The sequence below is a fragment of the Candidatus Thermokryptus mobilis genome (genome assembly GCF_900070205.1).
Classification (GTDB): Bacteria; Bacteroidota; Ignavibacteria; order Kryptoniales; family Kryptoniaceae; genus Kryptonium; species Kryptonium mobile.
Map to the genome: position 1 here is coordinate 1 of NZ_FAOO01000004.1, position 52895 is coordinate 52895.

Sequence of the window (52895 nt, forward strand, 5' to 3'; positions counted from 1 at the left end):
AAGTGGCTTTATCAACCTGAACGCAACATTGTTGACAAGTGATAACTCAGAGTCGATGCTTGGCTTTATATACTTTTATGGCACAAAAGGTTCTGAGTATTGGTATTATTCATCTTCTCTTTTTTTAAAAGTTCAATTTTACTTTTGAACCTTTTCCTTGCTTTCAACGATGAGGGTAACTGGTCCATCGTTTGTGATTTCAACCACCATCATAGCTCTAAAGACACCAGTTTTTACTTTTTCTTCACCGATTAATTGCTTTAAATAATCAACAAATTTGTTGTAAAGTGTCTCCGCTTGTTCTGGTTTTGATGCTTGTGTGAAATCAGGTCTATTGCCGTATCTTGTGTCACCATATAGTGTGAATTGAGAAACGACAAGGGCTTCACCGTTTATGTCCTTTACAGAAAAATTCATCCGTCTGTTCTCATCGTCAAAAATTCTCAAATTTGCACATTTGTTTGCGAGATATTTTGCGTCCTCTTCAGTGTCGTCGTTTTTTACGCCAAGGAGAATCAAAATTCCCTTTCCTATTTGGCTGTGAATTTTACCGTCAATTAAAACGCTACTGCGATTAACCCTTTGCACTACAGCTCTCATTTCAGATTGACTTTTATTTTTGCAACTCTTTCTATACCGAGATAATCTTTGAAAATTTCTATTTTCTCATATCCTCTTGATTTAAAAATATCAATGACTTTTTCGGATTGACCATAGGACATTTCAACTATGATATGTCCACCATCGTAAATTATATCTCTACCTATGTCAGCAATCCTCCTGTAAAACTTGAGACCATCATTTCCATCTGTAAGAGCTATTAACGGCTCAAAATTTTTCACCTCTTCCTGAAGTTTATCAAGTTCATCACCGGGAATGTAAGGAGGATTGGAAACCGCGATGTTGAACTTCCCCCCAAGGCGATCAAAAAGATTATCGTCAAATATATCAGCAATGAGGAAGTTTATGTTTTTGACATCGTTTGATATGGAATTTTCTCTGGCGACTTCAATTGCTTTTTCGGATAAATCAATTCCTGTTACGAAAACCTTATCCCCGAGAAATTTTGCGATGCTTATGGCTATGTTCCCGCTTCCAGTGCCAATGTCAAGAACCTTAACAACCTCGGAAGTGGTAAAATTTTTATTTATCGTCTCAATTGCTTTCTCAACGAGAATTTCAGTTTCAGGTCTTGGAATTAAAACATCTGGTGTGACTTTAAACTTAATGCCCATGAACTCAGTTTCGCCAAGTATATATTGAAGTGGTTCTTTTTTTAATCTTCTTTTAATCATCTCCTTTAAGGTTTCAATTTCACTTTTTGAGAGTGGTCTTTCAAAGTCAACATAAAGGTCAACCCTTCTGCAATTCAAGATATGGCAAAGCATAAGTTCAATCGTTAATCTTGCTTCGTCAATCCCCTTTGATTTAAAATACTGCGTCCCCCAGTTTATTATGTCAATTATGCGCCATGTTTTCATTTCTGTTTGGCTCATTTTTTCAGGTCACTTAAAATTTTTAAAATTCTTGCTGTATGTGAACCGCTCCAGTAAATTTTCCCACAGTTCGGGCATTTGTAAAACTCATCAAAGGATTTAGCGGTCTCCTCTGGGATCAAATCAATGACGCTTGACTTATCAACTTCAACTATCTCTGTGTTGCAAATTGAACATCTTGAGAATAAATTTGTCTGTGTGTCAAGGTTTAAATTTTTTATGATCTCGTTCAATTGTTCTTTAAATTTTTCTGACTTGACGATGTAAAAATTTTTGATATCATTTTCCTCAATTATTCTTTTGCTTCTCGTGAGAAAGATTCTATCTTCTGTCTTTGCGATTTTGACGAGCTCTTTCAAAGGTAATTTAGGATCGTAAATCGTATCATAGCCGAGGAGTCGTAGCCATCGTGCGAGTTTGCCGAGCATGATATCGGCGACGAATTTCATGCTGACGGTGACTTTATTTTTCAAATAAAATAAAAAACTAACCGAGTTTTTGCAATTAATGGCGAGGAAAACACACAAAACAGCTGTTGTGATAATTCCACCTGCAGAACTGTGGCAACCGATACAGAGAATAAGAGAGAAATATGACAGACAATTCAGAAGGTGGATGCCTCATATAACGATGATTTATCCTTTTAGACCGATTGATGAGTTTGAATTTCTCTATAAAAAATTTATTGAGGTTTGCAGAGAAGTTGAGCCGTTTTATGTTACGCTTTCAAAGTTTAATTACTTTCAACATCGTGGTGAAAGTTATACAATATGGCTTGAACCTCAACCGGTAGATGAGATCGTGAATCTGCAGGAAAGATTGCAAAGCGTTGTTCCGGATTGTGATGATGTTAGAAAATTCAAGGGCGGATTTACTCCACATTTGAGCGTTGGGCAAGTCAGGGGTAGGGAAGAGCTTAAAAAGTTGGTGGTTGAATTGCAACAGATGTGGGTTCCATTGAAGTTTGAAGTTGGTTCAATTTTTATGATTTGGCGCAATGACCCGCCAGATGATGTTTTTAGAGTTTGGAGAGATGTGAAATTTAGATGTTGATTTTGTTTGTTTTTGTTGATAATTTTCATCAAAAAAAGGATAAAACAATGGAAACGACAATAGTTGAGATTAAAGCACGTGAAATTCTTGATTCAAGAGGAAATCCAACGATTGAGGTTGATGTTTACCTGGAATCCGGAGCTATTGGCAGGGCAGCTGTTCCAAGCGGTGCATCAACTGGGGAAAACGAGGCGCTTGAGCTCAGAGATAATGACGAGAAGAGATATTTTGGAAAAGGGGTTTTAAAGGCGGTTGAAAATGTCAATAACATAATTGCAGATGAATTAGAGGGATGGGATGCACTTGATCAAGTTGGGATTGATAGGTTTTTAATTCAACTTGATGGGACGGCGAATAAATCACGACTTGGAGCAAATGCCATTCTTGGCGTGTCGCTTGCTGTTGCAAAAGCTGCAGCAAATCATCTCGGCTTACCACTTTACAGATATATAGGTGGGGTAAATGCAAAGGTTTTGCCAGTTCCTTTGATGAACATATTGAATGGTGGAAAGCACGCAGATAACAATGTTGATATACAGGAGTTCATGATAGTTCCTGTAAATGCGCCGTCCTTTTCTGAGGCTTTGAGAATGGGAGTTGAGGTTTTTCATTCACTTAAATCTGTATTGAAATCAAAGGGATATAACACTGCTGTTGGAGACGAAGGCGGTTTCGCACCAAATTTGAAATCAAATGTTGAAGCGATTGAGGTTATACTTGAAGCGATTGAGAAATCGGGATATAAATCGGGAGTAGATATTTTTCTTGCGCTTGACTGTGCAGCGAGCGAATTTTATAAAAACGGGAAATATATTTTCTTTAAGTCGGACAAAAGCGAGAAAACTTCTGAGCAAATGGTAAAGTTTTATGAGGAACTTGTGAGACAATATCCAATTGTATCAATTGAAGATGGTATGTCTGAACACGATTGGGAGGGATGGAAAATGTTAACCGAATCCCTTGGTGAAAAGATTCAACTTGTTGGTGATGATATCTTTGTCACGAACATTGAGATATTTTCAAAAGGAATTGAAAAGGGGATCGCTAATTCAATATTGATAAAGTTGAACCAAATTGGAACTTTAACTGAGACGCTTGACTGTATTGAACTTGCAAAGCGAAATGGTTACACTGCAGTGATAAGTCATAGGTCTGGAGAAACAGAAGATACGACAATAGCTGATCTCGTCGTTGGAACGAATGCTGGTCAAATAAAAACTGGATCAGCTTCAAGGACAGATAGAATTGCTAAGTACAATCAACTGCTTCGCATTGAGGAAGAACTTGGTGAGGATGCTGTTTTTGCTGGAGTGGCTGTTTTTAAAAATAGGTTAAGAGTTTGAAAATTTTTGAACGATTTTATCTTTTAAAAAACAAAGGAGAGGAATAAAATTGGCTCAAGATATCAAGAAATGGGCTTTAATTCTCGGTTCATCAAGCGGATTTGGTGCAGCTACAGCGATTGAGCTGTCAAGAAATGGTTATAATATCTTTGGTGTTCATCTTGACAGAGCAGCTACTATGCCAAATGTTGAGAGAGTTATTGAACAAATTAAATCAAATGGTGTTGAAGTTGAATTTTTCAATGTCAATGCAGCTGATCACGAGAAAAGGAAAGAGGTTCTTGATGTGATTGAGAGAAAATTTCAGAATGAGCCATCAATGATAAAAGTTGTTCTTCATTCACTTGCTTTTGGGACTTTAAGACCTTATATCGCTGAAAATCCCGATGATCAGGTAACGCCTAAGCAAATGGAGATGACGCTTGATGTTATGGCGCATAGTTTGGTCTATTGGGTTCAAGATTTATTTCATAGGAAATTGATAGGGAAGGGGACGAGAATTTTTGCAATGACAAGCGAGGGTTCAACAAGGGTTTGGGCTTATTATGGACCGGTTTCAGCAGCAAAAGCTGCTCTTGAATCACATATAAGACAGCTTGCGTTTGAGCTTGCAAAGTATGGAATAACCGTAAATGGCATAAGGGCTGGCGTCACAGATACTCCAGCTTTGAGGAAAATTCCAGGAAATGAGCAGATGATTGAGTATTCCTTGAAGAGGAATCCCTCTGGGAGATTAACCACACCTGAGGATGTTGCGAAGGCAATAGTTCATTTGAGCCATGATGATATGCAATGGGTGACAGGGAACATAATCGGTGTTGATGGTGGGGAGTTCATAGCGGGTTAATTTAAAAGGCGGGCGTGAAAGCCCGCCTATTTTTTTAAATCATCTTTTCTACATTTAAAACGAATGCGTGTAATCCTTCCTCTTCAAACCTTGAATTGAGAACCTCAATCGCTTCAATGAGCATTTCTACTTTTTCATCTGGAACAACAGTAAAGATTAAAGTGTTAATTTCTGGCCATACATGAGTTCCAAGATGTGGTTCTCCTTTATTTGAGCCCTGACCATAGACATCAGTGATCTTGGTGTAACCGCGAATATCTGAATCTTCAAAAATTTTCAAAACTTCGTCTTCAAGGGCTTGATTTAGAACGAGCAAAATTAACTTCATTTAACCTCCAAGCTTTTTCTTTCAAAAATTGAGTAAATCGTTGGGACGAGGACTAGAGTTATAAGAGTTGAGACGGTTAAACCGCCAAGCATAACTATCCCGAGTGGGCGCCAGAGTTCCGAGCCCTCGCCTCTGAAAAGCGCAAGTGGAAGTGTTCCAAGTATCGTTGTGAAAGTTGTCATCAAAACCGGACGCAAACGAGCTCTACCTGCATTGACGATAGCATCAAATAAACCGTATCCGCGAGCTCTCAAAAGATTTGTGTAATCAACTAATACTATTGCATTGTTAACGACTATACCAACGAGCATTATAAGACCCATAAATGCTGTCAATCCAAATGGAACGCCGAAAATCAAAAGTCCGAGTACAACTCCAGTGAAAGCAAATGGAACGGAAAACATTATGACAAATGGATGAAGTAGCGATTCAAATTGAGATGCCATTATCATATAAGTCAGAATAACTCCAAGTATTAAAACTTGGAAAAGGTCTGAGAAAGCTTTTGCTTGTTCTTCTACTTGACCTGCAAATCTTATTTCAACACCAGGAGGTATATCCATTTTTTGAATTCTTTTTTGTAGGTCATTTACGACATCGCCAAGGGCGCGACCCTCAACATTTGCCCCAACAGGGATAATTCTTTGTCTATCGCGTCTTTGAATTTCAATCGGTGAAAATGTATCGTAAATTCTTGCGACATCTTTAACCTTAACAATGTTCCCAGAGAAAGTTTTTATGGGTATGTTGCTTAGGTATGAGATGCTGTTTCTTATGTCTGAGCCGGGTTGAATTGTGATGTCGTATTCATCCCCAAGCTCTTTATATGATGTTGCTTTAAGTCCGTAGATGTTTGCTCTTATCGTTGAAGCTATGATAGCGGTGTTAAGTCCAAGAGCTGCGCTTTTTTGTTTATCAACTTCAATTCTAATTTCTGGTGCAAGTCCACTTCTTCCTATTTGAACATCTTTTGCCCCCGGGATTTTTTCAAGTTCAAACTTTATTTGTTCGGCGACTTTTGAAGTTAAATTCAAGTCGTATCCGACGACTTCAACTGTGAGTGGTTTGCCACCGCCAAACAAAAGCGCCTGAAAGTCCGAGCCACGCGAAATTTCAAACTTTTCAATCCCTGGAATGAACTTCACTCTTTCTCTTATCCTCGCTCCAAGTTCTTGAGCTGAAACACCTCTCTCTTTGAACGGAACAAGCCGAGCTCCAACCGTTACAACATTGTTTCCCTCAACTTGTCCCGTAATAGTTGCGAATCCTTGTTCGGTCGTGCCAGCACGCATAAAAACATATTTACGCCATTTCGCTGGAATTTCCTCAAGAACTATCCTCTGAATTTCTTCTCCAACTTTTATCGTTTCTTCAATTCTTGTTCCAACTGGTAGTTGAGCTACAACCTGAATCTGTCCTGTATCACTTGCGGGAAAGAATTCAAAACCAACAAATCTAAAGCCAACGAAGGAAAGGACAAAAAGCAAAATTGCAGTTAAAATTATAATTCTTCTATGTTTTAATGCCCAAGATATTAGCCCCCCATAGAAGTTTTCAATCGTTTTAAATAATTTCTCGCTCCTCTCAAAAAGGTTTGCCAAAAATCGGTTTCTTATTCTCTCTTGAGGTTTCAGCCATCTTGAAGCAAGCATAGGAGTTAATGTAAGGGAGGCGATAAGTGAGGTTAGAACCATAACTGTGACAAGGTAGCCAAGTTCTTTGAAAAGAAAACCAGCAATACCAGTGAGAAACGCAAGCGGTAAAAATACCGCTATATTCGTAAACGATGATGCTGTAATCGCAAGACCAATTTCATTTGATGCGATCACAGAGGCGGTTTTTGGATTTTCTCCTCTTTCAATATGTCTTGTTATGTTTTCAAGGACAACAATTGCGTTATCAACAACTATTCCGACGGCAATAGCAAGGGAAGAAAGTGAGATAAGGTTAATTGTACCGCCGATCAAATACAAAACTATGAAAGCGACTATCAAAGAAAATGGAATTGTGAGGATTATTATCAAACTTGCTCTAATTTTCCTTAAAAACAGCATAACTATAAGAATTACAAACACGGCACCATATATGACTGCCCGACTTAGATTTCTGATTGAGTTTTTGATAAATTCTGATGAATCAAATGCTATGTTCAAAACCACATCTTTCGGAAGGGTGCGTTGAATTCGTGGCAGTGCTTTTTTAACGGCATCAACAACTTCAATGGTGTTTGCCGTTGCCTGTTTCTGAATGAAAAGTAAAACTCCTGGGATATTATTAATTTTTACATCTATTGTTTGTTCCTTAATGGTGTCAACCACATCTGCAACATCTCTCAAATAAACAAGAGCCCCTTGAAAATTCCCGATCACAGTTGATTTGATTTCATCAATTGACCTGAATTCACCCGGCACACGAACATTATATTCTTTCATCCCAACTTTTATAATCCCGGCAGGTAGCCCAAGATTTTCACTTTGAAGAACTTGTGCTATTTGAGGGATTGTTAAATTGTATGCCTCAAGCTTTTTGGGGTCAACTTTTATCAAGATTTCCCTTTGAGGACCTCCTATGGCAAAAACAGCACCCACTCCCGGTACTTGTCTTAACGGTTGAGCAATTTTATCCTCAATAATTTTATTTATTCCTGGAAAACTTTCAGACGAATTGATACCTATCATCATAACAGGTAAAGTTGATGTGCTAAACTTAAAAATTGATGGTTCTTCAGCGTCATCTGGTAATCTTCGTTTAACTCTGTCAATTGCATCGCGAATGTCATTTGTCGCCTCTGCTATATCTGTTCCCCAATTAAATGTAACTGTTATGATTGAGATGTTATCCTTTGAGCTTGATGTTACCTTTGAGACATTGTTTATAGTGCTTACTTGTTCCTCAATTAATTTTGTGACTTTTTGCTCAACATCTTCTGCTGAGGCTCCAGGATAGATTGTCACAACGCTTATAGCTGGTGGCTCAAGTTTTGGGAGCAAATCAACCGCAAGGCGCAAAAATGCAAATGCCCCAATGACAGCCAAGGCAAGATAAAACATTAAAGTTGTCACAGGTCTGCTTACGGAAAGTTTTGATAAACTCATCTTTTAAAACCTCCTTTTTTTATTCAATAATTTTTACTTTCATTCCATCGGCTAACTTTGTCTGACCAGTTATGACGACAATATCATCTTCATTTACACCGCTTAAAACTTCAATCTCACCGTCAAACTTTCGCCCAATCGTTATATTTCTTCTCCTTGCCGTATCGCTTTTTAAAACAAAAACATAATTCACATTTGACCCTGGCAATGGAACAACAGCGGACTCTGGTATTATCACCCCCTGACCTTGACCAACTTTTATTTTAACTCTGGCGAACATCCCCGGTCTTAACAAAAATCCTGGGTTTGGGACTTCAACCTCGGCGGTAAATGTTCTGGTGATTGAACTAAGTGCAGGATTTTTCTGAACGACTTTACCGAGAAAGACCTTATCTGGATAAGCATCAACTTGTACCTCAGCTGGCTGGTTTAACTTTATCAGTGGGAAGTCCTTTTCAGCGATGCTTAATTTTATTTTGACAATGTCAATTCTCATTAAAGTAACTATCCCAGGTCCACCGCCTGCCCCAGGCATAAGGGTGAAAACCTCTCCTTCGTTCATAAGCTTTTCCGTAACTATACCGTCAAAAGGTGCGCGAATCTGTGTGTTTGAAAGCATCAATTCATAAGACGCTTTTGCGCTTTCATAATTTGCTTTTGCTCTTTCAAGTTGTTGCTCAGGGATTGAGCCGATTTCAAAAAGCGATCTCATGCGATTATAATCAGATTGTGCAAGTTCAAATTGAATTTTTGCCTGTGTCAATTGTTGTGTGTTCATTTGAACGAGAATTTGACCCTGTTTCACAAAATCACCCTCATTGACATAAATTTTCTCAATCGTCCCGGACATCTGAGCTCCTATTCTGGCTTTCTGGTATGGCTCAACCGTTCCAGCATATTCAAGGATGATATCGTAGGTTTTTTTCTGAGCTTTTGCAATCTTAACAGGTACGACTTCATCATCAATTGTATTGTTTAAATTTTCATTCTTTGATGCGCATCCGAAAGTAAAAATTAAGCCAGCAATTAAAATTATAGGTAAAATTAACTTTTTCATCTTTTCCTCCATTAATGGTTTGTTTTACCGATTAATTTTTCAAAATCACTTATTGCGATCAAATAGTCATAAATTGCTTGCAGGTAGTTCAAACGTGCTTGTGCGAGATTGACCTCGGCGTTGCTTACTTCAAGTTGTGTTCCGACACCGCTTTCAAATCTTTTTCTTGCGATTTTATACCCAAGTTCAGCAAGTTCAACAGCTTTTCTTTGTGATTCAATTCTGCGCCTAGATTGTTCAATTTTGTAGATGGTGCTTTTAAGCTCGTTTTCAAGTGCCTGCTTTGTGAAGTTTAACCTCTCAATCGCCTGTTGAAGTGATGCCCTTGCCTGATCAACTCTTGCTTGCGTCCCGAAACCATTGAAGATCGGTATCTGAATTTGTAAACCGATAAATGTTGTTCTTATCCAACGATATTGATTGAAGTTGAAATCATTTGCTTGAGCTTGATATTGAAAATTTCCTGTCAAAAATAGCGCTGGGAGATGACCAGAAACCTCAAGTGAAACAATTTCACGTGAGAGCTCAACTGATAACTCGGCTTGCTTTAAATCTGGGTTGTTCTCATAAAGCTCTTTTAAGGAGCTCTCATAATCAATGGCGATTAAACTGTCAACTTTCATCTCACCCTCAATTTCAATTTCTTCTTTGACATCAATCCCAAGCACAAGTTTCAAAGCGTTTTTCGCAAGTTCAAGGTTATTTTCAGCTTGAATTAGTAAGGGTTGAAGGTTTTGATACTGAACTTGTGCGTTGATGTAGTCATATTCAGATGCTATCCCTTGACGATACATCTTCTCAACATTCTTTAAATTATCTTCAGCAAGGTCAACCCTCATCTTTGTTATCTTGTAGTTTTCTCTTGCGAGGAGAGCTCCGTAGAACGCTTTTTTAACATCTGAAACTGTCTTCAAAGTGATAGCTTTATATGATTGTTCGGCTATGGATTTAGCTTTGGCAGCAGACCTTATCCCAGCATAGATATTCCAGGAAAAGACAGGCATTTGCAAAGAAATTGCACCGAGATATGAATTATCAAATCCGATCTCAATGACGCCACCTGTCATCCTTCCAAAAGGTGAATCGGGTGGAAGAAAAAGCACTGGCTTTTTCAAATACCTTGAATAACTTCCAGAGGCGTTTATCCTTGGAATCAACCCAGACCTTGCTTCAACGAGTTTTTCGTCCGACTTTAAAATTTCAAGCTGTGCTAATTTAACCTGATTGCTGTTCTCAAGTGCGATTTTAATGGCGTCTTCAAGCGTGAGAACCGTTCTTTGGGCTAACAAAGAAAGTGGTAAAAAAATTAACAAAATTAGTTTTCTCATTTTTCGGCTTCTTTTTTATTTTTTGAAATCCCATCAAATATGATTTCAAGAATTGAGTCAACTATTCTCTCGGGGGAAGCATCCGAGACCTCATCAATCAAACAACCGTATATAACATCCCTTAACATCCCGTTAAAAGCCATGATGACGAGGTTTGGATCGATGTTTTTGAGGTTTCCACTTTTTATGTCGGCTTTGATTATGTCCGTTAAAATTTTTGAGATATGTGATAACCTCTGAAGGACATAATTTCTTGTTGACTCTTTTTCATCCGATTCCATCTGCATAATCGCTTGTATCATGACATTAAAAGAGAATTTACTTTCGATCAAGAAGAATTTGATGAGTTCGAGGGCGTAGAATCTCAACCTATCTCTTGCATTTCCTCTTAATCTTTTCGCTTCATCAGCGAGCGATTGAACCCTATCAAAAAGATTCGTCAGGATTTCATTAAATAGTTGTTTTTTGCTTTTGAAGTAAGAATAGATAGCCCCTTTGCTAAACTGGGCTTGTTCAGCTATTTCCTCCATTGTTGTGTCTTTATAACCCTTTGTGCCGAAGAGATGCAGAGCAGCTTCAATTATTTCTTGTTTATGCCTTTCCTTGAGGATTTCTCTTCTTTTTGATTTCGCCAACTTTCAGCCGTTTTTATTTTTGTTTGACTCAATATAATACTTTTTGACCAAAAAGTCAAATTTTGACTAATTAGTTCATCTTGATTTTATTTTTTCTGTTTTTTAAATTGAAAAACGAATTTCCGCATAAAAATTAATTTACAAATCATGAAATATCTTGAGGATACAATTGTGGCTATTTCAACTGCGATTGGGGAAGCTGCGATTTCGGTAATAAGGATAAGCGGGAAGGATGCTATAAAAGTTGCCGATAGAGTTTTTGTTGGGAAGAGGAAGCTTGCTGATGTTAAAACGCACACTGCTCACTATGGTAAGATAGTTGATAAAAATGGTGATGTTGTGGATTATGTTGTTGCGACTGTTTTCAAGGCACCAAATTCTTATACTGGTGAAGATACGGTTGAAATAAGTTGTCATGGAGGGATATTGGTCACAAGAAAAGTTCTTGAGACGGTTCTTGAAGCTGGGGCACGACTTGCTCAACCGGGTGAGTTTACAAAGAGGGCGTTCTTAAATGGGAAGATTGATCTATCACAGGCGGAGGCGGTAGCTGACCTTATAAGGTCGGCAACGGAGCTTGCTTATCAAAGCTCGCTTTCTCAACTTGAAGGAGCTCTTTCAAGAAAGATAAGAAAGATGAGAGAAGATCTTATAAATCTTTGTTCTCTTGTTGAACTTGAGCTTGATTTCGCTGATGAAGACCTTGAATTTGTTGACAAAGCACAGCTTGCTGAAAAGATAAAAGACGTAATAGGTGAGATAGATGAGTTGATTGAGACATTCAGATTTGGAAAGATTTATCGCGAGGGAATAAAAGTTGTCATCGCAGGGAAGCCCAACGCTGGTAAATCAAGTTTGTTGAACGCGCTTTTAAATGAGAATAGAGCAATCGTGAGCGAAATCCCTGGGACTACAAGAGATGTAATTGAGGAGAGTTTGAACATTGAAGGTGTTCTTTTTAGAATCGTTGATACAGCTGGTTTAAGGGAGACATTTGATATAGTTGAACGCGAAGGCGTGAGAAGAACCGAAGAACAGCTTAAAAAGGCGGATATGATTTTACTTGTCATTGACTCAACAGATGAAATAAATGAAGAAGATGTGAGGATTTATCATCGTGTTTTAAATTTTGCCGTGGATGAATCAAAAAGATGTATAATTGTTTTCAATAAAGTTGATTTGCTTGATGGCAAGAGACCGAATATGAAGATAATGGTTGATTTTCCTGTTGTTTATATTTCGGCATTAACTGGATTTGGGCTTGAGAAATTGAAAAAGCTTATGGTTGAGCAATCGTTTTTGGGTATGACTCGGACAGAGTCAAGCGTTGTCGTCACCAATGTAAGACATAGAGATGCGCTTTTGAGAGCTAAACAAAGTTTGATTTATGCTTTAAGGTCACTTGAGCAGGGTATGAGTGGAGACCTTGTAGCGGTTGATTTAAGGGCTGGATTGAATCATCTCGGCGAGATAATAGGCGAAGTTACAACGGATGATATTTTGAACAACATATTTTCAAAGTTTTGCATCGGGAAGTGAAAAAGTGTTTCACGTGAAACATTTTAAAACAAAGTGAATTGAAAAAATGGTGATAAATCCAACAATAGATGAAATTTACGATGTGATAGTCGTCGGTGGAGGGCATGCTGGGATTGAAGCTGCCCTTGCTTCAGCAAGAATGGGAATGAAAACACTTTTGATGACGATGGATATAACCGCAATCGGTCGTATGTCCTGCAATCCTGCTGTTGGAGGAACAGCTAAGGGACATCTCGTTCGCGAAATTGATGCCCTTGGTGGGGAAATAGGTAAAATAGCTGATGCAACAGCAATACAGTATAGAGTTTTGAATAAATCAAAGGGACCAGCTGTTTGGTCGCTTAGGACTCAAAATGACAGGGAACAGTATTCCATTGAAGCAAGAAGAAGGGTTGAGGCGCAAGAAGGGCTTGACATAATGCAAGATATGGTGACGGAAATCTTTGTTGAGAATGGGAAAGTTGTCGGTGTGAGAACAGGGCTTGATATAAAGATCGCCTGCAAGGCGCTTATAATAGCGGCTGGGACTTTTTTAAACGGGAAAATGTACACAGGGCTTGTGAGTAGGGTTGGAGGGAGATTTGGTGAGCCAGCAGCAACAGGTTTAACTGAATGTTTGGAGAAGCTTGGTTTTGTTAGCGGAAGGTTGAAAACTGGAACTCCACCCAGGATTGATGCCAGGACAGTTGATTATTCAAAGGTTCAAATTGAACCAGGAGACCCTGATGCAGAGCCGTTTTCCTTTCAAACGAAGGAAATCATAAAGGATCAAATTCCTTGTTATTTAACCTATACAAATGAAGAGACGCACAGAATTCTTGAGAAGGGCTTTGATAGGTCACCCCTCTTTACGGGGTTAATTAAGGGTCGTGGTCCAAGATATTGTCCGTCTATAGAGGACAAAGTTTATAGATTCAGGGATAAAGAGAGACATCAAATTTTCCTTGAACCAGAGGGGAAAAACACGCATGTTATGTATGTAAATGGTTTTTCAACGAGCTTGCCTGTTGAGATCCAACTTGAAGGATTAAAAAGTATCTCAGGGCTTGAAAATGTTAAAATGCTCCGTCCTGGTTATGCTGTTGAATATGATTTTTTCCCGCCACATCAGCTCAAATTGACGCTTGAGACGAAGCTTGTTGAGGGTCTTTATTTTGCGGGGCAGATAAATGGAACATCGGGTTATGAGGAAGCAGCTGCTCAGGGGATAATGGCAGGCATAAATGCTGCTTTGAAAATCAAGGGCGAAGGTGAGTTCGTTTTGAAGAGAAGCGAAGCATATATTGGTGTTTTGATAGATGATTTGATAAATAAGGGAACAGATGAACCATACAGGATGTTTACATCAAGAGCGGAATATCGTCTTATGTTAAGACAAGACAATGCAGATAGGCGTTTGATGAAGTATGGATATAAGTTTGGTCTTATACCAAGCGATGTGTATCAAAGATTGATAGAAAAAGAAGAATTGATAAAAGAGGGGCTTTATTTCATCAAAAATAGAAGCGTCAAACCAAGCGAAGTTAATTCATATCTTGAGAGAATTGGGTCAAAACCAATTGAGCAACCGGAAAAACTTGAACAAATAGTAAAACGTCCTGAGGTAAATATCGCTGAACTTTTTGAACTTGAAGCGTTTAAGTCAGATAACACCTTGCAAAAGCTTTTAAGACGAAAAGACGCTTTGAGACAGGTTGAGATTGAAATAAAATATGAGGGTTATATTCAAAGACAACTTGAAGAGATAGAGAGGTTTGAAAAGTATGAGGCGATTGAAATCCCGGAGGATTTTGATTATACAAAAGTCAAATCTCTTTCAAGCGAAGCGAGGGAGAAGCTGATGCGGGTAAGACCCCGCTCAATTGGGCAAGCATCAAGAATTTCAGGTGTTTCCCCGGCTGATATATCGGTTTTGATGGTTTATTTGAAGGGTTAAAAGTGTTTCACGTGAAACACTTTGTAAAGCAAAATTTTTTGTTAAATGGATTTTGAGGATTTCGTAAGTGTGTGCGATATAAACGGTTTAAAGATTAAGAATGAGCAAGGCGAGCTTCTAAAAAGATATGTTGATTTATTGATTGAATGGAATTCAAGGGTTAATCTTATATCGCGCAAAGAGGAAGATGTATGGGGTAGACATATATTACATTGTGTTTCTCCGCTTTTTAAAATCTCTATAAAGCCAAACGCTTACATTCTTGACCTTGGGACGGGGGGAGGACTTCCTGGAATACCTTGGGCAATTTTAAATGAGAGTGCAAACTTTCTCTTGTTGGATGGGACGAAGAAAAAAATTGATGCTGTTTCTAACATTGTGAAAGAACTTGGGCTTGAAAATGTCAAAACACTTTGGGGAAGAGCTGAAAACATCGGAAAGATGGATGAGTATAAAAATAGGTTTGATTATGTTATCTGTAGAGCGGTTGCTGATTTAAAAACGCTCGTTAAATGGAGTTTTAATTTTTTGTCAAAATTCTCAAAAAAGTTCTTGGAGAATACATCCGAAGGATATTATCTTCATTCAGGCTGTTTAATCGCCTTTAAAGGCGGTGATGTTAAATATGAAATTGAAGATGCGCTTAAAACTAAACTTGTTTCTGGAGTTGAGGTGATAGATTTGAATTTTAAAGGATTTGAAAAGGTAGGGCTTGAAGATAAAAAAGTTGTTCTTTTGAAATTAACAACAAAAAGGGATTAATATGGCGAAATCAGGGAAGGAATTGTTTGATGAACTTTTAAATTTGACAACCGAGCAAAGAAACCCAGCGAGTATGGATATTGATTCTAAATCAACGATTGAGATTTTAAAGATAATAAACGATGAGGATAAGAAAGTTCCATATGCTGTTGAGAAGGAAATACCTTACATTGCTCAAGCCGTTGAACTTGTCGTTCAAGCATTTAAAAGGGGAGGTAGATTAATTTATGTTGGAGCTGGAACAAGCGGTCGTCTTGGTATTCTTGATGCAGCTGAATGTCCACCAACATTTGGAACAGACCCGGAGATGGTTCAGGGGATAATCGCTGGTGGTCCTGAGGCGGTTTTCAGGGCACAGGAAGGCGCAGAGGATAGCGAGGAAAATGGGGCAAGGGATATTGAGGCAAAAAATGTTAATGAAAAAGATGTCGTTTGCGGAATTGCAGCAAGCAGAAGAACACCTTATGTTGTAGGAGCGGTTAAAAGAGCAAAGGAACTCGGGGCTAAGACGATATTTATTACGACAAACCCTAGGAGTCAGTTTAATTATCCATTCGTTGATGTTGCTATATGTCCCGAAGTTGGTCCGGAGGTTATTATGGGGTCAACGAGGATGAAATCCGGAACAGCTCAAAAGTTGGTTTTAAATATGATTTCAACCACTGCGATGATTCGTCTTGGAAAGGTTTATGAGAATCTCATGGTTGATCTTCAAATGACAAGCGAGAAATTGAAGGAAAGAGCGAAAAGGGTAGTGATGATTGTTACAGGGGTTGATTATAAAACGGCAGAAAAATATCTTATTGAAGCTGGCGGTCACGCTAAAACTGCAATTGTGATGATTAAAACCGGTTGTTCAGCTGAAGAGGCGAGAGAAAGGTTAAAAAGAGCAGATGGTTTTGTGAGGGCAGCAATTGAAGGTAAAATATTGGTCAGTGAGGATAACAGTGTTGAAGGAAAGGATTCTTAACATAGATGGATTTAAAAAACTTGACGATTTCCTTTTTAGTGATGCTGAAAGGGTGAATTTGAAAAATGTCGCTGGCTCGTTGTTTAGTTTCATTGTTGCGTTTTTATTTGAGAAGTTAAGAGATAATGTCTTCGTTGTGGTTCAAGATGAAGAGTTTGGAAGGAAAATAGCTGACGATATTAATTTTATCGCTGGGGAAGATGTTGTTTTTGAGTTTATCCCGGATGAAGATATGTTAGTGGACGATATTGATGTAATGAAATTAAAGCTCTCTTTTGAAATTTTTCGCGGGCGTAAAATCTTCTTAACTACTGCAAAGCATATTCAGGAAAGAATTCTTGTTAGTAAAGAAATTAACAGTATGTCTTTTCGTTTGAGGGTTGGTGAAAAAGTAGATTATGATGAGTTCATATCGTACCTAATCAGCAATGGTTTTGAAAAAAAGAGATATGTTGAGGCTAGGGGGGATTATAGCATAAGGGGAAGTATAATTGATGTCTTTGGGTTTACGGGGGAATTACCACTAAGGATTGAAATTTTTGATAATGAGGTCGTTTCAATAAGGGAGTTTGATGTCTTTACGCAAAGGTCTATTCGTTTGCTCTCCGAGGCAATTGTCGTTCCGAAGCTAAATGGAACGGGGTTTGAAGCCGTAGAGATGTATAAGATGTTCAGTGATTCAGTTTGTGTTATTGAAGATATTGAACTGATCTCAAGGGAAATTGATGAAGGTGTGTTTGGTGAGATGAAATTTAAAAAATTTATCAATGTGGTTCGTTTTGCAACTGATGAAATTTATGAGGATGAAATTGATTTCTTCGCGAAGCGACAACCGTTTTTCAATAGCAGTATGACATTATTTTCTGATGAGATTTACAAATTGCTTAAGGATGGATACGAGGTTTTTTTGCTTTGCGAAGGAGAGGAACAAATGTCAAGAATGAGGGAATTGCTTGAGGAAATTCTCGGTTTTGAAAATGTTATGATGCTTCGTTTTTACCCAAGGTCTTTGAATTTTGGTTTTATCGGGATGAGGGATAAGGTTGCTGTTTTAACTGAACACGAGGTTTTCAACAGAGTTAAGCCGAGGAATTTTTTAAAGTCAAGGAAATTTAGGGGGATAACGCTTCACGAGCTTAATATGTTAAAGCCAGGTGATTATGTTGTTCACATTGATTTTGGGATTGGGCGATTTGCTGGGCTTCAGAGGATAAAGATAAATGGTGTTGAGCAAGAAGTTGTTCGGCTTGAATATGCGGATGACGGAGTTTTATATGTGAATTTAAACTATATAAACAGGATAAAGAAATATCGGGGGGAGGAAGGGGTTGTCCCCAAATTGAACCGCCTTGGCTCAAATGAATGGGAAAAATTGAAAGAGAAAACAAAGGACAGCATTAAAAAATTTGCGAGGGATTTAATTTGGCTATATGCGAAGAGAAGTTATGTTAAGGGCTTTAAGTTTTCACCTGATAACATCTTGCAAAAGGAAATGGAGGCGTCCTTTATTTACGAAGATACACCTGATCAGAGGAAAGCAACAATTGAAGTTAAGCAAGATATGGAAAGCGATAAACCAATGGATAGGTTGATATGTGGAGATGTCGGTTTTGGTAAAACGGAGGTTGCGATCCGGGCTTCTTTTAAAGCGGTTCTTGATAAAAAACAAGTAGCGGTGCTTGTCCCAACTACGATCCTAGCCCATCAGCATTATAAAACCTTCAGCGAAAGATTAAAAAATTATCCAGTCAGGATTGAAGTTCTATCCCGTCTTGTCCCGAAAGGAAAGCAATTGAAAATAATTGATGATTTAGCTAAGGGTGAGGTAGATATAATCATTGGGACGCACAGATTGCTTTCAAATGATGTTAAATTTAAAGACCTTGGATTGCTTATTATTGATGAGGAGCATAGGTTTGGAGTTGAGGCGAAAGAGAAATTAAGGAAGATTAAAGTAAATGTTGACACTTTGACCTTGAGTGCAACACCTATACCGAGGACCCTTTACTTTTCGCTTATGGGAGCGAGGGATATGTCGATAATTAATACTCCACCTCCAAATCGTCTCCCAATAATTACGAAAATAATAAGTATTGATTCGCCGAAGTTCAAGGATATCGTCAAAGAGGCAATTTATCACGAGATAAGTCGTGGAGGACAAGTTTATTTCGTCGTGGATAAGATCTCAGAAATAGAGTTGATAGCGAAATTCTTGAGGGAAATGATCCCAGATTTAAGATTTGATGTTGTTCACGGGAAGATGAAACCATCAGCTATTGAAAAGGTCATGCTTAAATTTCTTGATGGGAAGTTTGATCTGTTGATTTCAACTAAAATAATTGAAGCTGGGATTGATATTCCGAATGTCAACACTATTTTCATTTACAATGCGCATACATTTGGGCTTGCTGAAATATATCAACTTCGCGGGAGGGTTGGGCGCTCAAATAGACAGGCATATGCGTATCTTTTGATACCACCGGTTGAAGTTATTGGGACAAATGCTATCAGAAGATTGTTAGCGATTGAGGAATTTACAGAACTCGGTTCTGGTTTAAATCTAGCGTTGAAGGATATGGAAATTCGTGGAATAGGAAATTTATTTGGTAAGGAGCAAACTGGATTTATAAATTCAGTTGGGTTTGATGTGTATTGTAGGATTCTTGAAGAGGCGGTTGCAGAATTGAAGGAGCAAGAATTTAAAGATATGTTCAGAGATGAAAAAAAGATGAAGAAGAAATTTGACGCTGTTGTTTCGGTTGACATCAGTGCTTTCATACCCGAGTATTATGTTGATTCTGATTCGGAAAGATTTGAATTTTACCAACGACTTTATGAGACAAAAGATTTTGAGACAATTGATCAGATTAGGGATGAACTTGAAGATAGGTTTGGTAAACTACCAGAAGAGGTTGAAAATTTGCTTTGTGTTTCCAAGATAAAATTTTTGGCTGAAAAAGTTGGAATTCAAAGGGTGGAAATAAGTAGGGAAGCGGTACGCATTGTACTTATTGAAGGGATTTTAAACGAAGTTAGTTTTAAAACGCTCATTGATGTTTTATCAAAGAGTGCAAGTGTAAAATTTGAAAAGAAAGGGAATGAATTGTCTTTAAAGTTTAAAGGTTCATCTTCAGCCAAGCAGAACATGTTGAGGTTTCTTGATATCCTTGAAGAATTGTCAGGAAATTTTTCTTATTATGAGGGAAACTTTACCACCTATCCATAAATTTTTGTCATCCTCGTTAAAGCTTAAAGTTTCATAACCCCTTGCTGATGGGACAAGATATATTTTGCCATGCTCTGATTTGAAGTATCGTATAAATGCATTGTTTTCGGTAACTGCAAATACGATGTCTCCGTTTTCTATTTTTGTATCCTGTTTGATTATAGCGATGTCATTTTTAAAAATTCCGACTTTTTGCATACCGTCATCTGGAACTATAACTGCAAAAGAACTTGGGTGGTCAAACATTTTGGAGTCAATTTTTACCGTGCCGATTAAATTTGTGAACATAAGAAGTGGATTTTTTGAGTTAAATTTTGATATGAGCGGTATCTCTTTGATGTCATTTTCCTCTTTAAGCATTATGTCCTTGGGTGTGATATTTCTTGATTTTCCGTTAACTTTTTCTATGTAGCCTTTTTTCTCAAGCGATTTTAAAATTGTGTAAACCGCGTTCGTTGATTTGAATTTAAATTCTTCACATATCTCACGGACGGTTGGCGGTTTTAAATTTTTTGAGATGTAATCCCTTATGAATTCAAGTATTTGGTTTTGTCTTTCCGTTAAGGGTCTCATTCGCTATGCTTTTCATTTGTTTAGTTTACTCGTTAATATACTGAACATTTGTTCAAAAATCAAGAAGGGGTTAATTATTTTAAAAAAGGTGTGTTTTGTGAAAGGAAAATAACGCCTTTTGGGTTAGGTATATCCAATCCCTCTTGATAAATAAGTTTAAAGACATATATTTAAAGTGCAGTGGTAGATTGTGGTGAATTGTGGAAGAAAAATAAAGGACCCCCTGTGTCATCGTTTAAAGGAAGTTACAGATATGCGGTTGATGAGAAGGGCAGGGTGAGCATCCCCGCCCGGATGAGGAAATATCTATCGCCAGAAGCGAACGAGACCTTTGTTATAACGAGAGGGACGGAGACTTGTCTTTTTCTTTTTCCGCTTGATGAGTGGGAGAAGCTTGAAAATAGATTGAAAGAGTTGAATACTTTTAATCCTGAACATCGGTTTTTGATAAGGGTTCTTCTTATGTGGGCTGTAGAAGTGACTCTTGATAATCAGTCAAGGATTATGATACCGCGGAACTTGTTGGAGTTTGCAAAAATAGAGAAAGAGGTTTTGATGATCGGGACACTTGATAAAATTGAGATTTGGAATCCAGACATATATGAGCAGTACATTGCTTCTCAGCCAGAAAATTATGAGAAGGTTGTAGAAAAAGTTTTGGGTATGAAATGAACCAGGGAGTGTTTCACATACCGGTGATGGTTGATGAGGTAATTAGATATTTGATAACAAAGGAGGATGGGATTTACATTGATGGGACAATTGGTGGTGGAGGACATAGTGAAGAGATTTTGAAAAGAACAAAGTGCAAAGTGATTGGATTTGATATTGACCCGGAGGCGATTAAATTTGCTCAGGAGCGTTTGAAGCCATTTGGCGAAAGAGTTATAATTTTGCGCCGAAATTACGCTCAAGTTAAGGAAGCATTGGCTGAGTTGGGTGTAAGCAAGGTGTCGGGATTTTTGCTTGACCTTGGGGTTTCGTCTTTTCAACTTGATTACGGCGGTGGTTTTAGCTTTAGATTTGATGAAAAACTTGATATGAGGATGGACAGGGCTTCTGATTTGACGGCTGAACGAATTTTGAATGAGTTTTCGGAAGAAGACATTGCTTTGATAATTCGTTTTTTCGGAGAGGAGCGAAGGGCGAAGTTGATAGCGCGAGAAATAGTTAGGTATCGGCAGAGGAAAAAAATAGAAAGAACCAGCGAACTCGTGAAATTGATTGATAAGGTTGTGCCAAGGAAATATAGATTAAAAACTTTGGCGAGAGTTTTTCAAGCGTTGAGGATAGCAGTAAATAAAGAACTTGACAATCTTAAGGTTGCCCTTGATTCATCGGTTGATATCCTGGAGAAGGGCGGAAGAATTGTCGTGATTTCATATCACTCACTTGAGGATAGAATTGTTAAGTCATTTTTCAAATCAAATGAGAAGATAAGGAACTTGACGAAAAAGCCGGTGGCGCCAAAGGAGGAGGAGATCAGGTTGAACCCTCGTTCAAGGAGTGCTAAATTGAGAGCGGGAGAAAAGATAACGGAGTGAATTTCAATGCAAAGGTTAAGCGGTGTGAAAATACTTGCTTTTTTATTTATAGTTGGTGCCCTCGTGCTTGTGTATATATGGAATTCTTATGTTGTTGATAGGAAAGCAAGTGAGATTATAGCTCTTGAAAAGCAGATTGAAGCACTGAAAATTGAAAACATCATCCTTGAAGCTAGGTATGATAGGCTTGTCTCTGCGAATTATATAATCCCATTTGCAAGGCGAAAGCTTGGGCTTGTTTTTCCGAAAGAAAATCAAAAAGAGATCCAGGTGGATAGAGGTGAATTTTGAACCCAAAAATACCATTGGACGAGATTTTGTCGGTGTTTTCAGTTCAAGGTTAAGGTTTGCGTTCTATCTTTTATCTTTCGTGCTTTTGCTCTATGTTTTAAGATTGTTGGAGTTGCAAATTTTTAAGCATTCATATTTTTCCACCGCCTCAAGGAAACAGTATTTTACGGAAGTGATTTTACCAGCTAAGCGCGGTTTAATTTTGGACAAAGAGGGTAGAATTCTTGCGACAAATGTTAAGATGTATCAAATCGCTGTGGACCCGTATCATCTCAAAAAAATGAAGGCAAATTTAAAAGAGGTTGCTTGGAATCTCTCAAAAATTTTCGGCGGGGACTCAAGGTATTATCTTGACAAGTTAAAAGACACGAGCAAAAGGTATGTGGTGTTGGTAAAAGATGCGAGTCCTGTTTCGGTTGCGAAGTTTAGTTCTTTTCTGAATAGTTTGAGGTCCAAAACTGAAAGGTATATTTATCGCGGGATTATTAAGGTTGAAAGTTTTAGAAGGTTTTATCCTTACGAGGAAGTCGCTGGGCATATTATCGGTGCTGTTGGTTCAGAAGGTGAGGGGTTGATGGGGATAGAGTATGAGTTTGATGAAATTTTAAAAGGGCGAAACGGTTTAATTCGCTTAGCAAGGGATGGGCTTGGTGAGGTGAGGGCTTCTGGAGAGCTGGAAAAAATTGAACCGATGGATGGTTACAGTGTGAAATTAACGATTGATGTCGGATATCAAAGCATAGTTGAGGAAGAGCTCAAAAAGGCGGTAAACGAATTTGATGCTGATGGTGGAGTTGCTATTGTTGTTGACCCGTGGAGTGGGGATATACTTGCGCTTGCAAATTATCCGAGTTTTAATCCAAATCATTTTTGGTCCTTTGATCCGCAAAGCTATAAAAACAAGGCGATTTCAGATGCTTTTGAGCCAGGGTCAACTTTTAAAATTGTCCCAGCTTCAATTTTGTTGGAGGAGGACACGATGAAACTTTACAGGAAGGTTAATGTTGATGGCGGGAATAGCTTGATTCGGGGTGTGAGAGTTGTTGATCATAAACCTTATAATGTGTTAAGTTTCAGCGAGGTTTTGAAATATTCAAGCAATATCGGCATAGCGAAATTAAGCTTGGAAATAGATGGAGTGAAGTTGTACAGAAAGGCAAGGGATTTTGGTTTTGGGGCTTATACTGGGATCAGATTGCCTGGAGAGTCAAAGGGGGAATTGAAAACCCCAGATAAGTGGAGTCCTGCTTCAAAAATTTACATTTCTTTTGGATACGAGTTGAGAGCGACACCGCTTCAGATAGCTATGGCGTATGCAAGCATAGCAAACGGTGGGATTTTGATTCAGCCACGACTTATCAAAGAGGTTTTGGATTCAAAAGGTAAGGTGGTGAAGGAGTTTCCGATTATTCCGGTGAGAAGAGTTATTTCTGAGAGAACAGCGAAAATTTTAACACAAATTCTTGAAGATGTTGTAAATAGCGGGACGGGAATTCAAGCAAAGATTGATGGTTTAAGAATTGCTGGTAAAACTGGGACAGCTCAAATTTATGAGTCGGGATTTTACTCAAAATCGCGATATAGGGCTTCGTTTGTCGGTTTCTTCCCAGTGGAGAATCCGAAATTTGTTTGCTTTGTTATGCTTGAATCACCAAAGAAAAATTATGCGGGTGGAATAGTTGCTGCTCCTGTCTTTAAAAGAATAGCGGAACAGTTGATCAAACTTTCACCGGTTAATAATGAAAATTCATCAAAAACTTTCACCGATGTTTCCGATGAGAATTTTAAGAAGGTTAGTGAGGTTGATGTTGGGAATAAGATGCCAGATTTGAGGAATATGAGTGTCAGGTCAGCGATTGAAAAAATTTTGCCTTTGAATTTGGATGTCGCTATAGTTGGTTCTGGAATTGTTGTTGAGCAAATCCCAAAACCAGGTTCAGCGGTTTTTCCGGGAATGAGGTGCATCCTTTATTGTAGGGATGATTTAAAATTTAGCTTGCTTGAAAGATGAAACTCAATGAGCTTATAAAATATGTTAAGGTTAGAAAAGTCGTTGGTGATGAATTCGTTGAAGTAAAGGGTGTATCCTATGATTCGCGTGAGGTTAAAGAGGGTGATTTGTTTGTCGCTATAAAAGGTCTTAATGTTGACGGGCATAGGTTTATCCCAGAGGCGGTTCTTTCCGGAGCTGTTGCAGTTGTCCTTGAGAATGATGCTGTGATTGATGATTCTTATTTTGTTGAGAGGGGCGTGACGAAAATTGTTGTTCAGGATTCTCGCAAAGCGCTTGCTTTAATTTCCTCGGCTTTTTACGGCTTTCCATCCCAAAAGTTGAAATTGATAGGTGTGACTGGGACAAACGGGAAAACCACCACAACTCATCTAATAAAAGCGATACTTGAAAACGCCGGATTTGGCACTGGATTAATAGGGACGATAAATTATGTCGTCGGGGATGAGGTAATTCCAGCTATTCAAACGACGCCCGAGTCGCTTGAGATTAATGGGTTTCTTAAACACATGGTTGACAAGGGTCTTTCGGTTTGTGTGATGGAGGTATCTTCACATGCATTGGCGTTAGATAGGGTTTTTGGTCTTGATTTTGATGTTGGCGTTTTTACAAATATAACTCGTGACCATCTTGATTTCCACGGGACATTTGAAGCTTATTTCCAAGCGAAGAAAATTTTGTTTGATTCGTTAAAAGGGGATGCATGCGCTATTTACAATATAGATGACCCGAATGGTGAAAAAATAGTTGCTGACACGAAAGCGATGAAATTATCATACGGTAGAGATGAAAGGGCGGTGATCAAACCGAAAGATGTTATGTTAAGTTTTAATGGGATTGAACTTGTTATACAAACGCCAACAGGTGTAATTGATGTTAAGTCAAAATTAATCGGCGAGTTCAATGTTTATAACATTTTATCAGCGGTTGCGGTCGGATATGCACTTGGGGTTGATTTTGAAAATATAAAGAAGGGAATTGAAAGTGTTGAAAATGTTAAAGGGAGGTTTGAGAGGATAGTTTCTCCATTCGGGTATACTGTGATAATTGACTACGCTCACACACCCGATGCGCTTGAAAAGTGTATAAATGCGATTTTAAATCTGCGGGAGAAAACAGGTGGTGGGAAGTTGATAACTATATTTGGGTGTGGCGGGGATAGGGACAGAGGCAAGAGAGCTATAATGGGGAGGATTTCAACCGAAAAAAGCGATGTAACCGTTATAACTTCAGATAATCCAAGGTTTGAAGACCCTGAGAGAATTATCTCCGATATACTTGAGGGAGTTAAGGAGGATTCAGTTTATTATGTTTTCGTTGATAGGAAGGAGGCGATAATTAGGGCTTTGGAGATGGCTCAAGAAGGCGATATAGTTTTAATTGCTGGTAAAGGTCACGAAGAATATCAAATCATAAGGGATATGAAAATTCCATTTAGCGATGTTCAAGTCGTCAAAGAGTATTTTGAAATAAAATCCAAGGAAAAAGTTTGAGTTTAAGTTATGGACACATAGAGCGGATGGGTTTTACTGATGCGACAAATTTTGAGAAGCTCAAGAAAGTGAAGATTACAGGAGTTTCAACTGATACGAGAAAGTTAAGTAAAGGGGAGGTATTTTTTGCGATCAAGGGTGAGAGATTTGATGGGCATGATTTTGTTGATGTTGCTTTTAAAAAAGGGGCGGTTGCTTGTGTTGTTAATTCAAATTGGTTTGTTGAGAATAAAGCGAGATTTAAGGGCAAAGTTTTGGTTGCGGTTGAAGATACTGTTAAATCGCTTGGGCGTCTTGCGGGTGTTTATAGAGATGATTTTAGTTTGCCCGTAATTGCCGTCGCTGGAAGTAATGGGAAAACAACGACGAAGGAGATGATCGCCTCTGTTTTATCCCAAAAGTATAAAGTTTTAAAATCCGAAGGTAATTTGAACAATCAAATTGGTGTTCCTTTAACGCTTTTCAAATTGAAGAAGACACATCAAGTCGCAGTTATAGAGTTTGGGACGAATCATTTCGGTGAGATTTGGTATCTTTGCGAGGTCGCACGTCCCAATTATGGTTTAATTACGAACATCGGACGTGAGCATATTGAATTTTTTGAAGATGTTGAAGGTGTTGCAAGGGAAGAGCTCTCTTTATTTGATTATTTGCTTGAGGTAGATGGATTCGCCTTCGTTAACATTGACGATGAATTTATAAGGGAAGTTGGAAAAAGGTTTAATAATAAGATGACTTTTGGTTTTTCCAATGGGGCTGATGTTAAAGGTGAGATTTTAGATGTTGATGAACTTGCCAGGTTTAGTTTTAAGGTTAAGTTTGAAAATAGAGAGACGATTTTAAAACTTAAAGTCCCTGGCGAACATATCGTTTCAAGTGGGATTTGTGCTTTTGCTGTTGGTTTGAAGTTTGGCGTGCCTGTTTCATTGATGAAGAAGGCGCTTCAGTCGTATAAACCATTTTCAAAGAGAATGGAAGTTTTAAAAGTTAGAGGCATAACTATAATTAACGACACTTATAATGCGAACCCTGATTCTGTTATAATGGCGCTGAAAACACTTTCGCAAATGAAATGTTCAGGCAAGAAGATAGTTGTACTTGGTGATATGCTTGAGCTTGGTTCGTATAGTAGAACTGCTCATGAGGAAATAGGACGGAAGGTTGCGGAATTTGGAATTGATTACTTTTTCGCTTATGGTGAAGCGATGAGAGACGCTTATAAAGTCGCCTCTGATGTTTTAAAACATGCTATGCATTTTAGTGATAAGGATTTGCTTGTGTATCATATCTTTGAGGTGGCGGAAAAGGGTGATATTATTTTGGTTAAAGGTTCAAGAGGTATGATGATGGAGCAAGTTGTTGAGAAATTTATAAATAAAATCAGGAGCTAAATGCTTTATTATCTTTTTGACTGGCTAAATAAGAAGTATGCTCCGCCCGGGTTTGATGCTTTTAGGTTCATAACTTTTAGAAGTGGGCTTGCGGTTTTGACCTCGCTTATAATTTGTTTTTGGCTTGGTCCGAAGATAATTAATAAGTTGAGAGAGCTTCAAATCAAGGAGACGGTGAAAGAAAATGGACCCGAAAGGCATAAGGAAAAAGCTGGGACTCCAACGATGGGTGGGTTGATAATCCATCTTGGTATTCTCGTCCCTGTTCTGCTTTGGGGTGACTTAAAGAACATATATGTTTGGTTGGCGATACTTGTCACTGTTTGGCTTGGGATTGTTGGTTTTATTGATGATTATTTGAAAGTGGTGAAGAAACTACCTAAGGGTTTAATAGCAAGATATAAACTCATAGGACAGACAAGCATAGGTTTAATTGTTGGTGTTATACTTTACAATTCGCCTGAATTTGATGGGATTGAGACGCTTACGACCCTGCCATTCATAAAGAATTTGAACTGGGACTATCTTTATTGGTGGGTTTATATTCTCGTGATCGTTTTTATAATAACTGCGACATCAAATGCTGTTAATTTAACGGATGGTCTTGATGGTCTTGCGATTGGGACGGTTGGTATTTCGGCTTTGACATTGACAGTTATGGCATATGTATCAGGGCATATTGAATTTAGCAGGTATTTGAGCATAATTTATCTTCGTGGTTCGGGTGAGCTTGTGGTTTTTCTTTCGGCACTTGTTGGGGCATCGCTTGGTTTCCTTTGGTTTAATGCCTATCCGGCGCAGGTCTTTATGGGAGATACTGGCTCGCTTGCCCTTGGTGGAATAATTGGCGCTGTTTCTGTGATGATAAAAAAAGAGCTTTTGCTTCCTGTTTTCGGCGGTATTTTCGTCATTGAAACTTTGAGTGTTATAATACAACGGCTTTATTTCAAGTATACAAAGCGAAAGTATGGTCAAGGTCGCAGGGTTTTCAAAATGGCACCGCTTCATCATCACTTTGAACTTCTCGGCTGGGCTGAGCCAAAGATCGTCATAAGATTTTATATCGTTGCGATTATATTCGCAATTTTGAGTTTGGTCACATTTAAAATCAGGTGATTTTTATGATTGAGCGAGAGAAAAATATCAAAGAAAAAAAGGTAAGTGTAATTGGCGGAGCAAGGAGTGGTCTTGCTGTTGCAAAACTTTTGAAAAAACTCGGCGCTGATGTTTTCATAAGCGATATGAAAAAGATTGAGGAGATAAAATATGTGAGGTTTACAACCAGTGAGCTTGATTCGCTCGGTATAAAGTATGAATTCGGCGGACACAGTGATAGGGTTTTTGACTGTGATTTTATTGTTATAAGTCCGGGTGTTCCATCAAATGCTGATGTTATAGTTAAGGCGAAAAATATGGGAATTAAAGTGTTAAGCGAAATTGAAGTTGCTTCTTGGTTTTGCAAAGCTCCGATTGTAGCTGTCACCGGGACAAATGGGAAAACCACGACGACTAGTTTGATAGGGTTCATTTTTAGAAACGCTGGTTTTAGGACAATAGTTGCTGGAAATATCGGCTCGCCATTTTCGGATTTTGTCTTTGATGCGGATGAAAAGAGCGTCGTCGTGCTTGAGGTTAGCAGTTTTCAACTTGACCATATTGAGACATTCAAGCCAAGGGTTGCGGTTCTTTTGAATATAACGCCGGACCATCTTGACAGATATGCTTCTTTTGGGGACTATATACTCTCAAAGTTTAGGATTTTCAAAAATCAAAAGGGCGACGATTTCGCCGTTTACAATTACGATGATGAGATAGTTCAACCGTATGTTGAGAGTTTGAATCTTGTTAAAATGCCCTTTAGCGTCGTGGAGAGGTTACCTGTGGGGGCGTTCATTGATGAAGGTTATATTGTTTTAAAGTTTGAAAACAAAGAAAATAGAATCATCAAAATGGGAGAGCTTAAAATTAGGGGAATTCATAATGTCTACAATTCGCTTGCTGCAGCTCTTGCAGCGAGGGCGATGGAGGTTAAAGATGAGATAATAAGGGAGAGTTTAAAGGCCTTTGAGGGGGTTGCACATCGGCTTGAGTTTGTAAGGGAGATAAACGGTGTTAAGTTCATAAATGATTCAAAGGCGACGAATGTGAATTCGCTCTGGTATGCGCTTGAAAGTTTTGATGAGCCTATAATTCTGATCGCTGGCGGAAGGGACAAAGGAAACGATTATTCAAAAGTTTATGACCTGGTGAAAAGAAAAGTCAAGTTGATAGTTGCGATAGGTGAGTCAAAGGAGAAAATTTACAATGAGTTTAAAACACTCACCAGTGTCGTCAAGGCAAATTCCATGGAGGAGGCAGTTAAGATATCTTTTGAAAACGCAAGTCCAGGTGATGTTGTTCTTCTTTCGCCTGCCTGTGCGAGTTTTGATATGTTTGAGGATTATGAACATCGTGGAGAAGTTTTTAAAAAATTAGTGAATGAACTTTGATGCGATCACCTGAGCAAAATATTGATAGAATATTGCTCGGAAGCGTGATAATTTTGATAATAATTGGGATTTGGCTCGTTTTCTCAGCGACGATTTATCTTGCTGATTTAAAGTATAAGTCAGCTTTCTACTATCTTGAAAGACACATACTTCGCAGTGCGCTTGGTCTTCTTGTTATGATTTTGCTTATAGCTTTGCTTGATTATAGAAAACTGCGTGAATATGCGTTTTTAATCTTCGGTGTGGCCGTTATTTTGATGGTTTTGACTTTAATTTTTGGGGGCAAGAGGTGGCTTAAAATCGGTCCGCTTATACTTCAACCATCGGAGTTTGCGAAACTTGCTATGCTAATTTATCTTGCTCATCTTGTTGAAAAGAACCGTGAGAGGTTGGGCAGTTTTAAACTTGGGTTTTTACCTTTAATTTCTGTTGTTTTTCTCGTTTCTGCTCTGACGCTTGTACAGAAAAGTTTCACGATGTCGTTTTTGATTTTTATTTCTGGTTTGTTTTTAATTTATTTTGGCGGTGCGAGATTTAGGCATATTGCAATTGTTTTAATTGCAATGGTCCCGCTTGGGGTTTTTGCGGTTCTTCTTGAACCGTATAGAGTAAAAAGATTGCTTTCTTATTTTGGCGAGGGTATGCCGTATCAAACGATGCAATCTTTAATAGGGCTTGGCAATGGTGGTTTGTTTGGCGTTGGACCAGGGCACAGCAGACAAAGGGAGCTTTTTTTACCGCTTGCTTATAACGACTATATTTTTTCAATACTCGGTGAAGAGTATGGATTTATAGGTGCCCTTTTTGTCCTCTTTATATTTTTTGTGATTTTTTACCGTGGTTTTAAAATAGCGGAATCCGTTTATGATGACTTCGGCAAGCTTCTTGCAAGTGGGATTACATTTATGATTTTTTTGACGACACTTGTTCATATCGGCGTTGCCCTTGGTTTGCCAGCGACTGGAATCCCTTTGCCGTTTATAAGTTACGGTGGCAGTTCCATGATTGCGAATTGTATAGCTGTTGGAATTTTACTTAACATTTCAAAGCAAACTAAAACTTTAAAGCGATGAGGATAATGTTTGCTGGTGGAGGAACAGGTGGACATATTTTCCCCGGAATAGCGATTGCAGATGCAATTATGAAACTTGAACCGAAAGCGGAAATTTTATTTGTGGGAGCAAAGGGAAAAATTGAGGAAAGAGCTGTCCCGAAAGCAGGATATAAGTTCAAATCAGTTTGGATTTCTGGGTTTGTTCGCAGTTTTGATGTGAAAAATGTTTTGTTCCCTTTAAAACTTATAGTGAGTTTGGTTCAGTCGTTTATCTTGATAAGGAAATTTAAACCAAACGTTGTTGTTGGAACGGGTGGATATGTGAGTGGTCCGGTTGTTTTTGTTGCTTCGGTGCTTGGGATACCGACTTTGATTCAAGAGCAAAATAGTTACCCTGGTGTGACGACGAGGTTTTTAACTCATTTTGTGGATGAGGTTCATTTGAGTTTTGAATCAGCAAGAAAATATCTCAAAGGTAAAGCAAGAGTTTTTGTTTCGGGAAATCCAGTTCGTAGTAGTTTGAAAATTTATCCAAAGGAAGATGCGGTTAGATATTTTGGGCTTGATCCTAAAAGAAGAACATTGTTTGTTTTTGGAGGTAGTTCTGGTGCGAGGTCTATAAATGAAGCAATGCTTGAAATTTTAGATGAAATCCTTGAAAGAGGGATACAGGTTATATGGCAAACGGGAGCTTTTGATTATGAGAGAATTAAACTTGCATGTGGAGGGAAGGACGAGGTCAAGGTTTTTAAATTTATTGATGAGATTGATCGGGCTTATTCTGCGTGCGATCTTGTGCTTTGTAGGGCTGGGGCAACAACAATAGCAGAGATAACTTATTTTGGGGTGCCTGCAATTCTTGTCCCGTATCCATTTGCGACGGCGAATCATCAATTTGAAAATGCGAGGGTTCTTTTTGAATCGGGCGCAAGCGAACTTTTATTGGATACTGAATTGAAGATGAAGTTGAGGGAGAAAATTTTTAATTTGCTTAATGACGAGGAAAGATTGGAGAAAATGCGTCAAAAGGTCAGGGAGTTTGCTAACCCGGATGCTGGAGTTAGAATTGCGAAGTCAATTTTAAAATTAGCTGGGAGAGATGATGTTTAGAAGCGTGAAGAAAATACATTTCATTGGTATCGGTGGAATTGGAATGAGCGGTATCGCCGAGATTTTGCTTGATCAGGGTTTTGGTGTCACTGGTTCAGATAAACAACTTTCTGAGATAACGGAGCGACTTGAGAAGCTCGGGGCGAAAATTTATGAAGGGCACTCACCTGAACATATTGAGCCAGATGTTGATGTTGTGGTTTATTCGTCAGCAATTAAAATGGATAATCCTGAGGTTCAAGAAGCCATCAGGCGGAAGATTCCTTTGATAAGGAGGGCTGAGATGTTGGCTGAGTTGATGCGCCTTAAGTATGGGATTGGTATCGCTGGGACGCATGGGAAAACGACAACCACATCAATGGTTGGGCTTATTTTGATTGAGGGTGGTTTTGACCCGACTGTTATAGTCGGAGGTGTGTTAAGGGACCTTGGTGGAACTAACGCACGCCTTGGGCATGGCAATTTTATAGTTGTTGAAGCCGATGAATTTGATCGTTCTTTTCTTCAACTTACACCGACAATTGCTGTCATAACCACTCTTGAACCCGAACATCTGGATTGTTACGGAAGCGTTGAAGAATTGAAGAATGCTTTTATTGATTTTGCTAACAAAGTCCCATTTTATGGTTTCGTTGTTTTGTGCCTTGATGAGCCAATGATTCAAGACATAATACCGAAGATAAAGAAAAAGATCGTTACTTACGGTTTGAATGCTCAGGCAGATGTTCAAGCAATTGACCCGGAGTTCAGCGGTAGGAAAGCGTCATATACATTGATTTACAAAGGCAAAGATTACGGCAGAATAAATTTACAAGTTCCAGGGATTCATAACATCAAAAACTCACTTGCTGGGATTGCTGTTGGGATGGAACTTGGGATAGAGTTTGAAAAGATTAAAAAAGCGGTTGAGAGGTTCAGAGGTGTTTACAGGAGATTTGAAATAAGGGCGGAGGTGAATGGAATAATAGTTGTTGACGATTACGCACATCATCCGACAGAAATAAGGGCAGTTCTACAAGCAGCAAAGGATGGATGGAAGAGAAGAGTTGTTGCGGTTTTTCAGCCACATCTTTATTCACGCACGAAGGATTTTTATCTTGATTTCGGGCGTTCATTTTTCAATGCTGATGTGTGTGTATTAACGGATGTTTATCCAGCGCGGGAGGAGCCGATTGAGGGAGTGTCAGGTAAATTGATAGCGGATGCAGCGAGGGATTTCGGACATAAAGATGTCCATTATGTTCCTAACAAGATGAAGCTTGCTGATTATGTTTTGGGTCTTGTTAAATCAGGTGATATGGTGATTTTCATGGGCGCGGGTGATATAACGAAAATTTGTGGTGAATTTATAAAGAAACTTGAATCTCTCAGAAATGATTGACCTCGGGCAGATAAGAGAAATAGTCAGTGGTAAGATTTTGCTCAATGAACCGCTCGCAAAGTATACGACTTTTAAAATTGGTGGTCCAGCTGACATCTATGTTGAGCCGATGAACATCAATGAGCTTTTAAATCTTTTGAGATACCTTGACGATAGAGAGATTGATTTTGTGGTTCTCGGGAATGGAAGTAATGTTTTGATAAGTGATGATGGCTTCAGAGGCGCTGTGATAAATCTTGAAGCGGGGTTTAATTTTGTTAAGGAGGAAAGTGGATGTGTTGTAGCTGGTGCGGGCATCAAATTGGCGAGGTTCGTTGATTTCTGTGTGGAAAACGGTTTGCGCGGTGTTGAAATGCTTGCGGGAATTCCCGGAACCCTCGGCGGAGCGATAATAATGAACGCCGGCGCTTATTCAGGTGAAATATCGGATTATCTACTTGATGTTGAAGTGATAAGAAATATGAAACTTGTGCGACTTAAAAAAGAGGAGTGTGGTTTTGGCTATAGGACTTCAAATCTGACAAATGATATCGTCATCCAAGCGAGATTTAAGTTTCCCCCGGGGGATGTTGAGGAGATGAAAAAAATAAGGCGTGAGATTTTGTTGAAGAGGAATAAATCTCAGCCAGTTGATTTCCCGAACGCTGGAAGTATATTTAAGAATCCTCCCGGGGATTATGCTGGAAGATTGATTGAAAAAGCCGGGTTAAAGGGAATTTGTATCGGTGATGCTCAAATTTCCGAAAGGCATGCAAATTTCATAATCAATAAAGGTAACGCAAAAGCAATTGATGTCCTTGAGTTGATAAAACTTGCTCAAACAAAGGTTTACGAAAAGTTTGGGATAAAACTTGAACTTGAGGTTAGATTGATCGGTTTTAAAGAAAGTGAAATTGTAGAACTTTTATGAGGTTGAACGAAAGAGAAATAAAGCTTTGGCAATTTTTGGTGTTTGTGTTCTTTCTTTTGCCTTTAGTTTTAGGTGCGATAAATTGGCGAGATAAAAGAGTTGTGAACAAGATTATCGTAAAAGGAAACAAGGTGCTTTCATCGGAGAAAATCGTTAAGCTTGCTGGTGTTAAGCTTGGGGAGCGCATCGTTGAATTGAATCTTTCTGAGTTGAGAGGAAGAATTGAGAAACACAAGTTTATAAGGTTTGCAGATGTTTATACTAACTTGCCCGATGTGATTTTCATTGAAGTTGTTGAAAGAGAGCCGATAGCGATGTTTACGAGCAAAGGTAAAATTTATTTCGTTGATTTGGAAGGTGTTGTAATTCCAGCTGAAGAAGTTGGTCGGTTGTTTTCTGTGCCGTTTCTAGGTGAAATTGAAAGACCGGTTGCAAATGTTAATTTTGATTCAACAGGGTTGCGCAAATGTTTTGAACTGTTGAAAATAGCACTTGAGAAAAGAGCTTATGAATTGATTTCTGAGTTGAGGGTTAAAAATGGAGAGATTGTGCTATTAACTACTGATGGCGCTGTTCCTGTTTTTCTTGGGGACGATGAATTTGATAGAAAGTTTGTTTATTTGAGGGAATTTTGGAAGCAAGTTGTTTTGAAGAGAGGTTATCCGTCTTATATTGACCTTAGATATAGCGGTAGCATTTTTGCAAAGTTTGATTCAAAAAATTAAAATGATGTTTTATGTCACATATAATTGTTGGACTTGACATAGGGACGAGCAAAGTTTCAGCGCTTATAGCTTCGCTTGAGGGAAATGGCAATGTCAATATTCTCGGTTTGGGTAAAAGTCCATCGTCTGGACTTTTGCGCGGTAGCGTTGTTAATATTGAGACGACATCGCGGTCAATTCGCGAGGTTATTAGCCTTGTTGAGAATCAATCCGGGGAGAAGGTTCATAGCGTTATAGTTGGGATTGCTGGGAACGAGGTTCAGGGTTTTACGAGTAAGAGTATGATAACGACCCGTGCTCCAAATCATGAAATAAAAAAGGAAGATATCAAGCGTTTGATAGATGATGCCAAACAGGTTCGCTTGCCTTCAGATAGAGTTATCTTGCATGTTTTACCGCAGGAATTCATAGTTGACGGGATAGAGGGGATTAAGGACCCTGTCGGGATGACGGGGATTAAGGTTGAGGCGATAGTTCACATCGTGACGGCTCATATAACCCCAATTGATAACATACGAAGGAGCGTCAACCGAGCAGGTCTTGAAGTTGAATTAATTGCTTTTGAACCGCTTGCCTCATCTTATTCGGTTTTAAGCGAGGAAGAAAAGGAAATTGGCGTTGCTTTGATTGATATTGGAGCTGGAACTACGGATGTGGCTGTGTTTGAGGATGGAATAGTAAAATACACCGGCTCTTTGCCTATTGCTGGAAATCAGATAACAGACGATATAAGGAAAGCATTCGGTATCCAGAGGGACGAAGCAGAACGTTTAAAAATCACTGAGGGGTATGCGTATCAAAACTCAATAGTAGAAGACAAAAGGATAATCGTCCAGGGTTTGGGTGGGAGGAAACCACTTGAAATAAGCAGAAGTATATTGTGTAATGTAATTCAGCCGAGGGTGGAGGAGATATTTGAACTTCTTTACAAGGAACATTTAAAGAAATCAGGCTACATCAAGTCACTTTCCGCTGGGATTGTTCTTACTGGAGGGAGCGCTTTGTTGAAGGGTATAGTTGAGCTTGCGATGGATAAATTTGAGATGTCAGTTCGTATTGGAATACCGACGGGATTTTCTGGAGGTTTGGTTCAAGAGGTTCAAAACCCGATATATGCTACTGTTGCGGGTCTTGTTTTGTATAAAGTTGAGGAGATTAAAAAGGGGTATCTTTCGTCTGATGGTGGGTTTAGGGAACCGTTGAAAAGAATATGGGAATTTCTGAAGTCAATCTTTCGGTAAAAATAAAAATTATCAGGGAGGTTTATATGATAACATTGGCTGATTCATCGGAAAGAGCTGAGTCAACATTAGCCAAGATAAAAGTTGTAGGTGTTGGCGGTTGCGGTTGCAATTCTGTTAAGATGATGGCTTTAAAAGGTGTGCCGTTAAATGTTGAACTTATCGCTGTGAACACGGATGCTCAATCCCTTGACGGAATTGATAGCGAGCTCGGAATAAAAAAGATTTATGTCGGGAGTAAAAAGCTTGGTGCTGGAGCTAAACCTGAAATCGGACAAAAAGTTGTTGAGGAGGCAAGCGCGAGGATTGAAGAGGTTCTCTCCGGGGCGGACCTTGTGTTTGTAACCGCTGGGCTTGGCAAAGGTACCGGGACAGGAGGTGCACCTGTTGTAGCTAATATCGCAAAGTCACTTGGGGCTTTGGTCATTGCGGTTGTTTTCACCCCGTTTAGAAATCAAGGTAAAAGAGCACTTCAGATCGCTGAAGAAGGGCTTAAAAATCTCAAAGAGGTTTCTGATACCGTCATAGCCATAAGTAATGAAAAATTGCTCAACAGTGTTGGCAAACAAGATATTCAAGAGGCATTTGATTTCGGGAATGAAGTGCTTTACAATGCTGTCAAAGGCATAACCGACATAATAAGTAAACCTGGGCTTGTAAATGTTGATTTCATGGATATCAAAACAGTGATGAGTGACACTGGGAATGCCTTGCTTGGAACTGGAATTGCAAGGGGTGAGCACAGGGCAATTGAAGCAACGCAAAAAGCAATTTCTCACCCGCTTGTTGAAGGTGTGTCAATTGACGGAGCTAAAAATGTTCTAATTAACATTGTCGCAGGCAAGCTAAGTTTGACTGAAGTGGACGAGGCAATTAAAGTGATCACTGATAGAACAGGCGATGATATAAACTTAATTTATGGCGTTGTTAAAGACGAAACAATGGGCGATGATTTTATGGTCACAGTTATAGCAACTGGGATGGATACCGTTAGCGTTTCGCCCAAAAAAACTCCATTAGCGCCAAGAAGGGTGACCCCCGTTTATGATATTGACGATGAAAGAATAGATTACAAAGAGACAGAAATTAAAAGACCGGCATACTTGCGCAAAGGGATAATGATTGAAAGTAAGGGAGAAGCCAGTGATCTTGATAATAGAAAGACACCGGAAGCAAAACCACCATTTTTGAGAAATGTAATGGATTGAGATGAAATATTAAAAGGGATAAAGTTATGAAATTTACAATTGAGGAAATCAAAGATAGATTAAAGCGTTTAGAAGGTTGGGCTTACGATGAGCAAGGTGATAGGATTTGGCGTGAGTTTAAGTTTAAAAATTTTCGTGAGGCGATGGCGTTTGTTTTAAAAGTGGCGTTTGAGTCGGAGAAAGTTGATCATCATCCTGACATTTTAATTGAATATAATCGGGTTAAAATTTATTTGCGGACTCATAGTTTGAACGGTGTGACAGAGAAAGATTTCAATCTTGCTGAAAAAATTGAGGGGATTTTTGGGGCGGGTTGATAAATCCCTTGATTTTTTTTAAATTTAGGGGAATACTTGAAAACAAACTTTGTGAAGCTTGATGAAGGCACTTATTGCAAGCGGGGGAAGGGGAACCCGTCTTAGACCTTTAACCCACACTCAGAATAAACATTTAATACCGATAGCTAACAAACCAATGCTTCATTATGCGATTGAGACAGTGGCTGAAGCGGGTATAAAGGAGATTGGTATAGTTCATAATGCGGATAGCGATGAGGTCCCAAAAGCCATAGGTGATGGGAGTCGTTGGGGAGTCAAGATAACTTACATACCTCAGGAAGCACCACTTGGGCTTGCGCATGTTGTTTTGATAGCTGAAGATTTCATCGGGGATGATAAATTCGTTTTTTATCTTGGGGATAATATGTTCGTTGGTGGAATAAAAAAGTTTGTTGAGGAGTTTGAAAAAAATCATTACAATTGTTTTTTAACCCTCGCAAAGGTGAAAGACCCACAGAGGTTTGGTGTTCCTGAAATAGTTGATGGTAAAATTGTCAGAATTGAAGAGAAACCGAAAACTCCGAAAAGTAATTTTGCGGTTGCTGGAATTTATTTTTACGACAGTTCAATTTTTGAAGCCGTTAAAAATATAAAACCAAGTTGGCGTGGTGAACTTGAAATATCAGATGCGCATACATACTTGATTGAGAAAGGTTATAAAGTCGGCTACGCAGAGATAACCGGTTGGTGGAAGGATACAGGAAAACCCGAGGATTTGCTTGAAGCGAATCGCCTTGTTTTAGATTCTCTTGAAGCCAGGATTGAGGAAAATGTTGAAGTTGATCAAAGCACGAAAATTGAAGGAAAAGTTATACTTGAGAGGGGTGCAAAGGTTAAAAACAGCATAATCCGAGGTCCAGCTATCATTGGGAAAAGTTGTATAATTGAGGGAAGTTATATCGGTCCTTATACCTCTATTGATGAGGGCAGTTTCGTTCTTAACAGTGAAATTGAATATAGCATAGTGATGAAGAATTGCAAAATTTTGAATGTGGGAATAAGAATTGAGAGTAGTTTGCTTGGTAATGATGTTGAGATAGTTGAGGCGGTTGGGAAGCCCAGAGTTCATAAATTTATGATCGGCGATCAATCAAGAATAGAGATAGCGTGGTGATATGGGAAAAGAGGAGTTTTTGAAGAAGAGAGCGATGGAATTTTACAAATTAGCCCGAAGAAATTTTGAAGATGGTTTTTATAATATCAGCGCTTTTGAAATTGAACAAGCATGCCAACTTTATCTTAAATATATCCTTTTCAAGAAAGCTGGTGATTATCCGAAAGTCCATTTTTTGACGATATTGCTTGAGGAATTACACAAAGCGATCGGCGATATCAGAATAAAGGAATTTTTGAAAGAGAATACCCTTGCATTTCAAAGTATGGAAAGTGCTTATCTCTCGTTAAGGTATCTTGGTAAGGAATACAATCGTGATGAAGTTGAATCGCTTTTGGATTTCGCCGATAAACTAGTGAAATTTTTGGGGGAAGTGGCAAATGAAAAGCTTTTATGAAATAGTCCTTGAGGAAGCACGGGAGAGGAAAGAATATCTTGAGAATTATTTGATATATGCGCGCGAGATTAAAGAAAGAGCAAAAAAATTGCTTGGAGATGTAAAGGTTTTCGTTTTCGGCTCTGTTGTCAGCGAAGATTACAACCCTATGAGCGACATTGACATTTTGATAATCTCGGATAGTGTCCCTGATGGAGCGATTGAACAGGCGAAAATAAAGGTTTTGCTTACAGAGGGCTTCAAGCCAGGCGTTTTTCAAATTCATCTGGCAAAACCGGATGAATATGAAAACTGGTATAAAAATTTCGTCAAATGTAAAGTTGAAATTTAAAAGTAATTGGAGGGAGAAATGTATCAAAACATTTTATTTGAGGTCAAAGACAAAATCGCTTATGTTACAATTAACAGACCTGAGAAATTAAACGCCTTAAATTTCCAGACGATGTCCGAGTTAAGGGATGTTTTTATAAGGATTAAAAATGATGATGACATTTACGCAGTCATCATTACTGGTGCTGGGGAAAAAGCCTTTGTTGCTGGTGCAGATATTTCTGAACTTAACAAACTTGATGCTGTCACCGGTCGTGAATTCGCAGAGCGTGGGCAGGAAATTTTCAACTTAATTGAAAACCTTGGAAAACCAGTCATCGCTGCTGTGAATGGATACGCTTTGGGAGGTGGGAGTGAACTTGCTTGGGCTTGTCATTTTAGAATTGCAGCAGAAAACGCGGTTTTCGGTCAACCCGAAATTGACCTCGGGATAATCCCCGGATATGGTGGGACACAACGACTGACACGACTCGCTGGTAAGACGAAAGCGATGGAACTCATCCTGACGGGTAGAAGATTTACAGCAAAAGAAGCTTATGAAATGGGGGTCGTAAATAAAGTCGTCCCTCTATCAGAGCTTATGAAGGAGGCGGAAGAACTCGCAAAGGCGCTTGCATCAAAACCGCAAATCGCGGTTCGTATGGCGATCAAAGCTGTTAATATGGCTTATGAAACAACTTTAACAGATGGGTTACATCTTGAAGCAACACTCTTCGCTATATGCTGTGGAACGGAGGACTTTAAAGAGGGAACATCTGCATTCCTTGAAAAAAGAAAGCCCGTCTTCAAGAATAAATGAAAAAAATCATTGACCTGAATGGAGAATGGGAGTTTAAGGTCTGTTCTGAAAGTTTTATTCCAGATGAATTAAAACGAAAACTTTTTAACTGGCAAGTCGCATTTGTCCCAGGAGTTGTGCACCTTGACCTTTTAAGGAGTGGTTTAATCCCCGATCCATTTTTTGAAACAAATGAAAATCTCGTTCAATGGGTTGATAAAGTTGATTGGGTTTACAGGAAAAGATTTATCGTTGATTTTGATTTCTCTGACTTTCATTCAGTAAAGCTTACCTTTGAAGGGCTTGACACAGTTGGAACTGTTAAGTTGAATGGCTTGGAAATTGGCTCGTTTGAAAATATGTTCATTTCGTATTCTTTTGATGTAAAGGGAAATTTAAACCAAGGGGAGAACGAAGTTGAGGTTGTTTTTAAAGCGCCAACTTTTGTCGCGAAAGAGCTTGAAAATAAATATGGGAAGTTGCTAGTTGAACTTGCTTCCCACAGGGTTTATCTAAGAAAGGCACAGTATTCATTTGGCTGGGATTGGGGACCGATATTAACAACATCCGGGATTTGGAAGCCGGTTTATATTGAATTTTTGAAGTTTGCAAGGATAAAGAATGTTTGGTTCAAAACCGTTTCAATATCAAGTTCAAAGGCTGATATTTTTACAGAGATTGAGATTGAAAAATTTACCGATGATGATATTGATTTAGTTCTTACGGTTTTGTCCGAAGGCGAAAAAATTTATGAGAGAAAATTTGTTCAGAAAGGAGGGGATAGGGTAAGGGGACATAGATTTGAAATTTATGAGCCGAGATTATGGTTTCCAAGTGGTTATGGGGAGCAGGCACTTTATAACGCGGTCGTTGAAATTTTTAAAGGTGGAGAGTTGATTGATAGAGTGGAGAAAAAGTTTGGGATAAGAACGGTTCGCTTGATTCAGGAAAAAGATGAGGACGGTGAAAGTTTTATATTTGAGGTAAACGGAGAGAAAATCTTCTGCAAAGGGGCAAATTGGATTCCGGCGGATAGTTTCTTGCCAAGAGTTAGAAAAGATGATTATGATAAACTACTTGAGATGGCAAAGGAAGCAAACCTAAACATGCTTAGGGTTTGGGGTGGCGGGATTTATGAAGATGACTACTTTTATGAAAAGTGTGATGAACTTGGCATAATGATATGGCAGGATTTTATGTTTGCGTGTGCAAGTTATCCTGAATTTCAAGAGTTCATTGAAAATGTCAAAAATGAAGCAATACAAGTCGTCAAGCGCTTGAGGAATCACCCGTCAATAGTAATTTGGTGCGGGAACAATGAAAACGAGTGGATATGGGTTGATAAAACCGGGAAATCTCCAGATGAAATGCCAGGGGCAAGTATTTTTAACGAGATTTTACCATCCGTTTGCGATTCATACGATGGAACAAGACCTTATTGGCGAAGCTCACCCTGGGGGAAGAATTACCCAAATTCTGAGACCGATGGGAATCATCATCAATGGAAGGTTTGGAGCGGTTGGCTTGATTATAAAAATTATGAATTTGTCAAGGCAAGATTTATAACCGAGTTTGGTTTTCAAAGCCCGCCCCATGTGAAGACTTTAAATGAAGTTATAAAGCCGGAGAATAGAGATTTTAATTCACCCTCAATCCACCATCGCAATAAACAAGTTGAAGGTATTGAACGACTTTTCAGATTTTTAATTGCTCATCATAAAGTTGTTTCTGATTTTGAAGAGCTAATTTATAGGATGCAGTTAAACCAGGCGGAAGCGATAAAATTTGCTGTTGAAAATTGGCGGGTAAGAAAATTTAAAACTTCGGGGACAATTTTCTGGCAGTGGAACGATCCTTGGCCTGTGATAAGTTGGTCAGCAATTGATTATAAGAGGAGACCGAAAGCGTTGTATTTCTTCGCAAAAAAATTTTTCAGCCCAGTTCTGTTAGTGATTAAAAAAGTTGAGGATAGAGCGCAAATTTTTATCGTTAATGATTTGCTGAACCCTATCTCGTGTGGGGTTATAATCAAGACGATGACGACGAGAGGGGAGGTGAAATTTTTTAGTAAGTTTAATGCCAGCGTTAGGGGAAACGATGTCGCTTTGGCTTTAGATGTCCCTTTAAGTGAATTAAAGGTTGAAGATTTTAAAACGGATTATATCTATGCAAAGCTTGAAGTGGACGGCTCGGTCATAGCTGAAAATTCACTTTATTTGACCGAGCCGAAGTTTCTAAAACTTAAAAATCCTGGTTTGAGGTATAAACTCATTAAATCAGACGAGGAAACGCTCACATTAAGAATTACATCAAGCGGTCTTGCGAAATCCGTTTTCATAAACTTTGAAAACGGTGATGACATTTGGCTTAGCGATAACTTTTTTGATGTTCACCCATCCGCGACGGTTGAGATCAAAGTTAAATCAAATAAAAGTGTCGCCGAGTTGTTGAGGTCTCTTCGGATAAAGTATTTGACCTAAAATTTAATTTACAAAGCCAAACGAGCTTGGGATTACTCCAACTTGAAATTTTTTTATGAACTTACCGCTTAAATCGTAGACATAAACTTCACCTTTCCGGACATAATCTTTTGCATCGGCGCAATATAAAAGTTTGTTCAAGATATCAATCCCAAGGGAATAGAAATTTCCTTCTATGAAGTTTTCTTGAATTTCTTTCGTTGAAAGGTTTATCCTTGCGATATTTCCGTCTTTTATCGTATAAGCAAAGCCCTCTAAAATGACGAGTCGTGAGGGATGACCACCAACTATTATTGAATCAACGATGTTGTCAGTTGTGATGTCAATAGCGAACATTTTCCCGTATGTATCATCATCTGGGTTTTGCCAGTCACCGTATGAACCATAACATAAAACCCACAGGCGATTTTTGCTTTCCTCTAATGCGAAAGCATCAGGACCATCGTGAAGTTTAATTTCTTTTATGACTTTATCGGTTTGGGGATTTATCACTGAAACTCGGTTATCGTAACCGAAGCCAGAGTTAGCGACATAAATTTTACCATTTATGGAGAAAATCCCCGTCGGATTGTTTCCGACTTTCAAAGTGTCAATTAAAACCGAACCAGTGTTAACATCTATCACAGTGACGGCATTTCTATATAAGTTCGTTACATATCCCTTTGTCCCCCAAATTGCAATTTTATATGGGCTTGCGTTTGGAGTTAATATGGTCCTTAGCCATTTATGTGTAATTGGTTCTATGACTTCAATTTTATCAGAGTTATTCACAACGATGTAAACTCTATTTCCTGCTATAACGATGTCATTTCCTGTATCCCCAAGGTTTCTACCGTTGACCTGATAAAAAACATCTTCGTATACAAGATTTGAATCCGGGATGTAATAGCTTAGTGTTGAATTGTTGCGTCCGAAATTCCCCTCATTTAGAATATATACACCTTTTAGCTTCGGTGTTTCTGAAGTCAATGGTTCACTTTTTTTGCAGCTGTTCAGACTTAAAAGCAAAATGATTGAGAGCACGAGAAACGATTTTAGAGGCTTCATTTCTAATCTCCTTTTTAGTTTTTGTTTTTTCTTTTTAATCCAGATGTGATTTCAAAGAAGAAACTCCGCAGTGGCATAGGATAGCCGATCATTGTCTCATAATTTTCATTTAGCAAATTCTTAACAGAGAATTTCGCTTTGCCGAAGAAGAACCCAATTTCATAGTTGAAGCCACAGGATAAATCAACCACATAATACGGATTGAGCCATCTATCATTTGTTTCGCTTGTGTATCTTAAGCCAGTATAATTTACTTGTGAGATGAAAAAGAAATTACCGAGTTCAACTTCAAGTTTGAGGTTGCCCGTTGATTTTGGGATGTAAATGAGGTATTTATTTTGTGTTTCGTCGTCTTGCGTTCTTTTATTGCGTCTTATACTTTCAAGGATTGAAAAATTCCCGGCGATGTTTATGAGTTTCAGAAGTTTCATCTCGCCAGCGAATTCAATTCCCCTTGAATTTACTTCATCAATGTTTATGGGTCTCCATATTGATTGATTTTCACGCGAAGGTAACCAAACAATTCTGTTAGTTATGTTTATGTTGAAAAGTGAAATCTCTAATTTTAGCGAGGGGATTAGGCTTTTTTTAAGCGAGGAGAAAAACACAAAACCAAAGTCAATCCCTTTTGATGTTTCTGACTTCAGATTTTTATTCCCGCTCCCAAGCCAGTAAAGGTCGTTAAATGTCGGCGCGCGAAAACCAGTGCCGTAGGAAAATTTTAAGTTTAAAATCGGATCATCAACGAGCTTAATGTTAAGTCCAGCCCTGTAAACGGTTCTGCTACCAAAATCCGAGAAATAATCGTTTCGTATCATTGGATAAATTTTTATCTCCGGTAAAAATTTTAATTTAAAGTTTCCCTCCGCCCCGATAAATAAGCCGATGTTAAATCTTTTCGCCTTTTCAAATGAATTTCCCTGCGCCAAGCCGAAAGAGGTTTCTATGCCAGATGAGATCAAAAAATTTTGTCTTAACTTGAAAAGTGCGTTCACAAGGTTGGAGTAGAAAAGATTATGGTAATAACTATCAATCCCAGACCCTGCTATGATGATGTCGTTGTTTGTGTATCTGAGGTAAGAGTTTTTGTATAGGAAGTTCATCTTGATTGTTGATTTTGCGGTTGTCTTTAGCGTTGAAATGGATAGTGTTAAGTCCCAGTCAAGTTGACTTGCTGTGCTCGCTGGGTCAAATTTGGTCGTTTGTGAGGGTATCCCACGATTTGAACGCATATAAACGAAAGATAAAGATGTGTTTTGAGCTGAAATGTCAAAATATAAATTTGTGATGCTGAAGTGGGCGTTCTTTCGTCTTAAATTTATCTCATCGTTGCCAATTTTGTACTTGTATTTAAAATCCCCCGAACCGTAACTTCGCGTAAATGAACCAAGATAAGTCAAAGTTCCAAATTCACCCGATATGTTTGAGTTAAACTTCCTATATCCGAAATCCCCACTTCCAACGGTTAACTCAAGGGACTTTCCGAGGTTTTCACCTTTCGTGATTATGTTTATAACTCCGCCGATCGCATCAGCCCCGTAAAGTGAGGATATGTTTGAATGGATCACCTCAACTCTATCAATAATCTCAACAGGGATTAAACTTAAATCAACGATGCCATTTTGATAGCTTGATATTCTCATCCCGTTTAAAAGGAATATGCTATGTTCCGATCCAGTTCCACGAAGTGATATCGTTTTCAACTGGGCTGGCATTCCACCATAATCGCGAATATAAGCCGATGTTAAGTTTTTTAAAATGTCCGAAAAGGAAAGCGTTTTTACTTTTTCTATATCTTCGCTTTTGACGATCTCAACAAAATTTGATACATCAAACGAATTCGTTTCATATCTTGTCGCTGTTACTATTACCTCCCCAAATTTAAATGTCATCGGTTCAAGCGAAATGAAAAGTAGCGTATCGGTGTGAACTCTTATTTCTTTTTCAAATGGTTCATAAGCGATGTGTTTTGCGCTTATTTTGAATATCCCTGGTTTAACTTTGAAGTTGAAGAAACCAATGGTGTCAGAAATTGTTTTTAAATGTGTGCTTTCGCCCTTTATTTCAACCACTGCATCCTTTACTGGGTTTTCATCGGGGTTTATGACATATCCACTTATCTTGACATTTTGAGCCCAGAGGGTCAGTGCGATAAAAATTGATGCGATGATTTTTTTCACGCTTTTTAGATCAAATTAATTTTTCAAAACAAAAAACCCAACCAACTCCCGGAAGAACCGCCGAGAGAAGGTTGGGTTGAAAATTTCAAAAACAAAACTCAAAGATTTTGTTCTTGAATCCTCAACCTTCCCTCGAAGGTCTTGGATTCGCGGGGATTCTGGCAGGTCTCCTGGCTTTCCCGAAGCTCTGGCTTGCCTTCCCATCCCGGATCGGGGACAGTGGCTTTGGCGTTTCAATCACGCCCGCCAGAGCTCAGTTTTTTCGGGATTACAGTTGCGGGGCAGCGCCGGACTTTCACCGGACTTCCCTTTTAATCCCTTGACGGGAACCAGAATCCCATCTGAAAAAGAACGAGATGAAAACCAATGCAAAATATATCAAGGTGAAATTAAAAAGTCAAGTTGAAAGTTTTCTCCATTTTTTTCTCCAAAAAGTCTTTGAAGGTGAGATTTGTCCCCTGAAAAAGCTTAAAGGCAAAAACCTTTGCAAAAAATATAGCAATTGAGTAAATTTTTTTGATGTTGAAATTAAATTTCGTTTTAAAATGCCAGTTAGTGCGAATTTCATAAGGATACTTGAGAGGGTTCAACCAGGGCTTCGCGAAGTGTTTTCGGCTTTGTGGGATGAAATAGTGCAACAAAGAATGGCGACGAAGGATGAATTTAACGAATTGAAGGAAATCGTAAGCGATATATCCGAAAACTTGAAGGGACTTGCTGAGGCACAGAGGAGGACGGAAGAGAGGGAGATAGAAAAGCTTGCGAAAGGGCTTGAATCATTGAGTAGGGAAGTTGGTGAACTTGCTCATATGGTTGAATACCAACTTGAAGATGAAGCTGTGAAAGCACTACTTGAACTTTTGAAAAGGGATTATATTGAAATTGCCCCAGGGAAATATATTGAAGTTAATAGATGGTGAAGAATATATCATTGTGGGTGAAGCAAGGTCAGAGATACATCCCGAAAGAACAGATCAAAATTCTCGTCAATTATCAAGCATCGCCAGTTGTCAAAAAATACGCTGAGGAAAAATTTTTAGCTTTCTTGTGTTCGGGTGTTGAAGTTGGGTTGTACAGTGTCCTTGCTTTTAAATGTATTGTCAACAGATTTATGTGAAATTAAAAACGCTGATCATGTCAAACAGAACTTGGGTGGAAGTTGAGATAATCGTAGCCGAAGAAGCAAAGGATGATATCATTTTAATGGCTGGTGAGCTTGGCTCATCTGGGGTGTGGGAAACGGGAAATTCTTTAAGATGCTACTTCAAGAAGGATGAGTGGCAGAAAGAAAAAGGGGAGATTTTTTTGAGTTTTCTTCGCAGTTTGGAAAAAGAAAATAAAGTTGAATTCGTAGTCAAAGAGCTTCAAGACAAGAACTGGAATGAAATATGGGAAAAATCAATTGAACCAATTGAGGTTGGTGAAAGATTTGTTATAAAGCCAACTTGGAAAAGTTATAATAAGAGTGATAGAATTGTCATCCAAATTGATCCGAAGATGTCGTTTGGAACGGGATACCATGAAACGACGAGGTTGATGCTAAGAGCAATTGAAAAATATATAAAACCAGGAAGTAAGGTTCTTGATGTTGGCACCGGAACAGGGATTTTGGCTATAGCTTCAATAAAACTTGGTGCAAGGGAGGCGGTTGGCGTTGACATTGATGAATGGGCATATGTAAATGCAATTGAAAACGCTCAATTAAACGATGTTAAGGAATGCTTCAAAATTATCCTTGGCTCAATTGAAGATGTCGTGGATAGAGATTTTGATTTTATCCTTGCAAACATAAACAAGAACGCGGTCGTTGGGATGATGAGTTCGTTTTATGATAAGTTGAAAGATGAAGGCATCCTCATAACATCAGGGTATCTTGACTTTGAACAGGGTGACATTGAAGAAAGTTTGAGAACTTTTGAATTTGAAATAATTGATGTCTTCAAAGAAGGCGATTGGATCGCGATTGTATCAAAGAAATGAACTCTTAATATGCGAATCGCATCAATTGATGTTGGTACAAATACATTGCTTCTTTTAATCGCAGATGTAAACGGGGATGAGATATTTCCGATACATAACGAGCAGGTCATTTCAAGATTGGGCAAAGGGGTTGATTCAAGCGGTTTAATACTGAAAGAGGCGTTTGATAAAGTAGTTGATGCGCTTTTGAATTTTAAAGCGAAAGCTCAAAGTTTCAATGTTGAGAAAATAGTTGCTGTCGGAACGAGCGCCCTGAGAGATGCGAAGAATAAAATTGACTTCTTGAAGTTCATAGAACAAAAAACGGGGATAAAAATAAAAGTCATCTCCGGCGAAGAAGAAGCAAAGTTAACTTACCTTGGCGCTGTAAGTGGTCTTAGAGTTAGAAATTCTAAAATAAGCGTCATTGACATTGGCGGTGGCAGTACAGAAATCATTACAGGGGTCGGTTATGGGGTGAAAAAATTTGTTTCGCTTAACATCGGGACTGTCCGATTAACTGAAAAATTTTTGAAGCATTCGCCACCGCTTGATGAAGAAATAAACGAAGTTAGAAATTTCCTCAATGAACAATTTGAAAAAATTGAAAAGGAATTTGACTTTTCTGGTTCAAGGCTTGTCGGAGTTGCTGCGACTGTTACGACGATTGCTTCGTATGATTTGAAACTTGAAAAATACGATGGCGAAAAAGTCAACGGTCATAAAATGACATTTGAAACGATAAGTAAAATTTATGAGACATTCAAAGATTTAAGCGTTGAAGAGATAAGAAAGATACCTCAGGTTTCAAGTGGTAGGGAAGATGTCATCTTTGCGGGGATTTTGATTCTATCTGAATTTATGAGGAAGTTCAATTTTACTGAAATAACCGCAAGCGATAGGGGATTAAGATATGGCGTTATATTTGACTTGATCCGAACAAACTCTTTATAGCTGTTTCAATCTCGTTTAGTTGATATGGTTTTTGTATGTATCTTACATTTGGCTCCATTGCGGTCAGGTTAATCATCATCTTTTCATCGGCGGAGAAACCAGATGTGAATATAACCTTGACATCGCTTTTTATTTGTTTTAATTCTTTAAAGACATCAAAACCATCCATGAATGGCATTATGATATCAAGAATTACGAGGTCAATTTCATCTTTCATATTTTTGTAAATTTTTAGCGCTTCAACACCATTTTCCGCTTGTATGACTTCGTGCCCAAGTTCACCGAGTAAATCGGCAAGCAATATCCTTAAGAATTCCTCATCATCAACCACGAGGATTTTTAATTTTGATTTAGAAGTTTTTAATTGAGCGTTGATTGTTTTTCTTTCTTTTCTTAACACAGGGATGAATATGTTAAAGGAAGTCCCTTGCCCCAGTGTGCTTGATACAGTTATAAAACCGCCGTGATTTTTTATGACACCATAAGCCATAGAAAGCCCAAGCCCGCTTTTTCCAAGCGCTCTTTTCGTTGTGAAAAACGGTTCAAAGATATGTTTTAAAATATCATCGTTCATCCCAATCCCAGTATCAGAGATGCTAATATGAACATACTCACCCGGATTAAAGCCAGGTTCAGTGATTTTATCTTTATCATAGTAACCTTGGGTGGTTCTTATAGTTAAAGTCCCGCCGTTTGGCATCGCTTCAATACCATTTTGAGCGATGTCAATTAAAACTTGTGTGAGCTGTTCACGGTCGCATTCAATTTCAGGAACGCTCGGATCAAGTTCGGTCTTGATTTTTACATTTTCCAAAGGAGGTATTTTTTTCAGGACATCAATTATCATTTCGTTTGGGTTTACAACTGAAACCTTGATTTTTCCGCCCCTTGCGTAGCCGATTAGTTTTCGCACAAGGTCAGCTCCTTTTGAAACGGACCTTTCTATTATATCCGCCCAGTAATAAATTTTATCCTCTTTTGGTATCTTCGTTTTTATAAGTTGAGCTGAGCCAAGAATTCCCGTGAATATATTGTTGAACTCATGGGCGATTCCACCAGCTATTTGAGCGAGCCCACGGAGTTTATCCGCCTCGTGAAGTTTTTCAAGCGCTTTCATATACTCAGTTAAATCAACTATTACACCATCGTAATAGAAGTCATCAAACTTTCGCATTGAAATCTTCACATTTAAAATCTCGCCCGACTTGTTCTTCATTTGCGCATCAAAGTTGGCTATAAAGTTGCTTTTTGAAATCTCCCTCCTGAATTCATCCGCTATCTCGTCAGAGACAAAAAGCTGATAGAAATTGATGCTTTCAATGTCATCAAAACCGAAAACCTTTTTAAAGGTCGGATTGACCTCAATGAATTTCCCTTCATGGTTTATCCTTATTATCGCCTCGCTTGAGTTCTCAAATATAGTTTTGTATTTGCTCTCCGACTCCAAAATTTTGTGATACATCCTCGCATTTTGGATTGCTATTGAAAGCATATCAGCTATTGTTTGAAGCACAAGTATATCAAGATCGTCAAAGACATTTACTTGCGGTGATTCGCAATTTATCACTCCGATGGGCTCACCTGCAACTATAAGGGGAACTGCGACTTCAGAAGATGTCGTCATATAAAATTTTTTTGCTTCGGGTTCAAGTATAATATCTGGGGCATAAATTGTTTTTTTCTCTTTTATCGCTTTGCCAATTATGCCCTCACCGACAGATTGGACATATTCATAAGGTAGTGTCTCCTTCAAGTTCCCGTATATACCTCTCATCACAAGTTTGTCTTCAACAATTTCGTAAATCTCAACGACGATTTCTTTCTTTCCGAGCACCGAATGAATAAGTTTAACTGCGTCCGAGAAAATCTTTTCAACATCTCTGACAAGCACAAGCTCACGGGTTAGCTTATACACTGTTTCAAGTTTAAATATCAACCTTATGTTTTCCGTCATTGATTCAAATTTTTCAAGGACAACGGATATAGTTTCGCCGATCGTTTTAAAAATTTTAACATCTTCGGATGTGAAGGCATTGATCTTTTCAGATGTTATATCAATTATTCCGACTATTTTCCCCTTCTTTTTTATTGGGATTGACATTTCAGATAAAATCGGTGCATCGTGTATAGGGACAAACTGAGGGCTTTTTGATGTATCATTTATCACAACGACATCGCCAAGTAATGCAGATGAACCTGGAATACCGTAGCCGGGTTCATAGGTGTAGCTCTCGCCAATATAATTTTCAAGATAACCGGAAATCGCTAATAATCTCAATTTCCCGTTCGGCTCAGCTGTGAAATAAGAGACATTTAAAAAGTTAAATTCATCCCTTATTAGTGAAACAACTTTTCTAAAGAAGTCCTCCGTTGAATTTATTTCAAGCCCAAGACGTGAGATTTCAGAGATAAGTTTAAACTGTGACTTTTGGCGTTCAAGTCGCCTTTCTTTTTCATCAAGAAGCTTCACCATCTGGTTGAAGCTTTCGGCGAAATTGTAAATATCCGAAGACCTCGGAACCTCAAGTTGAACATTATAAATGCCACGAGCTATATCTTGCATAAGACCAGAGATGCGATCAATTGGCTTGACAACCCGGCGCCTGAAGGTAAGCGTCATAAAAGAGAAGCCAAAAAATATAAGGATGGTAATAATCGTAAAAATTAACAAACTCGCTCTTCTTGTATCTTCCTTATAGGGCTTGGTGTCAAGTTTTATTAGTAAAAACCCCTTTAAATCATTGATGGGGACAAATGCCTCATAAATTCCCTTGTCAGACCAATACCTCAATGTTTTTGAATTGACTTTAAAATCAATTTGCAACTCCTCCGGATCACCGATGGCGCATAAAACATCACCAGTGCTATCAACTATTGCTACAAGCTTAATATCAGGAAATTTCTTATAAAGTGAGATTTGTTCAATTAGTTTCTGCTTATTCAAATCCCCAAGGTAGGTTTGAATTTCTCGGTTTAAATGTATAGTCATCACATTGATTTTATCCTTTATGAAGCCGTCAAGATTTCTTATGAAAATATGCTCGTTAAAGTAAATTAAAACAGCGACCAAAAGTATGATTAGAAACGAATATAGGATTGAAAGTGTACCACTTTTCATAAACGGAATATTTTAAAATTTTTAAAAAGAGCTCTTTTCCGTCCCGCCGAGAAAGGTTAAAGAACAAAATTTGATTGACTTATTTAATTTAGTGTTTTAAAACAATTAAATCAACTCTTCAAGGCAGGGGCAACGAGAAATAGTCCTTCAACTGAACTATTAAAAATTTTTCTTTCTTTTCATCTCCTCTCTCCTTGTGGGGGAGGGTTGGGGTGAGGGGTTCTTTTATCATTGAAGGGGAAAACCGCTCCCATTTTAATTATCCCCCGTCAAGGAGAAGGATAAAGTTTTTTGCAAACTTTTTCTCTCTTAACGATGAAGAAAGGCAAACCAATTACCTCCTGCAAGCAATTTTTTCACTTGCCTTAACTTTTACTTCAGCAGGATTTCTATTCCCACAATCTCAAGAATGGATATCTACAACACATTGGATAAATACATAAAATGTCTTGATGAGGGGGTAATTACATTTGGATTGAAACATTGAGCGGGGAACTTACAAAGTTTAATGGAGTAAGATGAACTGTTTATAAAACTTGGAATTCTGGTTTGATAGATAACTATAATTGAAATCCCATTATATTTAAATCGTCCCCGACCGCGATATCAATTGTGATGTAAATCACTCACCCCTTGATTTTTATTGAGAAGCTTTTTAAACTACTTTTAGAAAAACCAAGAACATAACAACATGAAAAAACTTCAAACAATTTCCCCGCCTTGTTAGATTAAATAAGGAAACGACGGGGGAATTAAAAATATGGCATTTAGGTTAAAGATTGGGAAAAAACCGCCAAAAAGAAATTAAGAGACGAATTCAAGAATTGGTTCTAATTCTTGAGATTGAACATCTACTTGACATAGATCCAAAACAATGAAATCAAATTAAAATAGGGAGGAAAAAATGAGGTACTTATTATCATCAATTCTCGTGATTATCACCTTTAATTTTCTTCAAGCACAAGATTATCAAGTAACAAATATGCAGGGGTATGTGGTTGAAACTCCAAAATTTTCAATCGCTAATGATATTGTTTATCTGACATTTAGAACTAATACAAAGCTTTACAAATTTCCCGCAACAGGTCCACAATCCCCAATTTCTAATCCGATTAGATTTGATCCAACTTTTTGGGGACCTAACGCAGTGGATATAGCTGCTCA

Annotated in this window: 46 protein-coding genes and 1 riboswitch; of the genes, 34 read left to right on the forward strand and 12 right to left on the reverse strand. The window is 38.4% G+C overall.

The window, feature by feature from the left end:
• Positions 1-138: 138 nt before the first annotated feature.
• From dtd to FKZ43_RS03200, 3 genes are read right to left on the reverse strand one after another with little or no spacing between them, the layout of a single operon-like run.
• Complete coding sequence (gene dtd, locus FKZ43_RS03190) at positions 139-600, reverse strand: D-aminoacyl-tRNA deacylase (protein WP_140944440.1); 462 nt, start codon at positions 598-600, stop codon at positions 139-141.
• Positions 597-1496 carry a peptide chain release factor N(5)-glutamine methyltransferase gene (prmC, locus tag FKZ43_RS03195; RefSeq protein ID WP_140944441.1) on the reverse strand — a complete coding sequence of 300 codons (900 nt, stop codon included), beginning with the start codon at positions 1494-1496 and terminating at the stop codon, positions 597-599. Before prmC ends, dtd begins: the two co-directional genes overlap by 4 nt.
• Positions 1493-1969, reverse strand: coding sequence for a Mut7-C RNAse domain-containing protein (locus FKZ43_RS03200; protein WP_140944442.1), 477 nt, complete (start codon positions 1967-1969; stop codon positions 1493-1495). Before FKZ43_RS03200 ends, prmC begins: the two co-directional genes overlap by 4 nt.
• A gap of 34 nt (positions 1970-2003) precedes the next feature.
• Here FKZ43_RS03200 and FKZ43_RS03205 point away from each other — a divergent pair, with 34 nt between their 5' ends.
• From FKZ43_RS03205 to FKZ43_RS03215, 3 genes are read left to right on the forward strand one after another with little or no spacing between them, the layout of a single operon-like run.
• A complete protein-coding gene (locus FKZ43_RS03205; protein WP_140944443.1) occupies positions 2004-2549 on the forward strand; it encodes a 2'-5' RNA ligase family protein in 546 nt (181 codons plus the stop codon).
• A 47-nt stretch (positions 2550-2596) separates the two neighbouring features.
• Positions 2597-3892, forward strand: coding sequence for a phosphopyruvate hydratase (gene eno, locus FKZ43_RS03210; protein ID WP_140944444.1), 1296 nt, complete (start codon positions 2597-2599; stop codon positions 3890-3892).
• A 43-nt stretch (positions 3893-3935) separates the two neighbouring features.
• Positions 3936-4739 carry an enoyl-ACP reductase FabI gene (locus tag FKZ43_RS03215; protein WP_419951029.1) on the forward strand — a complete coding sequence of 268 codons (804 nt, stop codon included), beginning with the start codon at positions 3936-3938 and terminating at the stop codon, positions 4737-4739.
• Positions 4740-4773: 34 nt separating this feature from the next.
• Here the strand turns inward: FKZ43_RS03215 and FKZ43_RS03220 are convergent, their stop codons facing one another.
• The 5 genes from FKZ43_RS03220 to FKZ43_RS03240 are packed head-to-tail and all read right to left on the reverse strand — an operon-like array spanning position 4774 to position 11182.
• Positions 4774-5067 carry a PG0541 family transporter-associated protein gene (locus FKZ43_RS03220; RefSeq protein WP_140944446.1) on the reverse strand — a complete coding sequence of 98 codons (294 nt, stop codon included), beginning with the start codon at positions 5065-5067 and terminating at the stop codon, positions 4774-4776.
• Positions 5064-8162 (reverse strand): efflux RND transporter permease subunit, encoded by a 3099-nt coding sequence (locus FKZ43_RS03225; RefSeq protein WP_140944447.1) that lies wholly within the window; start codon positions 8160-8162, stop codon positions 5064-5066. Before FKZ43_RS03225 ends, FKZ43_RS03220 begins: the two co-directional genes overlap by 4 nt.
• Before the next feature lie 19 nt (positions 8163-8181).
• A complete protein-coding gene (locus FKZ43_RS03230; RefSeq protein ID WP_181180232.1) occupies positions 8182-9219 on the reverse strand; it encodes an efflux RND transporter periplasmic adaptor subunit in 1038 nt (345 codons plus the stop codon).
• Positions 9220-9230: 11 nt separating this feature from the next.
• Positions 9231-10547 carry a TolC family protein gene (locus FKZ43_RS03235; RefSeq protein ID WP_140944449.1) on the reverse strand — a complete coding sequence of 439 codons (1317 nt, stop codon included), beginning with the start codon at positions 10545-10547 and terminating at the stop codon, positions 9231-9233.
• The gene (locus tag FKZ43_RS03240) at positions 10544-11182 is read right to left on the reverse strand and encodes a TetR/AcrR family transcriptional regulator (protein ID WP_140944450.1); all 639 of its coding nucleotides are present in this window, start codon (positions 11180-11182) and stop codon (positions 10544-10546) included. The genes FKZ43_RS03235 and FKZ43_RS03240 overlap by 4 nt, the downstream gene beginning before the upstream one ends.
• A 147-nt stretch (positions 11183-11329) precedes the next feature.
• Between FKZ43_RS03240 and mnmE the strand changes: the two genes are divergently transcribed.
• The 5 genes from mnmE to mfd are packed head-to-tail and all read left to right on the forward strand — an operon-like array spanning position 11330 to position 19615.
• Positions 11330-12721, forward strand: a complete 1392-nt coding sequence (gene mnmE, locus FKZ43_RS03245) for a tRNA uridine-5-carboxymethylaminomethyl(34) synthesis GTPase MnmE (RefSeq protein WP_140944451.1) — start codon at positions 11330-11332, stop codon at positions 12719-12721.
• Positions 12722-12767: 46 nt separating this feature from the next.
• Positions 12768-14657 carry a tRNA uridine-5-carboxymethylaminomethyl(34) synthesis enzyme MnmG gene (mnmG, locus tag FKZ43_RS03250; RefSeq protein ID WP_181180233.1) on the forward strand — a complete coding sequence of 630 codons (1890 nt, stop codon included), beginning with the start codon at positions 12768-12770 and terminating at the stop codon, positions 14655-14657.
• 45 nt (positions 14658-14702) lie between these two features.
• Positions 14703-15419 carry a 16S rRNA (guanine(527)-N(7))-methyltransferase RsmG gene (gene rsmG / locus FKZ43_RS03255; RefSeq protein ID WP_140944452.1) on the forward strand — a complete coding sequence of 239 codons (717 nt, stop codon included), beginning with the start codon at positions 14703-14705 and terminating at the stop codon, positions 15417-15419.
• Between the two features lies 1 nt (position 15420).
• On the forward strand, positions 15421-16389 hold the full coding sequence (gene murQ / locus FKZ43_RS03260; RefSeq protein ID WP_140944453.1) for an N-acetylmuramic acid 6-phosphate etherase: 969 nt from the start codon (positions 15421-15423) through the stop codon (positions 16387-16389).
• On the forward strand, positions 16334-19615 hold the full coding sequence (gene mfd, locus FKZ43_RS03265; protein WP_140944454.1) for a transcription-repair coupling factor: 3282 nt from the start codon (positions 16334-16336) through the stop codon (positions 19613-19615). Before murQ ends, mfd begins: the two co-directional genes overlap by 56 nt.
• On the opposite strand, the gene lexA is transcribed toward mfd, so the two are convergent.
• Positions 19568-20188, reverse strand: a complete 621-nt coding sequence (lexA, locus tag FKZ43_RS03270) for a transcriptional repressor LexA (protein WP_140944455.1) — start codon at positions 20186-20188, stop codon at positions 19568-19570. The genes mfd and lexA overlap by 48 nt on opposite strands.
• A gap of 225 nt (positions 20189-20413) precedes the next feature.
• Between lexA and mraZ the strand changes: the two genes are divergently transcribed.
• The 21 genes from mraZ (at position 20414) to FKZ43_RS03375 (ending at position 42473) form a co-directional block, all read left to right on the forward strand.
• Complete coding sequence (gene mraZ, locus FKZ43_RS03275; protein ID WP_140944456.1) at positions 20414-20860, forward strand: division/cell wall cluster transcriptional repressor MraZ; 447 nt, start codon at positions 20414-20416, stop codon at positions 20858-20860.
• On the forward strand, positions 20857-21732 hold the full coding sequence (gene rsmH, locus FKZ43_RS03280) for a 16S rRNA (cytosine(1402)-N(4))-methyltransferase RsmH (protein WP_140944457.1): 876 nt from the start codon (positions 20857-20859) through the stop codon (positions 21730-21732). The genes mraZ and rsmH overlap by 4 nt, the downstream gene beginning before the upstream one ends.
• Before the next feature lie 6 nt (positions 21733-21738).
• On the forward strand, positions 21739-22023 hold the full coding sequence (locus FKZ43_RS03285) for an FtsB family cell division protein (RefSeq protein WP_140944458.1): 285 nt from the start codon (positions 21739-21741) through the stop codon (positions 22021-22023).
• Positions 22013-24034 (forward strand): penicillin-binding transpeptidase domain-containing protein, encoded by a 2022-nt coding sequence (locus FKZ43_RS03290; protein ID WP_181180234.1) that lies wholly within the window; start codon positions 22013-22015, stop codon positions 24032-24034. The genes FKZ43_RS03285 and FKZ43_RS03290 overlap by 11 nt, the downstream gene beginning before the upstream one ends.
• Positions 24031-25527, forward strand: a complete 1497-nt coding sequence (locus FKZ43_RS03295) for a UDP-N-acetylmuramoyl-L-alanyl-D-glutamate--2,6-diaminopimelate ligase (RefSeq protein WP_140944460.1) — start codon at positions 24031-24033, stop codon at positions 25525-25527. Before FKZ43_RS03290 ends, FKZ43_RS03295 begins: the two co-directional genes overlap by 4 nt.
• Before the next feature lie 26 nt (positions 25528-25553).
• Positions 25554-26918: a UDP-N-acetylmuramoyl-tripeptide--D-alanyl-D-alanine ligase gene (locus FKZ43_RS03300; RefSeq protein WP_140944461.1), complete on the forward strand. Its 1365-nt coding sequence runs from the start codon at positions 25554-25556 to the stop codon at positions 26916-26918.
• Positions 26919-28034: a phospho-N-acetylmuramoyl-pentapeptide-transferase gene (gene mraY / locus FKZ43_RS03305; protein WP_140944462.1), complete on the forward strand. Its 1116-nt coding sequence runs from the start codon at positions 26919-26921 to the stop codon at positions 28032-28034.
• A gap of 5 nt (positions 28035-28039) precedes the next feature.
• Positions 28040-29407 carry a UDP-N-acetylmuramoyl-L-alanine--D-glutamate ligase gene (gene murD / locus FKZ43_RS03310; protein ID WP_140944463.1) on the forward strand — a complete coding sequence of 456 codons (1368 nt, stop codon included), beginning with the start codon at positions 28040-28042 and terminating at the stop codon, positions 29405-29407.
• Positions 29407-30480 (forward strand): FtsW/RodA/SpoVE family cell cycle protein, encoded by a 1074-nt coding sequence (locus FKZ43_RS03315; RefSeq protein WP_140944464.1) that lies wholly within the window; start codon positions 29407-29409, stop codon positions 30478-30480. The genes murD and FKZ43_RS03315 overlap by 1 nt, the downstream gene beginning before the upstream one ends.
• Positions 30477-31571, forward strand: a complete 1095-nt coding sequence (murG, locus tag FKZ43_RS03320; protein WP_140944465.1) for an undecaprenyldiphospho-muramoylpentapeptide beta-N-acetylglucosaminyltransferase — start codon at positions 30477-30479, stop codon at positions 31569-31571. The genes FKZ43_RS03315 and murG overlap by 4 nt, the downstream gene beginning before the upstream one ends.
• Entirely contained in the window at positions 31564-32952 is a 1389-nt protein-coding gene (gene murC, locus FKZ43_RS03325; RefSeq protein ID WP_140944466.1) for a UDP-N-acetylmuramate--L-alanine ligase, read from the forward strand. Before murG ends, murC begins: the two co-directional genes overlap by 8 nt.
• Positions 32945-33862 (forward strand): UDP-N-acetylmuramate dehydrogenase, encoded by a 918-nt coding sequence (gene murB / locus FKZ43_RS03330; protein ID WP_140944467.1) that lies wholly within the window; start codon positions 32945-32947, stop codon positions 33860-33862. Before murC ends, murB begins: the two co-directional genes overlap by 8 nt.
• On the forward strand, positions 33859-34587 hold the full coding sequence (locus tag FKZ43_RS03335) for a cell division protein FtsQ/DivIB (protein WP_140944468.1): 729 nt from the start codon (positions 33859-33861) through the stop codon (positions 34585-34587). The genes murB and FKZ43_RS03335 overlap by 4 nt, the downstream gene beginning before the upstream one ends.
• 11 nt (positions 34588-34598) lie before the next feature.
• Positions 34599-35828 carry a cell division protein FtsA gene (gene ftsA / locus FKZ43_RS03340; protein ID WP_140944469.1) on the forward strand — a complete coding sequence of 410 codons (1230 nt, stop codon included), beginning with the start codon at positions 34599-34601 and terminating at the stop codon, positions 35826-35828.
• The gene (ftsZ, locus tag FKZ43_RS03345) at positions 35798-37036 is read left to right on the forward strand and encodes a cell division protein FtsZ (RefSeq protein WP_140944470.1); all 1239 of its coding nucleotides are present in this window, start codon (positions 35798-35800) and stop codon (positions 37034-37036) included. The genes ftsA and ftsZ overlap by 31 nt, the downstream gene beginning before the upstream one ends.
• Positions 37037-37062: 26 nt before the next feature.
• On the forward strand, positions 37063-37353 hold the full coding sequence (locus FKZ43_RS03350; protein ID WP_140944471.1) for a 4a-hydroxytetrahydrobiopterin dehydratase: 291 nt from the start codon (positions 37063-37065) through the stop codon (positions 37351-37353).
• A 61-nt stretch (positions 37354-37414) separates the two neighbouring features.
• Entirely contained in the window at positions 37415-38488 is a 1074-nt protein-coding gene (locus FKZ43_RS03355; protein WP_140944472.1) for a glucose-1-phosphate thymidylyltransferase, read from the forward strand.
• Position 38489: 1 nt separating this feature from the next.
• A complete protein-coding gene (locus FKZ43_RS03360; protein ID WP_140944473.1) occupies positions 38490-38885 on the forward strand; it encodes a HEPN domain-containing protein in 396 nt (131 codons plus the stop codon).
• Positions 38869-39216, forward strand: a complete 348-nt coding sequence (locus tag FKZ43_RS03365; protein ID WP_140944474.1) for a nucleotidyltransferase domain-containing protein — start codon at positions 38869-38871, stop codon at positions 39214-39216. Before FKZ43_RS03360 ends, FKZ43_RS03365 begins: the two co-directional genes overlap by 17 nt.
• 18 nt (positions 39217-39234) lie before the next feature.
• Complete coding sequence (locus tag FKZ43_RS03370; RefSeq protein ID WP_140944475.1) at positions 39235-40014, forward strand: enoyl-CoA hydratase/isomerase family protein; 780 nt, start codon at positions 39235-39237, stop codon at positions 40012-40014.
• Positions 40011-42473 (forward strand): beta-mannosidase, encoded by a 2463-nt coding sequence (locus FKZ43_RS03375; RefSeq protein ID WP_140944476.1) that lies wholly within the window; start codon positions 40011-40013, stop codon positions 42471-42473. The genes FKZ43_RS03370 and FKZ43_RS03375 overlap by 4 nt, the downstream gene beginning before the upstream one ends.
• Before the next feature lie 3 nt (positions 42474-42476).
• On the opposite strand, the gene FKZ43_RS03380 is transcribed toward FKZ43_RS03375, so the two are convergent.
• Positions 42477-43520 carry a YncE family protein gene (locus FKZ43_RS03380; RefSeq protein WP_140944477.1) on the reverse strand — a complete coding sequence of 348 codons (1044 nt, stop codon included), beginning with the start codon at positions 43518-43520 and terminating at the stop codon, positions 42477-42479.
• A gap of 14 nt (positions 43521-43534) precedes the next feature.
• Positions 43535-45700 carry a TonB-dependent receptor gene (locus FKZ43_RS03385; RefSeq protein WP_140944478.1) on the reverse strand — a complete coding sequence of 722 codons (2166 nt, stop codon included), beginning with the start codon at positions 45698-45700 and terminating at the stop codon, positions 43535-43537.
• A 143-nt stretch (positions 45701-45843) separates the two neighbouring features.
• A riboswitch (cobalamin riboswitch) is annotated at positions 45844-46049 on the reverse strand.
• Positions 46050-46245: 196 nt separating this feature from the next.
• On the opposite strand from FKZ43_RS03385, the gene FKZ43_RS03390 reads away from it, so the two are divergent.
• Genes FKZ43_RS03390 through FKZ43_RS03405 form a run of 4 tightly spaced genes read left to right on the forward strand, consistent with a single transcriptional unit; the run spans position 46246 to position 48613 of the window.
• Positions 46246-46620, forward strand: a complete 375-nt coding sequence (locus FKZ43_RS03390; protein WP_140944479.1) for a hypothetical protein — start codon at positions 46246-46248, stop codon at positions 46618-46620.
• Complete coding sequence (locus tag FKZ43_RS03395; protein WP_140944480.1) at positions 46614-46817, forward strand: hypothetical protein; 204 nt, start codon at positions 46614-46616, stop codon at positions 46815-46817. Before FKZ43_RS03390 ends, FKZ43_RS03395 begins: the two co-directional genes overlap by 7 nt.
• Before the next feature lie 17 nt (positions 46818-46834).
• A complete protein-coding gene (gene prmA, locus FKZ43_RS03400) occupies positions 46835-47680 on the forward strand; it encodes a 50S ribosomal protein L11 methyltransferase (RefSeq protein WP_181180236.1) in 846 nt (281 codons plus the stop codon).
• A gap of 9 nt (positions 47681-47689) precedes the next feature.
• Complete coding sequence (locus tag FKZ43_RS03405) at positions 47690-48613, forward strand: Ppx/GppA phosphatase family protein (RefSeq protein WP_140944482.1); 924 nt, start codon at positions 47690-47692, stop codon at positions 48611-48613.
• Here the strand turns inward: FKZ43_RS03405 and FKZ43_RS03410 are convergent.
• On the reverse strand, positions 48579-51731 hold the full coding sequence (locus FKZ43_RS03410) for a GAF domain-containing protein (protein ID WP_140944483.1): 3153 nt from the start codon (positions 51729-51731) through the stop codon (positions 48579-48581). The two genes, FKZ43_RS03405 and FKZ43_RS03410, sit on opposite strands and share 35 nt — an antisense overlap.
• Before the next feature lie 904 nt (positions 51732-52635).
• On the opposite strand from FKZ43_RS03410, the gene FKZ43_RS11390 reads away from it, so the two are divergent.
• Positions 52636-52895: hypothetical protein (locus FKZ43_RS11390; protein ID WP_181180237.1), on the forward strand; the 260-nt coding region annotated here is incomplete at its 3' end.

What these genes read in the sequence shown, in the direction of transcription:
- dtd (WP_140944440.1), bottom strand. Translation starts at nt 600, where the DNA reads ATGAGAGCTGTAGTGCAAAGGGTTAATCGCAGTAGCGTTTTAATTGAC.
- prmC (WP_140944441.1), bottom strand. Translation starts at nt 1,496, where the DNA reads ATGAGCCAAACAGAAATGAAAACATGGCGCATAATTGACATAATAAAC.
- FKZ43_RS03205 (WP_140944443.1), top strand. Translation starts at nt 2,004, where the DNA reads ATGGCGAGGAAAACACACAAAACAGCTGTTGTGATAATTCCACCTGCA.
- eno (WP_140944444.1), top strand. Translation starts at nt 2,597, where the DNA reads ATGGAAACGACAATAGTTGAGATTAAAGCACGTGAAATTCTTGATTCA.
- FKZ43_RS03220 (WP_140944446.1), bottom strand. Translation starts at nt 5,067, where the DNA reads ATGAAGTTAATTTTGCTCGTTCTAAATCAAGCCCTTGAAGACGAAGTT.
- FKZ43_RS03225 (WP_140944447.1), bottom strand. Translation starts at nt 8,162, where the DNA reads ATGAGTTTATCAAAACTTTCCGTAAGCAGACCTGTGACAACTTTAATG.
- FKZ43_RS03230 (WP_181180232.1), bottom strand. Translation starts at nt 9,219, where the DNA reads ATGAAAAAGTTAATTTTACCTATAATTTTAATTGCTGGCTTAATTTTT.
- FKZ43_RS03235 (WP_140944449.1), bottom strand. Translation starts at nt 10,547, where the DNA reads ATGAGAAAACTAATTTTGTTAATTTTTTTACCACTTTCTTTGTTAGCC.
- mnmE (WP_140944451.1), top strand. Translation starts at nt 11,330, where the DNA reads ATGAAATATCTTGAGGATACAATTGTGGCTATTTCAACTGCGATTGGG.
- mnmG (WP_181180233.1), top strand. Translation starts at nt 12,768, where the DNA reads ATGGTGATAAATCCAACAATAGATGAAATTTACGATGTGATAGTCGTC.
- rsmG (WP_140944452.1), top strand. Translation starts at nt 14,703, where the DNA reads ATGGATTTTGAGGATTTCGTAAGTGTGTGCGATATAAACGGTTTAAAG.
- murQ (WP_140944453.1), top strand. Translation starts at nt 15,421, where the DNA reads ATGGCGAAATCAGGGAAGGAATTGTTTGATGAACTTTTAAATTTGACA.
- lexA (WP_140944455.1), bottom strand. Translation starts at nt 20,188, where the DNA reads ATGAGACCCTTAACGGAAAGACAAAACCAAATACTTGAATTCATAAGG.
- rsmH (WP_140944457.1), top strand. Translation starts at nt 20,857, where the DNA reads ATGAACCAGGGAGTGTTTCACATACCGGTGATGGTTGATGAGGTAATT.
- FKZ43_RS03285 (WP_140944458.1), top strand. Translation starts at nt 21,739, where the DNA reads ATGCAAAGGTTAAGCGGTGTGAAAATACTTGCTTTTTTATTTATAGTT.
- FKZ43_RS03295 (WP_140944460.1), top strand. Translation starts at nt 24,031, where the DNA reads ATGAAACTCAATGAGCTTATAAAATATGTTAAGGTTAGAAAAGTCGTT.
- FKZ43_RS03300 (WP_140944461.1), top strand. Translation starts at nt 25,554, where the DNA reads ATGGGTTTTACTGATGCGACAAATTTTGAGAAGCTCAAGAAAGTGAAG.
- mraY (WP_140944462.1), top strand. Translation starts at nt 26,919, where the DNA reads ATGCTTTATTATCTTTTTGACTGGCTAAATAAGAAGTATGCTCCGCCC.
- murD (WP_140944463.1), top strand. Translation starts at nt 28,040, where the DNA reads ATGATTGAGCGAGAGAAAAATATCAAAGAAAAAAAGGTAAGTGTAATT.
- FKZ43_RS03315 (WP_140944464.1), top strand. Translation starts at nt 29,407, where the DNA reads ATGCGATCACCTGAGCAAAATATTGATAGAATATTGCTCGGAAGCGTG.
- murG (WP_140944465.1), top strand. Translation starts at nt 30,477, where the DNA reads ATGAGGATAATGTTTGCTGGTGGAGGAACAGGTGGACATATTTTCCCC.
- murC (WP_140944466.1), top strand. Translation starts at nt 31,564, where the DNA reads ATGTTTAGAAGCGTGAAGAAAATACATTTCATTGGTATCGGTGGAATT.
- murB (WP_140944467.1), top strand. Translation starts at nt 32,945, where the DNA reads ATGATTGACCTCGGGCAGATAAGAGAAATAGTCAGTGGTAAGATTTTG.
- FKZ43_RS03335 (WP_140944468.1), top strand. Translation starts at nt 33,859, where the DNA reads ATGAGGTTGAACGAAAGAGAAATAAAGCTTTGGCAATTTTTGGTGTTT.
- ftsA (WP_140944469.1), top strand. Translation starts at nt 34,599, where the DNA reads ATGTCACATATAATTGTTGGACTTGACATAGGGACGAGCAAAGTTTCA.
- ftsZ (WP_140944470.1), top strand. Translation starts at nt 35,798, where the DNA reads ATGGGAATTTCTGAAGTCAATCTTTCGGTAAAAATAAAAATTATCAGG.
- FKZ43_RS03350 (WP_140944471.1), top strand. Translation starts at nt 37,063, where the DNA reads ATGAAATTTACAATTGAGGAAATCAAAGATAGATTAAAGCGTTTAGAA.
- FKZ43_RS03355 (WP_140944472.1), top strand. Translation starts at nt 37,415, where the DNA reads ATGAAGGCACTTATTGCAAGCGGGGGAAGGGGAACCCGTCTTAGACCT.
- FKZ43_RS03360 (WP_140944473.1), top strand. Translation starts at nt 38,490, where the DNA reads ATGGGAAAAGAGGAGTTTTTGAAGAAGAGAGCGATGGAATTTTACAAA.
- FKZ43_RS03365 (WP_140944474.1), top strand. Translation starts at nt 38,869, where the DNA reads ATGAAAAGCTTTTATGAAATAGTCCTTGAGGAAGCACGGGAGAGGAAA.
- FKZ43_RS03370 (WP_140944475.1), top strand. Translation starts at nt 39,235, where the DNA reads ATGTATCAAAACATTTTATTTGAGGTCAAAGACAAAATCGCTTATGTT.
- FKZ43_RS03375 (WP_140944476.1), top strand. Translation starts at nt 40,011, where the DNA reads ATGAAAAAAATCATTGACCTGAATGGAGAATGGGAGTTTAAGGTCTGT.
- FKZ43_RS03380 (WP_140944477.1), bottom strand. Translation starts at nt 43,520, where the DNA reads ATGAAGCCTCTAAAATCGTTTCTCGTGCTCTCAATCATTTTGCTTTTA.
- FKZ43_RS03390 (WP_140944479.1), top strand. Translation starts at nt 46,246, where the DNA reads ATGCCAGTTAGTGCGAATTTCATAAGGATACTTGAGAGGGTTCAACCA.
- FKZ43_RS03395 (WP_140944480.1), top strand. Translation starts at nt 46,614, where the DNA reads ATGGTGAAGAATATATCATTGTGGGTGAAGCAAGGTCAGAGATACATC.
- prmA (WP_181180236.1), top strand. Translation starts at nt 46,835, where the DNA reads ATGTCAAACAGAACTTGGGTGGAAGTTGAGATAATCGTAGCCGAAGAA.
- FKZ43_RS03405 (WP_140944482.1), top strand. Translation starts at nt 47,690, where the DNA reads ATGCGAATCGCATCAATTGATGTTGGTACAAATACATTGCTTCTTTTA.
- FKZ43_RS03410 (WP_140944483.1), bottom strand. Translation starts at nt 51,731, where the DNA reads ATGAAAAGTGGTACACTTTCAATCCTATATTCGTTTCTAATCATACTT.